The sequence below is a fragment of the Paenibacillus chondroitinus NBRC 15376 genome, assembly GCF_004000765.1.
Lineage (GTDB): Bacteria > Bacillota > Bacilli > Paenibacillales > NBRC-103111 > Paenibacillus_E > Paenibacillus_E chondroitinus.
Window position 1 is genome coordinate 1 of record NZ_BILW01000024.1, and the last position, 56,626, is coordinate 56,626.

The 56,626-nt window shown below is 45.8% G+C and carries 62 protein-coding genes (1 of these 62 cut by a window edge); 15 read left to right on the forward strand and 47 right to left on the reverse strand.

Annotation, left to right across the window (positions count from 1 at the left end; genetic code table 11):
• Window positions 1-1,309, reverse strand: a 1,309-nt coding sequence (hrpB, locus tag PCH02S_RS23020) for an ATP-dependent helicase HrpB (RefSeq protein WP_127456440.1), incomplete at its 3' end; no start/stop codon positions are given.
• A gap of 195 nt (window positions 1,310-1,504) precedes the next feature.
• Between hrpB and PCH02S_RS23025 the strand changes: the two genes are divergently transcribed.
• Together PCH02S_RS23025 and PCH02S_RS35850 are read left to right on the forward strand one after the other, a co-directional pair.
• Window positions 1,505-1,759: a YpbS family protein gene (locus PCH02S_RS23025; RefSeq protein ID WP_127456441.1), complete on the forward strand. Its 255-nt coding sequence runs from the start codon at window positions 1,505-1,507 to the stop codon at window positions 1,757-1,759.
• A gap of 13 nt (window positions 1,760-1,772) precedes the next feature.
• Window positions 1,773-1,937 carry a hypothetical protein gene (locus PCH02S_RS35850; protein ID WP_157326596.1) on the forward strand — a complete coding sequence of 55 codons (165 nt, stop codon included), beginning with the start codon at window positions 1,773-1,775 and terminating at the stop codon, window positions 1,935-1,937.
• A 198-nt stretch (window positions 1,938-2,135) separates the two neighbouring features.
• Here PCH02S_RS35850 and PCH02S_RS23030 read toward each other — a convergent pair whose 3' ends face one another.
• From PCH02S_RS23030 to PCH02S_RS23040, 3 genes are read right to left on the reverse strand one after another with little or no spacing between them, the layout of a single operon-like run.
• Window positions 2,136-2,774 (reverse strand): NUDIX hydrolase, encoded by a 639-nt coding sequence (locus PCH02S_RS23030; protein WP_127456442.1) that lies wholly within the window; start codon window positions 2,772-2,774, stop codon window positions 2,136-2,138.
• Window positions 2,775-2,811: 37 nt separating this feature from the next.
• Window positions 2,812-3,066, reverse strand: coding sequence for a DUF2164 domain-containing protein (locus tag PCH02S_RS23035; RefSeq protein ID WP_127456443.1), 255 nt, complete (start codon window positions 3,064-3,066; stop codon window positions 2,812-2,814).
• Between the two features lie 11 nt (window positions 3,067-3,077).
• Window positions 3,078-3,386 carry a Dabb family protein gene (locus PCH02S_RS23040; RefSeq protein ID WP_127456444.1) on the reverse strand — a complete coding sequence of 103 codons (309 nt, stop codon included), beginning with the start codon at window positions 3,384-3,386 and terminating at the stop codon, window positions 3,078-3,080.
• A gap of 200 nt (window positions 3,387-3,586) precedes the next feature.
• Here PCH02S_RS23040 and PCH02S_RS35855 point away from each other — a divergent pair, with 200 nt between their 5' ends.
• From PCH02S_RS35855 to PCH02S_RS23050, 3 genes are all read left to right on the forward strand, one after another.
• Window positions 3,587-3,763, forward strand: a complete 177-nt coding sequence (locus PCH02S_RS35855; RefSeq protein WP_164819703.1) for a hypothetical protein — start codon at window positions 3,587-3,589, stop codon at window positions 3,761-3,763.
• Between the two features lie 146 nt (window positions 3,764-3,909).
• Window positions 3,910-4,899 (forward strand): YpdA family putative bacillithiol disulfide reductase, encoded by a 990-nt coding sequence (locus tag PCH02S_RS23045; RefSeq protein WP_127456445.1) that lies wholly within the window; start codon window positions 3,910-3,912, stop codon window positions 4,897-4,899.
• Between the two features lie 121 nt (window positions 4,900-5,020).
• On the forward strand, window positions 5,021-5,323 hold the full coding sequence (locus tag PCH02S_RS23050; protein ID WP_246069220.1) for a hypothetical protein: 303 nt from the start codon (window positions 5,021-5,023) through the stop codon (window positions 5,321-5,323).
• Between the two features lie 63 nt (window positions 5,324-5,386).
• Here the strand turns inward: PCH02S_RS23050 and PCH02S_RS23055 are convergent, their stop codons facing one another.
• The 19 genes from PCH02S_RS23055 to PCH02S_RS23140 form a co-directional block, all read right to left on the reverse strand.
• Window positions 5,387-5,950 carry a DNA-3-methyladenine glycosylase I gene (locus tag PCH02S_RS23055; RefSeq protein ID WP_127456446.1) on the reverse strand — a complete coding sequence of 188 codons (564 nt, stop codon included), beginning with the start codon at window positions 5,948-5,950 and terminating at the stop codon, window positions 5,387-5,389.
• 81 nt (window positions 5,951-6,031) lie between these two features.
• Window positions 6,032-6,838, reverse strand: coding sequence for a TatD family hydrolase (locus tag PCH02S_RS23060; RefSeq protein ID WP_127456447.1), 807 nt, complete (start codon window positions 6,836-6,838; stop codon window positions 6,032-6,034).
• Window positions 6,835-7,599, reverse strand: coding sequence for an ABC transporter ATP-binding protein (locus tag PCH02S_RS23065; protein ID WP_127456448.1), 765 nt, complete (start codon window positions 7,597-7,599; stop codon window positions 6,835-6,837). Before PCH02S_RS23065 ends, PCH02S_RS23060 begins: the two co-directional genes overlap by 4 nt.
• Before the next feature lie 18 nt (window positions 7,600-7,617).
• A complete protein-coding gene (locus PCH02S_RS23070; protein WP_127456449.1) occupies window positions 7,618-8,385 on the reverse strand; it encodes an ABC transporter permease in 768 nt (255 codons plus the stop codon).
• A complete protein-coding gene (locus PCH02S_RS23075) occupies window positions 8,385-8,675 on the reverse strand; it encodes a thiamine-binding protein (RefSeq protein WP_127456450.1) in 291 nt (96 codons plus the stop codon). The genes PCH02S_RS23070 and PCH02S_RS23075 overlap by 1 nt, the downstream gene beginning before the upstream one ends.
• A gap of 27 nt (window positions 8,676-8,702) precedes the next feature.
• On the reverse strand, window positions 8,703-9,746 hold the full coding sequence (locus PCH02S_RS23080; protein ID WP_127456451.1) for an ABC transporter substrate-binding protein: 1,044 nt from the start codon (window positions 9,744-9,746) through the stop codon (window positions 8,703-8,705).
• Window positions 9,747-10,064: 318 nt separating this feature from the next.
• Entirely contained in the window at window positions 10,065-11,741 is a 1,677-nt protein-coding gene (locus tag PCH02S_RS23085; RefSeq protein ID WP_164819704.1) for a PucR family transcriptional regulator, read from the reverse strand.
• Window positions 11,742-11,754: 13 nt separating this feature from the next.
• Window positions 11,755-12,477: a cysteine hydrolase family protein gene (locus tag PCH02S_RS23090; protein WP_307719945.1), complete on the reverse strand. Its 723-nt coding sequence runs from the start codon at window positions 12,475-12,477 to the stop codon at window positions 11,755-11,757.
• Window positions 12,437-12,892, reverse strand: coding sequence for a cupin domain-containing protein (locus PCH02S_RS23095; RefSeq protein WP_127456453.1), 456 nt, complete (start codon window positions 12,890-12,892; stop codon window positions 12,437-12,439). The genes PCH02S_RS23090 and PCH02S_RS23095 overlap by 41 nt, the downstream gene beginning before the upstream one ends.
• A 37-nt stretch (window positions 12,893-12,929) precedes the next feature.
• The gene (gene biuH / locus PCH02S_RS23100; RefSeq protein ID WP_127456454.1) at window positions 12,930-13,622 is read right to left on the reverse strand and encodes a biuret amidohydrolase; all 693 of its coding nucleotides are present in this window, start codon (window positions 13,620-13,622) and stop codon (window positions 12,930-12,932) included.
• A gap of 34 nt (window positions 13,623-13,656) precedes the next feature.
• Window positions 13,657-14,799 carry a BMP family ABC transporter substrate-binding protein gene (locus PCH02S_RS23105; RefSeq protein ID WP_127456455.1) on the reverse strand — a complete coding sequence of 381 codons (1,143 nt, stop codon included), beginning with the start codon at window positions 14,797-14,799 and terminating at the stop codon, window positions 13,657-13,659.
• A 64-nt stretch (window positions 14,800-14,863) separates the two neighbouring features.
• Window positions 14,864-15,778: an ABC transporter permease gene (locus tag PCH02S_RS23110; RefSeq protein WP_127456456.1), complete on the reverse strand. Its 915-nt coding sequence runs from the start codon at window positions 15,776-15,778 to the stop codon at window positions 14,864-14,866.
• Window positions 15,775-16,824: an ABC transporter permease gene (locus tag PCH02S_RS23115; protein WP_127456457.1), complete on the reverse strand. Its 1,050-nt coding sequence runs from the start codon at window positions 16,822-16,824 to the stop codon at window positions 15,775-15,777. The genes PCH02S_RS23110 and PCH02S_RS23115 overlap by 4 nt, the downstream gene beginning before the upstream one ends.
• Window positions 16,821-18,371 (reverse strand): ABC transporter ATP-binding protein, encoded by a 1,551-nt coding sequence (locus PCH02S_RS23120; RefSeq protein ID WP_164819705.1) that lies wholly within the window; start codon window positions 18,369-18,371, stop codon window positions 16,821-16,823. Before PCH02S_RS23120 ends, PCH02S_RS23115 begins: the two co-directional genes overlap by 4 nt.
• A gap of 247 nt (window positions 18,372-18,618) precedes the next feature.
• Window positions 18,619-19,470, reverse strand: a complete 852-nt coding sequence (locus PCH02S_RS23125; RefSeq protein ID WP_127456459.1) for a patatin-like phospholipase family protein — start codon at window positions 19,468-19,470, stop codon at window positions 18,619-18,621.
• Window positions 19,471-19,706: 236 nt separating this feature from the next.
• The gene (locus PCH02S_RS35860; RefSeq protein WP_164819706.1) at window positions 19,707-19,847 is read right to left on the reverse strand and encodes a hypothetical protein; all 141 of its coding nucleotides are present in this window, start codon (window positions 19,845-19,847) and stop codon (window positions 19,707-19,709) included.
• A gap of 76 nt (window positions 19,848-19,923) precedes the next feature.
• Window positions 19,924-21,489, reverse strand: coding sequence for a DUF3369 domain-containing protein (locus PCH02S_RS23130; RefSeq protein ID WP_218033178.1), 1,566 nt, complete (start codon window positions 21,487-21,489; stop codon window positions 19,924-19,926).
• The gene (locus tag PCH02S_RS23135) at window positions 21,486-23,021 is read right to left on the reverse strand and encodes a sensor histidine kinase (RefSeq protein ID WP_127456460.1); all 1,536 of its coding nucleotides are present in this window, start codon (window positions 23,019-23,021) and stop codon (window positions 21,486-21,488) included. The genes PCH02S_RS23130 and PCH02S_RS23135 overlap by 4 nt, the downstream gene beginning before the upstream one ends.
• 13 nt (window positions 23,022-23,034) lie before the next feature.
• Window positions 23,035-23,415, reverse strand: a complete 381-nt coding sequence (locus PCH02S_RS23140; protein WP_127456461.1) for a hypothetical protein — start codon at window positions 23,413-23,415, stop codon at window positions 23,035-23,037.
• Between the two features lie 307 nt (window positions 23,416-23,722).
• Here PCH02S_RS23140 and PCH02S_RS23145 point away from each other — a divergent pair, with 307 nt between their 5' ends.
• Window positions 23,723-24,040, forward strand: coding sequence for a hypothetical protein (locus tag PCH02S_RS23145; protein ID WP_127456462.1), 318 nt, complete (start codon window positions 23,723-23,725; stop codon window positions 24,038-24,040).
• Between the two features lie 115 nt (window positions 24,041-24,155).
• Window positions 24,156-24,791 (forward strand): uridine kinase, encoded by a 636-nt coding sequence (udk, locus tag PCH02S_RS23150; protein WP_127456463.1) that lies wholly within the window; start codon window positions 24,156-24,158, stop codon window positions 24,789-24,791.
• A 46-nt stretch (window positions 24,792-24,837) separates the two neighbouring features.
• Here the strand turns inward: udk and PCH02S_RS23155 are convergent, their stop codons facing one another.
• Together PCH02S_RS23155 and PCH02S_RS23160 are read right to left on the reverse strand one after the other, a co-directional pair.
• Window positions 24,838-26,073 (reverse strand): MFS transporter, encoded by a 1,236-nt coding sequence (locus tag PCH02S_RS23155; protein ID WP_246069221.1) that lies wholly within the window; start codon window positions 26,071-26,073, stop codon window positions 24,838-24,840.
• Complete coding sequence (locus tag PCH02S_RS23160) at window positions 25,988-26,530, reverse strand: hypothetical protein (protein WP_127456464.1); 543 nt, start codon at window positions 26,528-26,530, stop codon at window positions 25,988-25,990. The genes PCH02S_RS23155 and PCH02S_RS23160 overlap by 86 nt, the downstream gene beginning before the upstream one ends.
• A gap of 169 nt (window positions 26,531-26,699) precedes the next feature.
• Between PCH02S_RS23160 and PCH02S_RS23165 the strand changes: the two genes are divergently transcribed.
• On the forward strand, window positions 26,700-27,815 hold the full coding sequence (locus PCH02S_RS23165; RefSeq protein ID WP_127456465.1) for an aminopeptidase: 1,116 nt from the start codon (window positions 26,700-26,702) through the stop codon (window positions 27,813-27,815).
• An 85-nt stretch (window positions 27,816-27,900) separates the two neighbouring features.
• Here the strand turns inward: PCH02S_RS23165 and PCH02S_RS23170 are convergent, their stop codons facing one another.
• Window positions 27,901-29,382 (reverse strand): L,D-transpeptidase family protein, encoded by a 1,482-nt coding sequence (locus tag PCH02S_RS23170; protein ID WP_127456466.1) that lies wholly within the window; start codon window positions 29,380-29,382, stop codon window positions 27,901-27,903.
• Window positions 29,383-29,559: 177 nt separating this feature from the next.
• On the opposite strand from PCH02S_RS23170, the gene PCH02S_RS36755 reads away from it, so the two are divergent.
• A complete protein-coding gene (locus PCH02S_RS36755) occupies window positions 29,560-29,694 on the forward strand; it encodes a hypothetical protein (protein ID WP_258567612.1) in 135 nt (44 codons plus the stop codon).
• Between the two features lie 72 nt (window positions 29,695-29,766).
• On the opposite strand, the gene cyoD is transcribed toward PCH02S_RS36755, so the two are convergent.
• The 5 genes from cyoD to PCH02S_RS23195 form a co-directional block, all read right to left on the reverse strand.
• Window positions 29,767-30,099: a cytochrome o ubiquinol oxidase subunit IV gene (cyoD, locus tag PCH02S_RS23175; RefSeq protein ID WP_127456467.1), complete on the reverse strand. Its 333-nt coding sequence runs from the start codon at window positions 30,097-30,099 to the stop codon at window positions 29,767-29,769.
• Between the two features lies 1 nt (window position 30,100).
• Entirely contained in the window at window positions 30,101-30,718 is a 618-nt protein-coding gene (gene cyoC / locus PCH02S_RS23180) for a cytochrome o ubiquinol oxidase subunit III (RefSeq protein ID WP_127456468.1), read from the reverse strand.
• Complete coding sequence (locus tag PCH02S_RS23185; RefSeq protein ID WP_127456469.1) at window positions 30,718-32,697, reverse strand: cbb3-type cytochrome c oxidase subunit I; 1,980 nt, start codon at window positions 32,695-32,697, stop codon at window positions 30,718-30,720. Before PCH02S_RS23185 ends, cyoC begins: the two co-directional genes overlap by 1 nt.
• A 34-nt stretch (window positions 32,698-32,731) precedes the next feature.
• Window positions 32,732-33,721 carry a ubiquinol oxidase subunit II gene (gene cyoA, locus PCH02S_RS23190; RefSeq protein WP_127456470.1) on the reverse strand — a complete coding sequence of 330 codons (990 nt, stop codon included), beginning with the start codon at window positions 33,719-33,721 and terminating at the stop codon, window positions 32,732-32,734.
• A 275-nt stretch (window positions 33,722-33,996) separates the two neighbouring features.
• Window positions 33,997-34,254: a hypothetical protein gene (locus PCH02S_RS23195; protein ID WP_127456471.1), complete on the reverse strand. Its 258-nt coding sequence runs from the start codon at window positions 34,252-34,254 to the stop codon at window positions 33,997-33,999.
• A gap of 243 nt (window positions 34,255-34,497) precedes the next feature.
• Between PCH02S_RS23195 and PCH02S_RS23200 the strand changes: the two genes are divergently transcribed.
• Entirely contained in the window at window positions 34,498-35,250 is a 753-nt protein-coding gene (locus PCH02S_RS23200) for an MBL fold metallo-hydrolase (protein ID WP_127456472.1), read from the forward strand.
• 84 nt (window positions 35,251-35,334) lie between these two features.
• On the opposite strand, the gene PCH02S_RS23205 is transcribed toward PCH02S_RS23200, so the two are convergent.
• The 4 genes from PCH02S_RS23205 to PCH02S_RS23220 form a co-directional block, all read right to left on the reverse strand.
• Window positions 35,335-35,643 carry a DUF4870 domain-containing protein gene (locus PCH02S_RS23205; protein ID WP_127456473.1) on the reverse strand — a complete coding sequence of 103 codons (309 nt, stop codon included), beginning with the start codon at window positions 35,641-35,643 and terminating at the stop codon, window positions 35,335-35,337.
• 79 nt (window positions 35,644-35,722) lie between these two features.
• Window positions 35,723-36,703: an NAD-dependent epimerase/dehydratase family protein gene (locus PCH02S_RS23210; protein WP_127456474.1), complete on the reverse strand. Its 981-nt coding sequence runs from the start codon at window positions 36,701-36,703 to the stop codon at window positions 35,723-35,725.
• Window positions 36,704-36,736: 33 nt separating this feature from the next.
• On the reverse strand, window positions 36,737-37,948 hold the full coding sequence (locus PCH02S_RS23215; RefSeq protein WP_127456475.1) for an FAD-dependent monooxygenase: 1,212 nt from the start codon (window positions 37,946-37,948) through the stop codon (window positions 36,737-36,739).
• A 448-nt stretch (window positions 37,949-38,396) separates the two neighbouring features.
• Complete coding sequence (locus PCH02S_RS23220; RefSeq protein WP_127456476.1) at window positions 38,397-39,053, reverse strand: deoxynucleoside kinase; 657 nt, start codon at window positions 39,051-39,053, stop codon at window positions 38,397-38,399.
• A 232-nt stretch (window positions 39,054-39,285) separates the two neighbouring features.
• Between PCH02S_RS23220 and PCH02S_RS23225 the strand changes: the two genes are divergently transcribed.
• Window positions 39,286-39,516 carry a hypothetical protein gene (locus tag PCH02S_RS23225; RefSeq protein ID WP_127456477.1) on the forward strand — a complete coding sequence of 77 codons (231 nt, stop codon included), beginning with the start codon at window positions 39,286-39,288 and terminating at the stop codon, window positions 39,514-39,516.
• Between the two features lie 56 nt (window positions 39,517-39,572).
• On the opposite strand, the gene PCH02S_RS23230 is transcribed toward PCH02S_RS23225, so the two are convergent.
• Window positions 39,573-41,819, reverse strand: coding sequence for a PAS domain S-box protein (locus PCH02S_RS23230; RefSeq protein WP_127456478.1), 2,247 nt, complete (start codon window positions 41,817-41,819; stop codon window positions 39,573-39,575).
• Between the two features lie 203 nt (window positions 41,820-42,022).
• On the opposite strand from PCH02S_RS23230, the gene PCH02S_RS23235 reads away from it, so the two are divergent.
• Entirely contained in the window at window positions 42,023-42,955 is a 933-nt protein-coding gene (locus tag PCH02S_RS23235; RefSeq protein ID WP_127456479.1) for a zinc dependent phospholipase C family protein, read from the forward strand.
• Here the strand turns inward: PCH02S_RS23235 and PCH02S_RS23240 are convergent.
• The 8 genes from PCH02S_RS23240 to PCH02S_RS23275 all read right to left on the reverse strand — a co-directional run bounded on the left by PCH02S_RS23240 (window position 42,952) and on the right by PCH02S_RS23275 (window position 52,397).
• Window positions 42,952-44,646, reverse strand: coding sequence for a M3 family oligoendopeptidase (locus PCH02S_RS23240; protein WP_127456480.1), 1,695 nt, complete (start codon window positions 44,644-44,646; stop codon window positions 42,952-42,954). The two genes, PCH02S_RS23235 and PCH02S_RS23240, sit on opposite strands and share 4 nt — an antisense overlap.
• Window positions 44,647-44,700: 54 nt before the next feature.
• The gene (locus PCH02S_RS23245) at window positions 44,701-45,375 is read right to left on the reverse strand and encodes a uracil-DNA glycosylase (RefSeq protein WP_127456481.1); all 675 of its coding nucleotides are present in this window, start codon (window positions 45,373-45,375) and stop codon (window positions 44,701-44,703) included.
• Between the two features lie 15 nt (window positions 45,376-45,390).
• On the reverse strand, window positions 45,391-47,655 hold the full coding sequence (locus PCH02S_RS23250) for a type IA DNA topoisomerase (RefSeq protein ID WP_127456482.1): 2,265 nt from the start codon (window positions 47,653-47,655) through the stop codon (window positions 45,391-45,393).
• 141 nt (window positions 47,656-47,796) lie between these two features.
• Window positions 47,797-48,225, reverse strand: a complete 429-nt coding sequence (locus PCH02S_RS23255) for a BclA C-terminal domain-containing protein (protein WP_127456483.1) — start codon at window positions 48,223-48,225, stop codon at window positions 47,797-47,799.
• A gap of 68 nt (window positions 48,226-48,293) precedes the next feature.
• Window positions 48,294-48,611 (reverse strand): hypothetical protein, encoded by a 318-nt coding sequence (locus PCH02S_RS23260; protein ID WP_127456484.1) that lies wholly within the window; start codon window positions 48,609-48,611, stop codon window positions 48,294-48,296.
• A 69-nt stretch (window positions 48,612-48,680) separates the two neighbouring features.
• Entirely contained in the window at window positions 48,681-50,585 is a 1,905-nt protein-coding gene (locus PCH02S_RS36875) for a glycosyltransferase (RefSeq protein WP_307719946.1), read from the reverse strand.
• Window positions 50,582-51,667, reverse strand: a complete 1,086-nt coding sequence (locus PCH02S_RS23270) for a glycosyltransferase (protein ID WP_127456485.1) — start codon at window positions 51,665-51,667, stop codon at window positions 50,582-50,584. The genes PCH02S_RS36875 and PCH02S_RS23270 overlap by 4 nt, the downstream gene beginning before the upstream one ends.
• Window positions 51,668-51,671: 4 nt before the next feature.
• A complete protein-coding gene (locus PCH02S_RS23275) occupies window positions 51,672-52,397 on the reverse strand; it encodes a glycosyltransferase (protein WP_246069222.1) in 726 nt (241 codons plus the stop codon).
• A 143-nt stretch (window positions 52,398-52,540) separates the two neighbouring features.
• Here PCH02S_RS23275 and PCH02S_RS23280 point away from each other — a divergent pair, with 143 nt between their 5' ends.
• Window positions 52,541-53,668, forward strand: coding sequence for a glycosyltransferase (locus tag PCH02S_RS23280; protein WP_127456487.1), 1,128 nt, complete (start codon window positions 52,541-52,543; stop codon window positions 53,666-53,668).
• Between the two features lie 72 nt (window positions 53,669-53,740).
• Here PCH02S_RS23280 and PCH02S_RS37045 read toward each other — a convergent pair whose 3' ends face one another.
• From PCH02S_RS37045 to PCH02S_RS23290, 3 genes are all read right to left on the reverse strand, one after another.
• Window positions 53,741-53,980, reverse strand: a complete 240-nt coding sequence (locus PCH02S_RS37045) for a YheC/YheD family protein (RefSeq protein ID WP_407670121.1) — start codon at window positions 53,978-53,980, stop codon at window positions 53,741-53,743.
• The gene (locus tag PCH02S_RS23285) at window positions 53,970-54,266 is read right to left on the reverse strand and encodes a hypothetical protein (protein ID WP_127456488.1); all 297 of its coding nucleotides are present in this window, start codon (window positions 54,264-54,266) and stop codon (window positions 53,970-53,972) included. Before PCH02S_RS23285 ends, PCH02S_RS37045 begins: the two co-directional genes overlap by 11 nt.
• 166 nt (window positions 54,267-54,432) lie before the next feature.
• Window positions 54,433-54,930 carry a metallophosphoesterase family protein gene (locus PCH02S_RS23290; RefSeq protein ID WP_127456489.1) on the reverse strand — a complete coding sequence of 166 codons (498 nt, stop codon included), beginning with the start codon at window positions 54,928-54,930 and terminating at the stop codon, window positions 54,433-54,435.
• Window positions 54,931-55,117: 187 nt separating this feature from the next.
• Here PCH02S_RS23290 and PCH02S_RS23295 point away from each other — a divergent pair, with 187 nt between their 5' ends.
• Entirely contained in the window at window positions 55,118-56,419 is a 1,302-nt protein-coding gene (locus PCH02S_RS23295; RefSeq protein WP_127456542.1) for an AAA family ATPase, read from the forward strand.
• A gap of 11 nt (window positions 56,420-56,430) precedes the next feature.
• On the forward strand, window positions 56,431-56,626 hold the 5' end (the start) of the coding sequence (locus tag PCH02S_RS23300; protein WP_127456490.1) for a vWA domain-containing protein. 1,514 nt of this gene lie beyond the right edge of the window; the window shows 196 of its 1,710 coding nt (coding positions 1-196); its start codon is at window positions 56,431-56,433; its stop codon lies beyond the right edge, outside the window.

The window sequence follows — 56,626 nt, forward strand, 5'->3', positions numbered from 1 at the left end:
CGAGCTCAAGCGGTATGGCTTGCAGCACCATGTGCGCAAGCCGCGGGTGCAGCCCTAACGCCGACACACGTTTCCCGTGCGGTGTTAGGCCGCCATCCTCGTGCAGCGCGCCGAGCTGCACGAGCAGTTCCCGCGCCTGCTGATAAGCAGCAGCAGGCGGCATGTCCAGCCAGACCAGCTCCGCTGGGTCTGTCACGCCCCAGGCGGCCAGCTCGAGCGCAAGCGGCGCCAGATCCGCTTCGCGGATCTCTGGCGTGGAGCTTGGCGCCAGCTGCCGCTGCTCGGTCTCGGTCCACAGGCGGTAGCATACGCCTGGACCGAGACGGCCGGCACGGCCTCTCCGCTGATCGGCAGAGGCTGCGGACACAGGCACCGTCGTCAGGCGAGTCATGCCGGTGCGCGGTGAAAAACGCGGCACCCGCATGAGGCCGCTGTCGATCACAACCGTGACGCCTTCGACGGTCAAAGAGGTCTCGGCGATCGAGGTCGCGAGCACGACCTTGCGGTGCCCTGGCAGCAGGCATGGCGCCAAGGCCCGATCCTGCGCTTCCTGCGCCAGATTCCCGTAGAGAGGTACGATTTCCACCTCTTTTCCAAGCTGCAGCGCTGCCAGGCTGCCTGCCACTCGGTGGATTTCCGCTGCGCCCGGAAGAAAAACGAGCAGGCTGCCTTCCTCCGTCTGTAAGGCTTGGCGAATACTTTTGACCACCGTGGCTTCTAGTTTTTCCTCTTGTTTCGCATTCAAGTAATGCGTAGCCACGTGATAAGCGCGCCCTTCACTTTGAATAATCGGAGCCTGATCCAGCATGTCCGCTACAGGCTCAGCTTCAATTGTCGCCGACATGATGAGAATTCGCAGGTCTTCCCTTAGAAGCGTTTGCGATTGCCGGCTGAGTGCCAAGCCCAAGTCTGCATGAAGGCTTCGCTCATGAAACTCATCAAAAATAACAATCCCCACCCCCTCCAGGGCAGGGTCTGTTTGAAGCATACGGGTAAGGACTCCCTCCGTGATGACTTCAATCCGTGTGTTGGGTCCGACACAGGTATCATTTTTTACGCGATATCCCACGGTCTGTCCAACAGCTTCGCCCAGAAGTCGCGACATATAACGCGCCGCAGCGCGGGCTGCCAATCTCCTAGGCTCCAGCATTAAGATCTTCTGCTTATGCAGCCATGTTTCTTGCAAAAGGGCAAGCGGCACTTGCGTTGTTTTCCCCGCACCCGGTTGAGCGACCAGCACAGCGCAGGCATGTGTTCGCAAAGCTTCTTTCAATTGCGGGAGAACCGACTCAATCGGTAATGTGTTCATTTCTTTCACTCCGAGCTGTCAATAAGTCTTATTATCGATTGATCTATACGCTTTGATAGGTTTTCAGGTCCTCCACTCCGAAATATCCGAATATTTGTCGATTATTATTCGGAATTCCGCTTGTAAAAACTGTTCCTGACCCACTCAATCGTGTATACTGAAGGAATATCTGGTCACGAAAAGGAGTACTTGAAGATGAATGTACACGAAGCGATAACCAAACATTCGAATGCACAGCATCTGCACTTGGTGCGTTTTGCCGAACTGGACGCGCAGCGCGAGAGTGCGATTGATGCAGCAGTTGAACTGTGCAAAAGCGGACAGCCGTTTACCGTTGATGCGATCAATGCGGTTACGGCTCAAATCATCGCCCACGCCAAAGAAGGTATCTCTCCTCTACGTTCTTATGTAACCGAGGACATGGTACGCGATTACGTAAACAAAGGGTAGGAGATAAAAATCAATGGGAATTCTAACATTTGTAGCCATGCTGGTGATAGGATCGGCCTTTAGCGCCGGATTCTTGCTTTTGTTTAAACGTAAAATTGCGCTTGGAATCGTTTGTTTCGGACTCTCCATCGCAGGTTATATCGTTTACTCCTACATAGCGACTAAATACTTCGTCTAACATGCTTTGGATAACCGGTCGGCTTAGCTGATCGGTTCTTTTTCAACTCTAAGCTTCCCCTTAATTTAGCTGTGTTCAGCACTGGACCCATGAAATTGACTGTTATCGCTTGAGCGGTTACCCCCTCCGCCAATTATCCCAGTAACGCTGAATTTTGCCTGTGCTGGGTGATCTCCACCGGCGCTATTCCATTCTTTTTCACACAAACAAGGCATGTTTCCTTAGCGTTTGAAAAACCAGATCGTAATAAGCAGCTGGGTGCGGGACCAAATCATTCAGAGACACGAGCAAACTCGTTTCTTCCAGCTGTCCGTTTCCTCCTGTTCGATAGCCCTCTGCTTTCAACTCTCCGATTTCTCCATGCACCAAACGCTCTAACCCCGCTGCACTCACTTTAAATAAACCCGTTACCTCATCTGCTTGTAAAACATATTTGTCCAGAGATTGATCGCAGCGGTAAATAAAAACATGGCAAAACTCACGATCGATAAGATGATCAGACATCAGATCTTCTTCTGCAAAAAGTCCACATGGTACCAGCTCATTGAAGTCCACGCTCAATCCCAGCTCTTCCTTCATCTCTCGCGCGCCATCTTGAACGGTTTCCCCCGCTGCCAGATGTCCAGCACAGGAGATGTCGAGCAGATTCGGAAACAGGTCCTTATCTGGATGTCTTAACTGAAGCAAAAGAGCAGGGTTTTCGCTTTCCAGACTTACAATCCAGCATTGAAAAGTAGCATGCCATAAACCTTTCGCATGGACTTCCGAGCGTGGAGCTTGTCCAAGCCAATTCATTTTCTCATCATAAATATCAAACATTTCTTCGGACTTATTCAACGTGCTCTGTTCCTCCTCAGACCAACCTGACAACTAGCTATCTGCGCGTTTTTTTGGAAATTTTCATCGCGTACAGATCTTCTTCCAAGACACTCATTCTATCCATTAACGTTTTGCCGGCATCTTCAATCGCCTGATTATAAATAGGTGCCGCCAATTGTTGGATCATATAGTCCAACAGTTGTTCCGCCGCTAAATTCCCCATCGTAACACCATGATCGTTTTCCATATGCTCCTGCAAGTCACTGATCAGTATATTTTTCTCTTCCTTCGGTAGTTTCAACGGTTTCATCCTGAAGCTCCTTATTCGTATACAGTTAAATCAATTTCTTGAAAACGGCTGACTTCATTTACCCAACGCTCTGCAACATATTTCGTATGTACGGGATGAACATTATACGCGTCATAGGCCGCTTGATCCGCAAAAACCATGGAAAATCCGAAATCATAATCCGTCTTGGCACTCACCTGACGAAATACTTCAAATTGCTCGACCCCAGGTATGGCCGCAAGCTCTTGCGCGCTTCCTCTGAGAAACTGCTCAGCTTCAGGAGTGTCCTTGCCAACTTGCAAATTAAAAACAACCATATGTTTAATACGCTTTGAATTCATCGTCTCATGTCTCCTTTTTTATCCAACTTCACTTATTATAGCGGATTTTGCTGGTGTGAACTACACAACCTATAGATCAGCTTTCATGTACAGCTTTAAAGAGATTTTTCGCATCCCTTCCTTATTATGGAGAATAAAATAGTCCCCAAGTGTACACGTTAAGGCTGAACGTTAATCTGACGCAGAAAGGATGTCCAACGATGGAAAACAAAAAACATACAGGCAACTACAAAGGAACAACGAATATGAATGCAAAAAATCAGGACATGGAGTTCGTGAATGACACGTTGGAAAATGCACCTAGTATCACCCCTGTCAATTTAGCTAAAGACGATATTAGCGAAAGCGATGAGGGCCATCAATTAAATCAGAAGTAATTCAGGCAACGTAGATGAAGGGCAGATTGCTTTCCGAAACTTAATCGGGTTGCTCTCTGCTCTATTTTTACTTGCCCAAACTTGGCATCCCCTTCAGCTTGCGCTACTATAGGATGAGGGAAATGCTAAGAGGAGGTTGTCATACTTTGGAACAGGTTATCGTCGTAGGGGCAGGGCCTTGCGGATTATCCGCCGCTGTCGCTTTGCAGCGTGAAGGTCTTTCCCCCTTATTGATAGAAAAAAGCTGCATTGTGAACGCCATTTATTTGTATCCTACGTATTTACAGTTTTTCAGCACACCGGAGCTGCTCGAGATTGGCGGCTACCCTTTCTCCACCCCTCATGAAAAGCCATATCGCCAAGAAGCACTGGTTTACTATAGAGAGGTCGCCAGAAGAGAGCAGCTTCGCATTAATTCCTATGAGGAAGTTGTTTCTATTGAACCAATAGAAACAGGATTTAGCGTCCATACCGCAGATCAATTTGGCAAAAAGAAAGTCTATACAGCTAAGAAAGTTATTGTAGCTACCGGTTATTTTGATCATCCGAATATGCTTGGAATCCCTGGAGAGGATCTGCCGAAAACGACGCACTATTATAAGGAGGCTCATCCTTATTCCGGCGCCAAGGTCGCCATCATCGGGGGGAATAACTCCGCTGTCGATGCCGCTATGGATTTGCTCCGCGTAGGCGCTGAGGTCACGGTTATTTATCGAGGGAGCCATTTCTCAGCCAGTATTAAACCATGGGTCCGACCTCTTTTTGAAAGCAATGTGAACAAAGGCAGAATCCAGATGTGGTTTGACTCCCAGGTTGAACAGATTGATGAACACTCCATCTTGGTGCGTAAAGAAAGCGAACGAGTCACCTTGGATAATGACTTCGTGTTGGCGCTAACCGGCTTCCGGCCTGATCGCGAACTGCTGACTTCGCTCGGCGTCGGTTTTCATGAAGAAACGAATGCTCCGATTGTTAATCCTGAAACGATGGAGACGAGTATCCCGGGGTTGTATGTGGCGGGTGTCGTGGCTTCCTCCAAGTATGATGCGAACGAAATTTTCATTGAATCAGGCCGGCTGCATGGTTTAGCAATTACCAAACATATCATGTCCACAATTACCCTTCAATCTAGCTGATTGAAGGTTTTTTTCTATGAAAATATTTCCTGTTTTTCATAGATCCCTCTTCCAATGCGAACATTTGTTTGATATAATAAAAACAAGAACAAATGTTCCATTTAGATGAGGAGGTAGTTACATGATGAACGCCAGTCACAATTTCCGGTTTATTGAGAGAGATTATTGGTACCATAAGGCATTGTGTGACACTGACCATCTGCTCCCTGGACAGATTGACGCCATGCTGGATGAAGCACATACTCACTATGCCGATTATACGTTCAAGTTCTATGACGACGGCTCCGTGATTATCATAGACAATGACACGAATAACCGAATCAAGCCAAGAGAATTAACTGGCGCCGTTTATGATTTTTACATTCGCAAGCGGATCTATTTAATCAAATATAATTTGATGGAGAAGCAACTCCAATATGCCTGAGTGAAAGCACACAAAAGGCCATCTGCTAGGGACATTCATCCTTAACCGATGGCCTTCACTTTTTTAATTCACGCCGTGATAACGGAAGCACTTTTGGTTATGATCGTTCACCATGCCGACGGCTTGCATGTACGCATAGCAAATCGTCGAACCTACGAACTTGAAACCACGTTTTTTCAAATCCTTGCTCATGGCATCTGAAATCTCCGATGTCGCCGGCACATGACTCATATCCGTCCAGTGATTCATGATCGGTTGACCGCCAACAAATCCCCATATATATCGGTCGAAAGACCCGAATTCTTGCTGCACTTTCAGATAAGCTTTGGCATTCTGGACGACCGCTGCGATTTTCAATCGATTGCGTACGATCCCGGGATGCAGCAGAAGCTCTGCCAGTTTCTTGTCATCATACTGCGTGATGATTTCCGGATCAAATCCATCAAATGCTTCGCGATAACCTTCCCGCTTTTTCAATATGGTATACCAGCTTAATCCAGCTTGTGCCCCTTCCAGATTCAGCATCTCAAATAATTTGCGATCATCATGGACTGGAACACCCCATTCATGATCATGGTAATTGACATATAACGGATCCTCATTGACCCAAGAGCATCTGACCGTCATTTTATACACTCACCTCATCCAGATATCGAACACTTGTTCTCCTTTATTATAGAACCAATGCGAACAGATGTCCAGTTTCAATTAACCAAGGGTAAGCAGATTGTAAAATTGTTTCGTATTGTGCAGGATCGTCTCTGCCACGATGTCTGACTCCACAGCATGCAGAAGCGAAATCTGCTCAATGACATTGTGGATCATTCGCGGATGTGTCATTTGACCCGCGAAGATGCCTTCGAACGGCCATGGTCCGTCTGTTTCGACCATAAGCAGTTCAAGCGGATAATTTCGAACGAGCTCACGAATTTCTTCTTCATACAGAACATCCGGCGTGATGGAGATATAATATCCGGCTTGAATCATACGTTGAACGGTCTGAGGCGACCCTTTAAACCAATGAAAATGCGCCTTAGAAATACCATGTTTCTCAAGTAGATCGCACACGATATCGGCATCTTCGTAGACCGCATGCAGGACGACAGGTTTTTCTAACTTTGCTGCAAGCTCCAAGAATCGTTCCAGCAGTTGAACATAAGGGGTATAATCAAGTTGTTCCCCTCTTTCTTCCGCTTCGAGCCTGCGATAGTACGGCAAGCCGATCTCACCCACTGCGACCATAGTACTTGCACGTTCGTTTATCCATTTTAACAGCTCCTGGACGTCAGCTTCATGAGGGATCTCTTGCTCGGGATGAAAGCCATACGCCGCATAAACCTGGTTTGGTGCTTGTAAGCTCAGCCGCTCCGTTGCCAAACAGGATGCCAAGTGTCTGGATACCGCAATCAACGCCTCGACTTGCGATTGATCCAGCTCTGACACGATCTTCTGAGCTTCTGTTTCTGAATACATATCAAGATGTATATGTGCATCAATGGCATTGTTATTATTCATGATAGGATCTCCTGACGCAGTAGCCCTTGAATATGTTGGCGGAGCTCGTGAAATTCCGGGTCCGTCATCACTTTTTCATGTCGTGGCCGATCAAATGGCACAACAAATTGTTCGAGTACTTGTGCAGGTTTGCTCGAGAGAACATAAATGCGATCCGAGAGGAATATCGCCTCTTCAATGCTATGTGTCACAAACAGAATGGACCGTTTGTTTTGTTCCCATATGTTTAGCAGCCAAGACTGCATTGCTTGCCGTGTTAAAGCGTCCAAAGAGCCGAACGGCTCATCGAGGCACATGACCTCTTGGGGGCTCAAGAGTGCGCGCAGAAACGACACACGCTGCTGCATACCGCCAGACAACACATGCGGCAGCTCATGCTCATAGCCCCCTAATCCAACCTTAGGCAGCCATTCTCTTGCTTTGTCCAAGGCATCAGCACGCGATACCCCTGCAACCTCCTGCGCGAGCGCAACATTCGCTTCAATTGAGCGCCATGGGAATAACGCCGACTGCTGCGGCATATAGCTGATAAGCCCCTTGCTTCCAGTCACGCTCAAGCCATCCAGCCAAACCTCTCCTGAGGAAGGAGCAATGAGCCCGCCAATGATGTGAAACAGCGTGCTTTTCCCGCTTCCGGATGGCCCGATGATGGAAACGAACTCTCCCTCTTTGACATGCAGTGAGATATCAGATAGCACGGGGACCTGCTGTTTTTTGCCCGTGAACGTGTGATGGATCCCTTTCAGTTCTAATTTGCTCAAGTTCCTTTCTCCCCTTCCTTAAGACGACCGTTTCACGTTCCACCGAATAAAGAGCTTTTCAAGCCCGGCAATCAGCCAAAAGAACAACAAACTAATGACAACAATGATTAATATGGCGACAAATTCACGATCTGCACGAAAGCCTGATTTCTGCAAAATCATATAATAGCCCAGACCGACACCGCCGCCCAACCATTCTGCAATGACAGCCCCCATCACGCTGTAGGTAGCGGATATTTTCAGGCCGGTAAACAGAAACGGAAGTGCGTGTGGCAGCTCTAATTTATAAAAAATCTGCCGTCTGCTGGCACCAATCATTTGCATATAGTTGTACATGTTTCGGTCCGTCTGCATAAATCCGTCCAAGGTTGACATGGTGACAGGAAAGAAGCAAACTAGTGCGATTAAAATAATTTTAGGTAAGATGCCAAAACCAAATAAAATAATGAGCAGCGGTCCCAGCGCGATAATCGGGACATTTTGGGACAAAATCAGGAGCGGATAAAACCCTGCCTTCAGAAAAGGCACTCGATGCAAGCAGCTTGCTACGATAACGCCTCCTGTTACACCAACAATAAACCCAATTAACATTAAACGTACTGTAGCAAATGTGTGCATCCATACCCGTGGCATGTCCGTAGTACCGTCCTGCCAGATCTTAAGCGGACTTGGAAGCAGCCAGCTTGCCGTTCCTCCCCAAGTCACCGCAAGCTGCCAAATAAGCAAGAGAAGGATGACCACAACAATCGGTGGCCACCCTGCTTTCAATCCGTTCTTCAGTTTCATTATCTGTATTTCTCCGTCAGCTTGTCCATCGATGCGCCAGACGGGTTAAAATAGATTTTCACTTGCGAGATAACGTTAGGGCTGCCCATCTCAATCATCGCTGCATTCATATCTTGAATGATCAGCATAAGCTGATCGAGCTCCCCTTCCATCGTCGTTTCGAGCGGGGAAACGAAATATTTCACGCCTGACTTGGCGATGACTTCAATGGCTCGATCTACATAAGGGATAACATCTTCACCGTTTTTTGTTTTGGGAATAATTTGAATACTTACAAGTGCATTAGCCATCGTAAATGCCCCTTCCGAGTTATAAAATTATTTCGTGCCAGCAGGTAAGAAATTGTTCGTAAACGCTGCGTCTACATCTAGATTTTTCTCCAACAGCTTATGCTCCAACATCCAGTTCGCATAATTTTCCCATACTTGACGTTTTTGTTCGCCCCAACGCGGCGCATCATCCTGATAACGAGGGCTTAACCATTTTTGGCTGGCCATCACGAGTTTGGCATCCAAGTCAGGTACAGCTTTGATCAAAATATTGGCGGCATCCTCAGGCTTGCTGATTGCGAATTGATAACCCTTGGCTGCTGCGGCCGTGAACGCTTTAACAAGCTCCGGCTTCTCTTTAATCAGCTTTTCGCTTGTTGCCAATACAGGAGTATAGTAGTCCAGTTTATCCGAATATTTGTTCAAATAAATCATGTTCAGCGGCTCTCCGCGAAGCTCCGCGTCCACACCTGTCCAAGCATAATAAATCCATGCGAAATCGATATCTCTTTTGACCGCTGTGAAATAATCGGCATCACCGATATTTACGTTTTTCACTTTGCTTGGATCAGCTTTCTCGGATTGCATCAGCGAATCGATCATTGCGCTTTCAGCCGGGGCTCCCCAACCACCGTATGTTTTTCCTTCGAAATCCTTAGGTGTTTTAATGTTCTTCGCTACCGGTGAAGCAAATCCCGATGTATTATGCTGAATAACAGCTGCAATGGAAACGAGGGGTACACCTTGGATACGTCCCTGCGTGATGCTTTCTTGATAAGAAACCCCGAATTCGGCCGCTCCTGAAGCAATCATCGCATCCGCTCCGGCTTCGCCAGGCGCAATGATTTGAACATTCAGTCCTTCTTGTTCAAAAAATCCTTGGTCTTTCGCCACATACAGACCCGTATGGTTGGTGTTCGGCGTCCAGTCCAGGACAACCTTCACATCTGTAAGCGGTTTTGCCGAAGCGGCAGGGCTGGCTGAAGCAGCCGGGCTAGCCGGATTGGCTGGTTTCGCCTCTTGTTTCCCGCAACCTGCTGCAAGGACAGTCAAGCTCACCAGCATAAGTGTTGCAATTTTTTTCCAGTTCATTTCTTGTTTCCCTCTCCCTTATATCTATATAACCACAAGAAAAAGCTCCCGTTATCCGGGAGCGCCATTGGTAGAAAAATTATAAACCCATACAAAATTAATATAAGAAAGGAGCATTTTGTGTGAATTCTCTACGCTGGCATTACCCAGATCAGATTAACGGTTAGTGACATTTCGGTCACAATCTCAGCCTGACGACTCAAGCTCCCGTGGGTTCTTATTGGTTTGATATTACCATACCGCATGTTTTGACAAAATGCAAACCTATAAATTCAGTGCAGACTAACCGTTCCCTATTAAAATCGAAGATTTATAAAGTCACAATCCACCTCTTAACGGTTCGTTACCATTCTCCAGACGACGCATTTCCATCGCATACAACTTCAACGCAATCTGCAGTTGCAACCGATCATCTGCATGTTGAAGATCCACATTTAACAGTTCTTTCACCCGTTCCAACCGATATATCACCGTATTGTGGTGGGTATAGAGTTTTTGCGCGGTTTTTCGAACATTCTCGTTTTGGTCAAAGTAAATAAAAAGCGTGTAAATCAACGAACTTTGATGCTTCCAATCATGAGCCTCCAGAGGAGCAATCCACTCCTCTCGAAATTTCGCTAACTCACGACCTTGCGGGAGCAAATACAAGATTTTATAAATACCTAAGTCCTCATAGGTGATCATTTCTTGCTCCATGCCACAAATATAACTAATCGTACATATGTTGGATGCTTGTAAGTAGCTTTCATTCACATCCTCGGCGGAGTTCACTATTTTTCCTAGGCAAAAAGAAAAAGTAAATGGCGACGAATGTTGACTGTTTATCCCCTGCAAGGATGCCTTTAATCGCCGTCTAAGCTCCTTCTCCTGCAGACTCGCTTCCGAGTTGAACAATACAACTAAATGATCACCGAGAATGACATATAGGAAATCTCGGCTGTGCAGCGATTCTTGCTGTCTTAATTGTTGTACAATTCGTTTGAGCTGTACGGCGTCAGGAACAGCAGCCAGCCATCGAACGAGGACTACACGGAAATAACCATTATGATCAATTGGACAACCACATGCTTCAGCACGTAAATCCAAGTCTCTTCGAGTTCCAATTCGTCCAATGAGCCAGTCTTGTAAAAACTGATCAATATATTTCGCTTCCACCTCACGTCTAGCATTCATGTTCATCATCTCTAAATGAATCAAAACCCCCAATCTCTCTAAAGTTAGGGTATCGATCGGTGTTAATTCTTGATGCCACTCCAGAAGTAAAAGAAAGGATTCAATACCATACTGTTCTTTGATTTTGGTCACTGTCATCTTGATTTCGCGATCTCCGATGACCAAATGCTGGATACCTAACTTACTATTTTTCTGGAGCTGTTCCAACGTCAACTGCTTCTTCAAACCCATCTCTTGTGTAAGCCGCTCCGTTGAAGGGGATACACGGAGCTTACCAACCGAGCTTAATAGCAGAATTGGATTCGTAAGTTCCTCCTCTACATGTCCGAGTAAATCCTCTAATCCCTTTCCTTCCAAAAGCAGCTCTGAAAAGCGCTGAAATCGCCGCTGCAGCAAAGCCAATTGTGCGGCTTCATGCACGAGAACGCGTTCCATCACTTCGCGAACAACTTCCGAGAATACGGTACCTGGCGGCAATTCAATAATTGGAAACTGATATTGTTCTGCTACATCTAAAACCCGAGTTGGGATTTCATCTAGGAACCGTTTCGTCTTGATGCCTAATGCCGCGACTCCTTTCTCCACAAGCTGAGGAATTAACTCAGCAAAAGCGCTTGGATTGTCACGAAAAGGATAACCCGTAGAGATGAGAAATTCACCTGGCATAACCCAGTCAATCACATCTGGAACCTCCATAACATTTACGCGAATGACCGCTGTATCCAAACCTGGATGACCAGCAAGAACCTTGGAACCTGCCAAGTGCGGCATCCCAAGCAAATCTCGACAAATCAATCCATGACCCACCCGCTGCTCGCTCATCCGCATTGGCCCCTTATCCGTCATAAGTGTTATTTAATGCCGCTATCCAATCATCCGCCCTGCCCACCCAGCCGAAAATACCGCCTTGTTGGTGCACCATGCAGAGCGCAGCCTCCTGGTCAGCGGGATCAAAAGCCGCCGTCCCGTCCTCAAGGACGAGACACTCATACCCGCGATCGTTCGCTTCGCGAAGCGTCGTATGTACACAGACGTGCGTCGTCACGCCTGTCAGTACCAGTGAAGCGATGCGCCGCTCCTGCAGCAGCGCATCCAGTGGAGTCCGGTAAAAAGCCCCTTTACCGGACTTGTCAATGATGAGCTCGCCCTCAATGGGCGCGAGCTCATCGACAATCTCGTGCCCGCGCTCTCCGCGCACGAGAATTCGCCCCATCGGCCCTTCGTCGCCGATGCCCGCACCTTGAAGCCGGCTGCGCCGCAGCTTCGTCGGTGGACAATCCGAGAGGTCGGGGAGATGCCCCTCTCGGGTGTGAATAACCAGCACGCCATGTTCACGACAAGCGGCCAGCACCTGCTGCAGCTTCGGGATAATGGCCCTTGTCTGGGAAATATCATTGCCCAGCAGCTCGCCGAACCCGCCCGGTGAGCAAAAGTCATTCTGCATGTCAATAACGACAAGCGCAGTAGCGCGCTTGTCGCATTGGAAGTGGAATGGCTTTGCTGGAAGCTTCACAAGCTCAGACATTCGGCTTCGCTTCTGTGGCTGTTGGATGTCCATAAACAGTGGCGTCCACAAGGTAAGTTTGAAAAAAGCTATTGCTCGGCACGTTCGCATCTGCGGGTAAGAAGATGCTGATTTGTTCTGTAGGCTGAGAATCATCATTCGCTACAGAATGGATCGTCTGAGCGGGAACATGAAACGTATCTCCAGCTTTATAACTAATCCATTCACCATTACATAACAGCTTTACTTTACCAACTGTAATGTGTATCACTTCCACAACATCATGATAGTGCGGCAGCACTTGTCCGCCAACGCCGATTCGCTCCCACAAAATCGAGCTAACTCTAACGCCAAAAGCATCCGCCATGGCTGCATCCATAATTTCCCTGTGATAAAGCTCAGGATGGGCGATTATCGGTGTCCAAGGCAGTGGCTCACCTTGTAATACGGTTGTTTCCTTGGCTAACATGAACATCCTCCATTCGTAATCATTATTGAAGTGCGATTTATGCCAATCGCAGCTTCTTCAAAGCCTTAATCACCTGTTCGGAATGAGCTACGGCACCAAACACCCCGCCCTGCATCGTAATGATTTTCAAAGCAGCTTCATGATTGCCTTCATCCGTTGCACCTGTACAATCCGAGATAAGCAAACATTCATAGCCTCGATCATTCGCATCACGCATCGTGGTATGTACACATACATCGGTGGTGATCCCTGTTAAGAGAAGGTGTGTTATTCCTTTGGTTCGCAAAATTAAATCCAAATCTGTCGCATAGAAGCTCCCTTTACCCGGTTTATCTAGGGTCAATTCCCCCTCCAACGGGGTAAGCTCTTCAATGATTTGCCAGCCACGCTCGCCTCGGACTAAGATCCTGCCAGCAGGTCCTGACGAGCCGATCTCAGCACCGATCTGTTGACTTCGCCAGCGCTTATTTGGAGGTAAATCCGAGAGATCAGGCCGATGGCCTTCTCTTGTATGGATGACCGTGAATTCAGGTATAGCACGTACTTCAGCTAGCAGCCTTTTGATGGGCTCAATGGTCCTTGTTGTCAAAGAAAGATCGTAGCCCATACGATCCACATACCCGCCTTTCCCGCAGAAATCAATCTGCATATCAATGACGAGAAGTGCCATTTTAGCTGGTATCAATTCATTATCATAGGGCCACGCATACGGTACAGCTTCTATGTTCATATAATCTACTCCTTACTTAAGATCAGAGGCTTGTTCATTTTGGAATACTTCCGATAACACCCTCAACGAAATAGTCAGTTGCTTCGAGTTTATCCAATTCTAATTTTGCTCCCGCTTCAATTTTCACCGTACCTTTCTGATCCTTTATCGGTCCATTGAACGGATTCAATGTGCCAGCAATGAGATCTGCTTTCCCTTTCTCTACGAGTTTTTTCACATCATCAGGAACTTGATTGCCGAATGAGGCCAACTGAACGACATGATCTTTAAGCTGTCCACGATATTTCCCGTCATATTTGCTTCCTTTAAATGTGCCTGCGATTCCTGTTCTCACCATATCTACGTATAGATCTGACCAGTTCCAAATCGAGCCTGTAACCCAACCCTTTGGCGCGAGCGCAGAGGCTTCTGCATGATAGCCCACTGAGAGCGCACCACGTCTTTCCGCAGTTTCAATAACGGTTTTGGTGCAATCCTGATGCTGAGATAACACATCAATCCCTTGATCAATCATACTGTTCGCCGCATTTGCTTGCTGAGCAGGATCACACCAGCTGCCCGTGAATACAACGGTCGTCGTCGCACTTGGATTAACGGATTTGGCGCCTAACTCGAAAGCGTTGACGTTCAGCAATACCTGAGGAATCGGTACCGAAACGATATAACCGAGCTTGCCGGATTTCGACATTTTACCGGCAGCAATCCCAGCTAAGTAGACGGGTTCCCAAATCGTTCCAAAATAGGTTCCTAAGTTTGCAGCTGTTTTCAAACCACCTTGATGATAAAACAGCACATCCGGATGCCGCTTCGCTACATTCAAGGCAGGATCTAAATGACCATACGAAGTTGGAAAAATAATTTTGGCTCCGTTTCGTATCATCTCTTCCATGACCCGCTCGGCTTCTGCAGTTTCCGGAACATTTTCACTACGCAGCACTTTTAAGTCCGGAAATGCTTTCTCTACACCTTGACTGCCAATATAGGCGGCTTGATTATAGCCATAATCATCTTTCGCACCAACGAAGATAAAGCCTACAGCTTTCCCTCCAGTGCCGGCTGCTCCCCCGCTCGATGATACCCCAGAAGTAGGTGCAGAACTCGCACTGCATGCCGCAAGGGTCATGAATAAAGCAATTGAACAAGCAATAAGGCCCCACTTTTTCACAATAATTCGCATGGTTAAAGACCTCCTCTATCCTATTTTTTTTATAAGTTAAAATTGCTCCAGACTCTTTAGCTGCTCAGCCTCCTCCCGCACCTGTGAACACTTTGGACAAGCCTTCCGGCATCTGACTCCGCTGGTTGCGAGCTACCATGTATAACGCCAGCAATGTGATCACATAAGGTGTCATGAATAACAGAAAGGGGGAAATATCGTACCCCTGTTGTTGAATAACAAGCTGCAAGGATTGCGCACCTCCGAATAGATAAGCACCAAGCAGGGCTTTGGTTGGCCTCCAAGCTGCAAAGATCACAAGAGCAACGGCTACGACTCCTTTACCTTGAGTCATATTTTCGACCCAGGTATGCGTGTAGGCAGTAGAAAGCTGCGCGCCCCCTATTCCCGCTAGAAAACCTCCTGTCATCACCGCGCAATACCGAATTAATTTCGGCGAAAAGCCGTACGTGTAGACGACTTCCTCTCGTTCACCTGTCGCCCGTAATATGACGCCTATTCTTGTTTTGAATAGGAGGAACCAAATCATAGGAACCATCAAAATAGAGATATACGTTAGACTGTCATGCTGGAATAACAGCGGTCCAATAAAAGGGATTTGGGATAAGTAAGGAATGGAAATCGCTTCAAAGCCATTAATTTGTTTGTTCACGAAACCTCGGCCAAGAAAGGAAGTCAAGCCTATCGCGAAGAACATCACGGTCAAACCGCTGGCTAACGCATTGGCTTTGCGTGAAATAACCAAGAAGGCATGAATCAGGGCTAACACGGCACCAAGCAGCCCCCCTGCGAGTGCCCCTAACCACGGATTCCCGAACCAAACGGTTACTGCAAAAGCGCCTAAAGCCCCGCCCAACATGGAGCCTTCTGTCCCAAGGTTTACGACGCCAGCCCTTTCAGCAATCAATTCGCCTAGGCTTGCATAGAGGACAGATGTGCCAGCACGAATGGCTCCTGTTCCAATATCGACTACGTTCATGCTTGCTTCCTCCTACCGAGAGCTAGAATGGCGAAGAGAACAAAGGCCATAAGAATTTGAACAGAGGATGCAGGTAATCCACTAGTCATCTCAAGAGAATTTCCGGCAACACTGATCATCCCGATGATGAAGGAAGTCGCGATCAGCCATAACGGGTGATTCCATGCCATCCAAGAGGCTAAGAAGCCTAAATAACCATAATTCATCCCGGTTGTCGGGCGGAGCCGTCCTTCAATTCCTGTGATTTCAATCATGCCTGCGATGCCAGCCAAAGCGCCTGCCGCGATCAGGACCCAAAGCTGAATATGGGTCTCTTGAAAACCGGCTCGTTTAGCAGCAAGCACATTACCACCAACTACGCGAATTCGGAATCCTAAACGGGTATGGCTAATAAGGAACCATACGACTCCTGCTAGGATAAGTGCAAAACAAATGCCAATATGTACGCGACTTGAGCTTGAGAACGTGACTAAACGAAGTTGTTCGGCGAGTTCTTTGGAGAACGGCCAATTAAAAGAGGCGGGATCCTTGAGGAGACTGTGTACGAAGAAACCAATCGTATAGTAAGCCACATAGTTTAAGAGCAGTGTTGTGATGGTTTCATTCATTTTACCTTTCACTTTACCAACAGCCGCTATCGCTGCCCACGTTGCGCCTCCTAAGGCGCCGACGATGACGAGAATGGGAATGCCAACCCAACCAGGCACAGTTGGAAGTAGGTACATGCCAACAGCGGTAACAGCCAGGGCACCAATCGCTAGCTGCCCCTCACCACCTACATTGATCATCCCTGCCTTCGCTGGCAGTGCTGCCGCGAGAGCCGTAAGAATAAAAGGTGTGGCTTTAATGACCACCTCTCCAAAACCATACAAATCCCCAAATGTGGAGCGAAGCATCGTACCATACAAAACAATGGGATTCACATTAGAAGCAAGCAGAAATAGCGCAAACGCTAGAAGCGGTGCAATAACAACGAATACAGGAGTAAGGATAACTCCCCATTTCGGTTTAGCAGGACGTTGTTTTAGGGGCACAATCACACTCATGCTGTTTCCCCTTTCAACATGATTTGACCTATTGTATAGGCATCGGTTTCTGAAGGTATAAACGGTCCATGCAGCTTTGCATTCGATAATACGAGCAGCTCGTCCGAAAGGGCGAATAGTTCACCCAGATCCTCCGAAATCAAGAGAATAGCGGCGCCTTTATCAGCGAGGTCAATCAACATATTCTGAATTGAACGCGTCGTTCCGATATCAAGCCCACGACTTGGATAGCTAACGAGGAGAACACTAGGTTCCTTCAAGAGTGCTCTCGACAAGATCATTCGCTGTACATTCCCTCCCGATAGACGATCTGCCCTTCTGTCAGGATCCGCAAGTCCTAGCACTTGCACTTCTTTTCTTGCTTGAAGTTGTGAACGAATATACGACCAATCCATACCGAGACCCTTGGGCTTCATCGGAAGACCTGCAAGCACCATATGCTCGAGAATGGTAAAACCAGCAATGACCGAATCCGTCAAAGGATCTTCTGAGACTAAGACCATACCTGCATCAATGTAAGCTTTGACTGGCGAGCTCGTTAGATTAATACCATTAATTATTAGAGAACCAGATGAGAGGGCTCTCAGACCAAAAAGTGCCTCGAATAGTTCCTTTTGGCCATTTCCTGAGATGCCAGCAATGCCAACAATCTTCCCTTTCTCGATCGATATATCAATTCCATCCACAATCATTTGGCCATGATCATCCTGAATTGTCAGCTGGCGCCCTTGCAAAGCATGCACAGGAACCTGAGAGCTGGCGATCCATGGAGTTCGTTCTTCCAGCTTCACAAGCTGCTTCATCCCCATCATACTGGCCACAAGCTGATCCCCTGTGAAATTAGCTTCTTGGGTTGCTGTATAGATCACTGACCCGTGACGGAGTACGGTCACACGATCTGCAACTGCCATTACCTCATTGATTTTATGTGTAATTAATAATACAGCGTAATGGTCCTTTCGCAGACGATCCAGCATTTGTAGGAACGCATCAACCTCTATTGGCGTTAAGACACTCGTTGGTTCATCAAAAATAATGAGCCGTGTCCCTTTCATTAGCAGCACCTTGAGAATTTCAACACGTTGCCTCTCCCCTAGATCCAACTGCCATACCCAAGCATCAGGATTAACGGAAATTCCATAGCGAACTGAAACTTCAAGGATTTGTTGCCGTATTTTCGTTCGATTCATGAAGACGCCCTTATTCGTGATAGCTAAAACAATGTTCTCAAGTACACTCAGTGCTGGAACGAGACGAAAATCTTGGTAAACCATACCAATACCCTGCGCTTTGGCTTTCGCTGGCGATTGGAGCCTAACCTCCTCACCGAGCCACTTCATTGTCCCCTCGTCTACACTGTAAACACCTGAAATCATTTTCATTAGTGTACTCTTGCCCGCTCCGTTCTCGCCGAGAATGGCATGCACTTCCCCGGCCAATACCTGAAGATCAACCTTATTGCAAGCGAGTAGCTCCCCGAAGCGTTTGACCAATTGATTAGCTTCTAGCAAAGGCGCTAGAGGAATTGAATCCAGGTTGGTCTCCATACAACACCTCTTCATCCATGTTATTTTTCATAACATAACTTCTCTATCTCTCTGATGTTTCTAATTATATTACATGAATAATGGGATGTCGTTAGTAGAAAAGACTAATAATCATTGAATTCCATTGGTGAGAAACACTTGTTAGATTTATTATATGTAACATTTAATGACATAAAAAAACCACCTTCCCTGGTTGGAATGTGGTTTCATTGGGATGATTTTATTTGTAAATCAAGATAACAAATTTTTAATTTACAAGCCATTCTTTCAACTGCGAGCCCATCCGCTTCGCATCCTGGTAACCCAACTCATGTAAAACTTCGAGTTTCTTAGGGTTTTTCTCCATTCGGCCTACCAGCACTTTGGACGATGGACGAATGACGATCGCGCTGCCATCCGCTTCCATTTGCCTAACGAGCTCTAAAGTGCCATTATAAATTTCACTACGATTAACTAATACATCTACCAAGCCATCATATTTCGGGTAAAAGCTTTTAGCCAACCAGCGCTGTTTAAAAGGGGTCTTGCGATAACCCATCTCTTTGGTTAAGACAATGATATGTTTTCTGTTCCCGTCTGCAACTGATTTCCTCACAGGGATTGGATCTACCAAGCCGCCATCAAACAAAGTACGGCCATCATAATGAATGGGCTGCGCAACAAACGGCAGCGAGCTTGAGGCTTGAACGATCGGCATCGTTTGCTGGTCGAGCTGATGCTTCGTATAATAGACCGGCTCTCCTGTATGCGCATCGGTAGTTCCGATAGCAAATTGCTGAGGGGAACGATAAAATGCATCGTAATCAAACGGCACTAATTTATTAGGCAGTTCATTGAAGATAAAATCCATGCCAAAAATGCTTTTTTGACGCAATAAATTGCGATAACTTAAATACCGGTGATCTCCAATATAGTCAATGGTCACTTTCTTATTGCGACCAGGTTGTTTCGAAATATAGGATACCGCATTGCAGGCCCCTGCTGATACACCAACTACATACGGAAAATACCAATCTTGTTCCATAAAGTATTCCAAGACTCCCGCGGTATATACACCTCTCATACCTCCGCCTTCCAGTACGAGTCCAATTCCTTCCATCGTGACACCTTCTTTCTGTCTATCTCTAGCCCTTTATTAGCATACAGGAAATGTCAATTAAAATAAATGCTCCTCCGTCTCCGTAAGAATGACAAAGAAGCAGGTTCAAGCCCTTTTTTTATATGGATTCGGGAATTACCCCACATAATCCGCGTTTTTGACCAAATTCCGCAAGCCTATAAGAAAAGGCTGCTCGCAGGTCTATCGTGACCTTTTGAACAGCCTTACCGCTTTAACTATGAATTCGTTTTGTTAATGTTGTTTAAGCTAGGTGGAAATTCAGCAGCATTTTGCTTCTTTAACGTCTGAGCTTCTTCCATCAAGGAAGCGTCATTCTGCTGATTATTCTTCTTATCAGGACGATTCACTTTGGTCATTGCCTTCACCTCCATCATCTCCCACCTAGTATGAGAAGGCTGCCGGCTTATTATGCTTTATCGATCCTTAATGCCGTTAACGTTGTTCTCTGTAAAGCTCCTTAATCACCAGAAATTCATCCAAGTGCTCCAGAAAAAGATCCACAACCACGGGGTCAAAATGGCGTCCGCGTTCTGTTTTTAATAAATCCAGCACCCTATCCAGCTCCCATGCTTTCTTATAAACACGATCACTGCATAGTGCGTCAAACACATCGGCTAACGCCGTAATACGCCCATAGACGTGAATATCCTCGCCGCGAAGTCCATGCGGATACCCTGAACCATCGAATCGCTCATGATGCTGCTGCGCAATGATTGCCGCTGCGTTCAACACTTGCTTGTTCGAATGTTTCAGCATTTCATAACCCAAATTTGAGTGGGTTTTCATAATTTCGAATTCTTCCTGCGTCAATGGGCCTGGCTTATTCAGGATCGCATCCGGAATCCCCACTTTCCCGACATCGTGCATCGGCGAGGCTAGACGAATAACCTCTGCTTCTTGTTCTGACAATCCGTATTTTATCGCCAGCAAACGCGAATATTCCGCTACTCGCTTCACATGATGCCCCGTTTCACGGGATCTTGTTTCCGTGATTTCCCCCATCGTATAGATGATTTCTTGCTGCGTGCTTTCCAACTCTTCATTCAAATAAATATTCTCGAAAGCAACGGAAACGTTCGTGCAGTAGATATCGATCAAATACCGCTCCCACTCACTGAGCTCTTTGAAGCCATTCATATAAATGACATTCTCCATGCCCATCTTGCTTTGAAAATAAATCACAAAACGGTCGGAAGCAAACGAGCTTTTTTTCGTTAAAAAAGCGAGCTCAATTTCACCGAGAACGTGCTCGGGAACGACGTCACGCGCTCTTTCATCCTGATTGGACGCATAGTCGCCGCTCGCAGCCAAGATATAAATATCCTCGACACCCTTTGTTACGGCAAAGCTGCAATGAATGGCATTTTTATGCAAATTAACGATTGAGGTCATTTGCGTTAATACGCCCGAGGCAAACTTCTTCATAGATTGCAGCTCAAACAGCGTTGCCGAAGATTTAATGATTTCCTCCAAGCCTGATCTGCTTTTCTCAATTGTCTTCAAATCCCGATAGGAGCGCAGCGCGGTAACGACGGTCGTGAACAGCTTTTGCGTCGTTAGCTCGGTTTTCTCTTTGTAATCATTAATGTCATAATCCATAATGACTGTACGCTCAGGAGCTTGACCAGGCTGGCCTGTACGCAAGATAATGCGGATCGCGGTATTTTTTAATTCCTCGCGTATATATCTTACAGTTTGAAGCCCTGCATCTTCCTGCTCCATCACTACATCGAGCAAAACCAATGCTGCATTAGGCTGCTGTTGCAAGACTTGTTTAGCTTCTGCAGCGGAAAAAGCGCTGTGAAACTCCAACTTCCTGCCATCAAACTCAAACTCCTGCAAAACCATCTTCGTCACTTGATGAATCTGTTTTTCATCATCGACAATTAAGACAATCCATGGATCCTGTTCCATTACCACATCATTTGTGGGAACGTTCTCTTCCTCATCAGCAAAAAGAAGTTCATCCAGGTCCATTAACCCATCCTGTCTCGTCATAGCTCGGACTCCTCCTCTAACGGAATCGTGATCATAAATAAACTGCCTTGTCCCAGCGTACTCAAGCACTGGATGCTGCCATTCAGCGATTGCGTGACAAGGTTATAAACGATATTCATGCCTAAGCCGGTACCGCCTTTGCCGCGGCTGGTCGTAAAGAAGGGATCAAAGATATGATCCAGTACCTCCTGCGTCATTCCATTGCCATCATCGGAATAAGCGATCTGAATATGATCTTGGTGTTCAGTGACACGAATGCTTAGACTTCCTTCATCCTCTGGTCCATAGGCATGATTCACTGAATTCATAACTAAATTCGTAACAATTTGCGATACCGCTCCTGGATATGTATACAGATTAAGGCCATCATCACAATAGATGTCTACACGAAGTCTCGTTTTCTTCAGTGATGGCTTCAAACTGGCAACGATTCCTTCTAGATACTCCCTCAAAAGAAACGTGCGTTTCACTTCCACGCTCTGATCGACGGAAATTTGCTTAAAGCTCCGCACTAGTGAAGAGGCTCGTTCCAAATTCGTCTGGACCATGGCATTCGTTTCGCCGATGATGGAAAGAAACTGTTCCAAATCAGACTTTTTCATTTTACCTGTTTCGTACAAGCTCCGGAAATCCTTCGTCTTCTGATCCAAATAGGTGATCGCGGTAACTCCGATGCCTATTGGAGTATTAATTTCATGGGAAACACCCGCAACGAGGTTGCCTAAGGCTCCCATCTTCTCGGATTGAACCAATTGATCCTGGGTAATTTGCAGCGTGTTGAGCACCTGCTGGAGCTCCTTATAACGTTCATCCAGATTTTTTACCATATCATTAAAAGCTTCGGATACTTCCGAAATTTCGGGAGAAGCCTGAAATTGCAGCAGCGGAAGCTCCCCGCCCTGCTTGACAATCACAGCAGCTTCGCGAAGCTTGCTTAAAGGTCTAATGACAATTGTGCGTAAGATAAGCCATAGCAAAACGGATAAGATGATAGCAATGCTAATGCCTACAGCTAAAATGAGCTTCGTACGCTTCTTAAGCAGCACAGACTCCTCGGAAGAGTCGAAAATGACTTCCACGGCTCCAACAACCATGCCATCTTCTTGCAGCGGCGCAATGAGTCTTACAACTGGCTTCTCGCTTTTCGCCATTGGCAGCCGGTCTACGATCGTTTTGTCCTGCTTTGGAATAATCACGCTGGATGGATCCAGACGCTTGCCGACCTGTTCACGATCAGAAGCAGCCAGGATAGCTCCGTCTTTGCTGTAGAGCTTCATTTCGAGAACCCGCGTGTTTTTATATTGAATATAGTCAAAAATTTGCTGCACATCCGAAATCGATCGGGATTCCTCGTAACGTCCGTTGATGGCGATGGTCATGCCGCTAATTTGGCTCACATAAGCTTCTTTGATGGATTGATTTAAACTCTTCGTATCGAACACCATCATCGTCGAAATCATAATGACCGTCACCGATGTAATCAGAAATACGACTCGTTTCTGTAAACTGAGCTTCTTTCGCAGTATGAGCATATGCAAGAGGCTCCTATTTCACGTCAAACGTTATCGTTTTGCTAACGTCGTAAGGCGTATGGTCGTTGTTATGTAAGGATACTTTGACTTCATGCGGCCCCTTGCTCAAATGGTCCAGCACTTTCTGTTTGTCCGTCACGACAATTTTCTCGCCTTTATCCAGGGAAATATGGATGTGCCCTTCCCCTTCAACTCGTTGATGATCATAATGCTCCTTAGAAATCTTCAGGTCGGTCGTCATCTGCAGCGTTACGGCATCGCCATTAACAGCCGCACTGACTTCTAATGTTGGCGTATACGTATTTGTCGGCGCTGTACTCGTTTTCGCAGACCCACATCCGGAAATGAAGATGGCCATTGCAGCTGCCAAGTAAATACTTTTACAAATTCTCATCTTTTCATCCCCTATTTAATCGTTAATTGTCTATTCATGTCAAAAAAAGCTATCCTCTTTAGCTTATGAATATTCATATGGTTTGTCCACTTATATTTTGGAAACAAAATCCTTTATTAGAACACTATTCAATGTATTCTTAATTTTCAGACATTTCTTGTCGAATCGTCATAAGAACGCTCACATTTTGCGCTTGCCCAGGAAATAATTTCATTTCCCGAATGAAGAATGATTTCCCCAGCTTTGGAGCAATGTAGTAAAGTCACTGTTCATTTTAAAATAACTCGATCTTAGGAGGCTCTCCCCTATGTCCGACACCCGTGATTTTTCGATGCAGGTCCAACACGCCATTGACGCAGCAGATCAAGCCATACGATTGGCTTCAGACGCTGAGTATAAACTGCAAAGAGCCATCGTGCAGGCTCACCCTCAAGATATACAATCCGCACAAGCCGCTCTGACGCAAGCCAAGCACAAAGTCAGGGATGCACAGGCCCAACTTGAAACGTACAATAATGAGCAGTATGGGCAGCAAATCCAGCAAACGTTGGAGCAGTTGAATCAAGCTTCTCAAGACGTCGATGCCAATCAGGTGAAATTTCACACCCCTAAACAAATTCGGTAAACATCGGTTCTATGTAAAAGGTGATCGAAATTCGATCGCTTTTTTCTTTTTATATGAACAATATGTTAAACTACTGGGGAAGGTTTTCAAGTTATTTGGGGAGGCACTACATTTCATGCTCGTTATCGGAATTGCCGGAGGTACCGGTTCAGGAAAAACTACAGTAGCCAGATCGATCATTAATAAACTGGGATCCACGAACGTGACATTAATTTCACAAGATAATTACTATCTTCATCATAGTGGTCTTACTTTTGAAGAGCGGGAGCGCATCAACTACGATCACCCGCGCGCGTTTGAGAACGAGCTGCTGCTTAAGCATCTGAATGAATTGAAGAACGGAAACGCAGTCAATATCCCCGTGTATGATTTCTCGAAGCATGCGCGCTCGCAAGAAACGATCCGAGTTGAAGTTAAACCTATTGTGTTGCTAGAAGGCATCCATGTATTAACCGATGAAGATCTTCGCAGCGCTTTGAATATCAAGGTGTTTGTTGATACGGACCCGGATGTGCGTATCCTTCGCCGACTTTCCCGGGACATTAACGAACGGGGGCGCACGCTGCAATCGGTCTTCGATCAGTATTTGACGACGGTGAAGCCGATGCATGATGCTTTCATCGAGCCTTCCAAGAAATATGCGGACATTATTATTCCTGAAGGCGGAGAAAACCAAATCGGGATCTCCATGCTGACGATTCTGACGGAACGTTATATGACGGATCAGGCAGCCGATTATGAAATAGGCTAAACCAAGCAAAAGACACTCTCGCCATTCTTGGTAAGAGTGTCTTTCATTATGCCGCTCTTTCACGGCGAAACATAAGCCCAGAGAGTGCAAATAGGACGTAAATTAGGCTGAGCACATAAAAAATGCTGGCCGCACTCGAATAGCGAATTGCCATTCCTCCGATTAAAGGCCCGGCAATGCTCCCCACACTATACTGAATAGATGCCAATACGTTGGCCGTGGGAAGCAGATGTCTAGGTAAAATGTCTGCCGCGTAGGCTAGTCCAAGCGAAAAAAACGAACCTACCATGCCTCCGGCTATGGCAAATAATAAGCCAATCAGCCATAGTTTCGTGCCTGCAAAAGGGATACATAGAAAGGCTAAGGCGCCAATAAGTCCGGATGAAATGAGGATTTTCTTCCTCCCGATGCGATCACTCCATATGCCCAGCGGCAGCTGCATGATAAGGCCGCCTACGCCCATGACAGGCAAAAGAACTCCAATATTAGCCTCTGACAGGCCTATGCGTAAACCGTAGAGCGGAAAGTTGCTGTTCATAGAGGCTTCCATATACCCATACAGAAGCGAAGTAATTAGTGGAAACCAAGCTATGGCCGCCACTTTTGAAGCACGCTTATGTACAGCTTCCACGCGTTCGCCTCTTTCAGGACGCTCATTTTTCAGCCTTGTCATGAGCAGCAAAATGACAATAAAAAAGCTGCTTGTGGTCAGAAACGGCCCCCAAATCCCCACTTTTAAGAGCGTAATCCCAACTGGCCCTATGCTGAACCCGATGCCGTAGGCCATTCCGTACAGCGTGATATTGCGTCCCCTATGCTCTTTGGGACTGGACGTTACAATCCATAGTTGTGTGGCATAATGGAGAGCGCTATCCCCTACTCCTACCATTAAGCGAAGCACAAACCAGAATCCAATATGCTGCCAGGCAGGAAACAAGCAGTTCGCCGCGATGACCAGTCCCATCCCAACCATAATAACCGGCTTATAGCCAAACCGCCTGACCGGCTTTTCGATGAAGAACATCGTTGAGAAGATACCGATATACAGAGCAGCGGCATTCAGACCATTGGCATCGGTAGATACACCTGATCGATCCAGCAAGATCGTAAGCAGCGGCAGAAGCATGCCTTGGCTCATGCCCGCTACGATAATGACCATAATTAATATGGTTAATTTTCTGGGGGCGAGCCCCTCTCTAAGAGCCATTTCCAAAACGAACAGTTTCCCATCTTTGTTCGTAATCGTGCAGCTTGCCATGGAGCGGGACATGGAACTGCTCATGAATGTATAATCTTAGATTCTTAATCCATTCTTTGAAGGACGGATACGTAACGAACAAGTTGGCATAGCGATCACTTAGGCATAAAAAATAAGGACCTGATGATTTCTCCGTTAAAAAATGCAAGGAAGTATCCAGAGGGGTATATTTCTTGCGTTTTCCCTCCCATGTGTCTACATCCACTTGAACCGAAGTGTTCACTTGTTTCACAAGGCTTTCCAAATGCTTCACTCTGGCATAATAGGGCATACTGCTCGTAATAGCCATTCTACGAAGCGTTTCTTCATGCTGCGGGTAAAAGATGGCTCTGACGAATTTCTTCTCCTCCGCCCATGCCGTAAAAGCCTGCATGTCGGATTCCGTCCAATCTTCGAATGTTTCGAATACAAACACCGTGCCTTTGTGCGTTTGGGCAGGGGGTTCATACCCGAAAGGTACTTTAATTTGCTCTCTTGCCATGCATGTCCTCCTCTTGATGTTTGATGTGCTTAAGCAAGTCTAGTTCTTCACAATTCTCTATTGTAGCATACCCTTTAAAGTTCTATGAAATGAGGGCTCAATTGGCTTTAAGGCTCCCATTGCGATATACTTTCTAAGTACTAATTTTCAATTAAGGGAGACCTATAGAATGAGAGATCCGAGACTTCAAACATTTGCCCGCAACATTATCCGCTACTCGGTTAGCCTTCAACCTGGCGAGAACATTCTGATTGAGATGATTGGCGTCAAAGATCCCGAACTCGCCAAATGCTTCATCGAAGAAGTATATGCCGTAGGCGGCAAGCCGTTCATTGAACTGCGTGATCCTATGGTCATGAGAAGCTTGCAAATGAAAGGGACTCAAGAACAATTTAGTGAATGGGCTGATTTCGAGCTTGCCCGCATGAAGAAGATGGATGCTTATGTAGCCGTTCGCAGCGGAGATAACATTACAGAATCGTCCGACGTGCCAGATGAGCAAATGCGCCTGTACTTGAAATATTTCCAACGTCCGCTTTTTGACGAGCGCATTAACAATACCAAATGGTGTGTCATGCGCTACCCGAACCCTTCCATGGCTCAGCTTGCCGGCAAAAGCACCGAAGAATTCGAAAATTTCTACTTTGATGTTTGCAACCTCGATTACAGCAAAATGGCGACAGCTATGGAATCGCTGGTAGACCTGATGAAACGAACAGATAAAGTTCGTCTTGTTGCCAAAGGCACGGATATCTCCTTCTCCATTAAAAATATTGGCGCAGTTCCTTGCTCCGGGCTGAGAAATATTCCGGATGGCGAGGTGTACACAGCACCGGTGAAAGACTCTGTGAACGGTGTAATCAGCTACAATACGCCAACGATCTACTCCGGCACTTCCTTCGAGAACATCGTGCTTCGTTTCGAAAACGGGCGCATTGTGGAAGCAACCAGCAATGATACCAAGAAATTAAACGATATTCTGGATACGGATGACGGAGCGCGTTATATCGGCGAATTCGCTATCGGGGTGAATCCTTATATTCAGCATCCGATGAAAGACATTCTTTTCGATGAGAAGATTGACGGCAGCATCCACTTCACGCCAGGCCAAGCTTATGAAACCGCGGATAACACGAACCGTTCCTCCGTTCACTGGGATATGGTCCTGATCCAACGTCCGGAATACGGCGGCGGAGAAATTTACTTTGACGATGTGCTTATTCGCAAAGATGGACGATTCGTCCTACCGGAGCTTGAGAAGCTTAATCCGGAAAACTTAATGTAATCAAATAAGCAGTTGAGGCATACCGTAACGACCGGATAGCTTCAGCTGCTTTTTTATGTAATGGCATTAAATTTGGCATATTTACTTATCCAAGCCAATGGAACATGACGTCTTCCGGCGACTCATCTAAAGTCGGCCGCGTGGCAGGAATAAGCAGATTGATGTCCTTCAGCTGTTTATGGCTTGCCCCAGTCCATGTCGCTGCCTGTATTTGCACTTCTGCGCCCTTAGGTACAAATGGAAAGAGCTGCTGCACGTCCCCGTTTGTCAATCTCACACACCCCAGCGATTTGTCCGAACCGATGGAGCTCTCATCGTAAGTGCCGTGAAGCGCAATTGCCCCCAGCCCCAAACCGGCTTCCCCGTAACTCTGTGTGCGGCTTCCCTGAGGGTTTTGCACGCGGTCCTTCACGAGGAATTGACCTTGCGGTGTGCGATCATTTGCGCCAAGGCCGATTTCTTTATCCCATAAAATATAATCTCCGCTTACAAGCTTAAGTTGATGTTCCTTCTTATTGATTTCAATATGAACGGGTTCGTACGGGATATCCTGCACATCAGCGGAATTCGCATAGAACATCTGAGAAGGGTTTGCCGCATCCGGTGAGTACACCCAGCCCCCCTTCCCTGTGAAAGCCTCAGAAATGCCATTAGAACCCGTTGTCGCTTCCAAAGGGATAAAGCTAAGATAGTTGTTCGGATAATCCTGCAGCAGCGCATCCAGACGGGCTGGCGGGCTGCCATGATCATTGCTATATGCCTCCAGTGCCGTGCGAACTAAATTAGCACCAAACGCACTAAGCGGTTGGTGCTTTCCAAATTCGGTATTCAAGAAACGAATTTTTACGGCTTCATCTGTCGCGGGATGGTACTGTGCAACGACCACTGCACTCTTCGTCAATTCCTCATCTCGGAGCAGCATGGTTTTCCCCTGAGCCGTGTTATCCTGGGAAATAACGCCGTAGATCAGGATGTTCGTCTTCGGCATTTCCTTCGCCAGCTCCAGCGCTTGTTTGTGCAATGCGGTTTCAATCGCTTGGTTTTCGGTCTCAGGTGCGATGTACATCACGAAAGGCGCGTCAACCGTTTCGTAGGTAATGTCACTCCCAGCGCCCCAGACCTTCATTGTAGAAATGGTTTTGTAGAGCGGATTACTCCCAGCAAACAAAACGATTAACAAAAGATTAAGGACGAGTAGAACGATGAGCAGCGTTTTCATAAAAGGCGGCAAAATCCCCTTCGCTTCCTCCGGGAAAGCTTGCTGCATGTTCATCGCATGTGCGGCCTTTTCCTCTTCGATGTCGCGAATCGCTCGATTTGCGGCGGAGTAGAACGGTGATGGGTACGTGCGCAGAACTTCCTTGTAATGAAAAATAGCTCGCTTGAAATTCCCTCTTTTTTGAAACTTTTGCCCGATCTTATAATGAGCTTCCGGTGAAGTAGCATCCAGATACCGGATCACCTTCTCATAGTACATCGGGTCGGATGGAGAAATGAACAAGTTCTTGCGCAAATGAATGAGATTGTCATCGAGATGGTTACGAAATCGCTGGTTCCGGCGTATCATTCGGCTCCTCTCCGTTCAATAGATTAGCTTGTCCATAACGGATGACTGATACGTTTAGTATCTCTGATACATAATGTATCATGTTACTGATATGAAAACAACCCCTTTCTTGCTTCCTGAAAGCACCAGCATGAACCTTGTCTATTTAGCAAAAGCTGAATCTCGGAGGTGATAGAGATGAGTGGGAGAAACAGCAAACCGAAAAACAACGGACCATCCGGCAGCCCTTCTCGCTTGGATCAATTTGGAGACAAAGCCGCCCAACAAGATAAACGTGAAATGAAAGAACGCAATAACAAGTCATCATGCTAAGCTCCTAATAGGAAAAAGACGCCCCTTCACGCGTGATCGCGGTTCAGAGCGTCTTTTCCTTTTAAGCTTGTATTAATGCGCCACTTGGTTGTAAGTCATGATCCAAATGGAGCCGCCAACGATGGTCACGAGAATAATGAGACCAAATATCAGCGTCATAATATTCCAACGTGCATTCTCGCCTTCCTTCACATGCATGAAGAAGAACAATTGCACCGCAAACTGCAGAATAGCCATGATGAGAATTAAAACCAGTGTTCCAGTCTTACCCATCATATGGTTCATAACAACAACCAGTGGAATGATGGTTAAGATGATGGAGAGCGCGAAGCCGATGATATAAGATTTTAACGACCCGTGTGCATGGTTATCGTGAGTTCCAGTATGGTGTTGGTGTCCGCTCATCTTACATCACCCCCATCAAATAAACGATTGTGAAAACAAAGATCCAAACGACGTCAAGGAAATGCCAGTAAAGAGAAATAATTTCCACTTTGCGCTTGGTCACAGCTGTAATGCCTCTGCGTCTAAGCTGCAGGATTAACCCGATCATCCAGATCAATCCCACTGAAACGTGAAGCCCGTGCGTCCCTACGAGTGCAAAGAAACCGGACAAGAAAGCACTTGTACTAATGGATGCTCCCTCGTGATTCACCATGGTAATGAATTCCGTTACCTCAAGGCCGACGAAAGAAGCCCCTAGAATGACGGTAACAATTAGCCAGCCGATTAACTGCTTCATGTTCCCCTTGTTCATGCCTAACACCGCTAAACCGCTCGTGAATGAGCTGGTAAGCAAAATAAATGTCTCAGCGATGATACCCGGCATTTTGAAAAGCTCTTCCGGTGTAGGTCCCCCATTCGTATTCTGATGGAGAACCATATATGTGGCAAATAAAGATCCGAACAAAATGACATCCGTGATTAGAAAAATCCAGAATCCGAAGGTCTTGAGCGATTCGTGATCATGTTCATGGTCGTGTGCATGAGCGTCGTGCCCACCGTTCGCGGCTGCATGTGCCATTAGACTTTCGCTCCTTTCAATGCGGCTTCTGTCCGTTTAATTTCGTCAACCGGAATGTAGTAGTCTGTGTCATAAGTAAATGAACGAGCTATCATACAAATTCCGACACCGATCAGCGCTGGAATCGTGAGCCACATCCAATCCCATACGAAACCAAATCCTGCGAAGAACCAAAATGCGGATTTCAGGAATGGAATAGCCGAATTTTTGGGCATATGAATCGGTTCATAGACGACTGGTGCCGCCGCTGCTGCTTTAGCTTGTGTACCTTGCTTTTGCTTCGTCTCCCACCATGCATCAATCGTAGACACTTGTGGAAGAACAGCAAAGTTGTAAATTGGCGCCGGTGAAGGAATTGACCACTCCAGTGTACGGCCATCCCACGGATCGCCGGTTACATCCGGCTCTCTGAACTTAATGGAGTGAGCAATTTGCCATACTTGGAAAAGGAACCCGATCCCCATCAAGAAACCGCCAATGGTGGATACCAAGTTGAGCGGTCCCCAGCCCATATCGAAATCGTACGTATACGTACGGCGAGTCATACCGTCTAAGCCTAAGAAATATTGCGGCATGAAACAAACATAGAAGCCGATATTCCACAGCCAGAAAGCCCATTTGCCCAAGTGCTCGTTGAGCTTGAAGCCGAACATTTTTGGCCACCAGTAGTACAAACCTGCGAAGTATCCGAAAGCTACACCGCCAATTAAAACTTGATGGAAATGCGCGATCAGGAAGTAACTGTTATGGAATTGGAAGTCAGCAGGTGCAACAGAAAGCAAGACCCCTGTCATTCCCCCTACGACGAAACACGGTATGAACGCAATCGTCCACATCATCGGCGTCGAGAAACGAATTTTCCCTCGGAACATGGTGAATAACCAGTTAAAGACTTTGACCCCGGTAGGAATCGCAATCAGCATCGTCGTAAGTGCGAAGAACGCATTGACATCCGCGCCTGAACCCATCGTGAAGAAGTGATGCGCCCATGTGAAGAAGGACAACAAGCTGATGATGAACATCGCGAAAACCATGGATTTGTAACCAAACAATTTCTTCTTGGAGAACGTTGCAACGATTTCCGAGAAAATCCCGAATGCCGGAAGGACAACAATGTAAACCTCAGGATGTCCCCACATCCAGATCAAGTTGATGTACATCATCGGATTTCCGCCGCCATCCAAGGTGAAGAAATGCGCACCGAAGAAGCGATCCAGGAACAACAACGCTAGAGTAACCGTTAGAATAGGGAATGCAAAGATAATCGTGACGCAGCTGGAAAATACAGACCAAGTAAACATCGGCATTTTCATCAGCGTCATGCCTGGCGCACGCATTTTGATAATCGTGACGATAAAGTTAATCCCCGTCGCCAAACTACCGATACCGGAGATCTGAATCCCCCAAATATAGAAGTTCTGTCCGACGCCCGGGCTGTGGGATAGCTCGGAAAGCGGTGGATAGCTCAGCCATCCTGCATCCGGCGATCCGCCGATGACGAAGGACACGTTGAACAGCATCGCTCCCCAGAAGAACAACCAGAAGCTGAGTGAGTTCAAGAACGGATAGGCAACGTCCCTCGCTCCAATTTGTAGAGGTACAACGATATTAAACAAACCGAACATGAGCGGCATCGCCATGAACAAAATCATAATAACGCCATGCGTTGTGAAAATTGCGTTATAGTGATCGGCTTGTAGAAACTGCATATTTGGCACGGCGAGCTGTACACGCATCAAAAGCGCGTCGACGCCACCGCGGAAAAGCATCAGGATGGAACAAATGATGTACATGATTCCAATCCGTTTATGGTCAACGCTAGTTAACCACTCCCGCCAGAGCCAGCCCCATTTCCTAAAATAAGTCAGTACGAAAACCATAGCAACCATCGAGAGCCCGATACTTACCTGAGCGCCCAGAATAAGCGGGTCGCCCGTTACGAAAAACTCTGATGCGAACTCTTTAATACGATCCAACATGAGCATGACTTCCTTTCGTAAAAACTTCGTTCTATCATTTTGACATATTCATTTGGCTATGATCCATTTTTTTAGAATCTTTCGCTTCACTTTTTTCTGACGCCGATGAGGTTTTCATCGCATCATGATTGGTTTCAGAAGAAGCTCCATGGCCACTATGAGCGGATTGGCCATTCGTATATTTCGTTACCACCTTCTGAAATAGTCCGTCTGGAATGGTGGAGAAATACTGAACCTCTTTTAATTGACCAGGCTTCGCCAGTTGTTCATAACTTTCCATCGTAAGTTTGGTTGGCGATTGCTTGGTTTTTGCAACGAAGGCATCAAAGTCCGCTTGGGACGTCGCGTTCACGTCGAATGTCATATCGGCGAAATGGGATCCGCTGAAATTAGCTCCCGTTCCGAAATAATGACCAATCTCATCCGCCTGCAAATATAAGGTCATGGCCATTCCTGACATCGTATAAATCTGTCCGCCTAACTGCGGAACCCAGAATGAGTTCATCGGAGCATCAGAAGTCAGTTCAAACTTGATTGGTGTATCCGCTGGAATTTGCACATAGTTAAGTGTGCCAATGCCTAACTCCGGATAAGTGAACAGCCATTTCCAATCCAGCGATGTCACTTGGATCGTAATTGGAGCTTTCTCCGACTTAATCGGTTTGGATGGCTCCAAAGCATACGTATATTTAACCGTGATTACAGCGAGTGCCGCAATCATAATAATCGGTATTGACCACCATACAGCTTCTAGTGTTGTGTTGTGTGCCCAGTTCGGTTTATAAGAAGCTTTACTTCCTTCTCGATCCCGATACCGCCATACAATCCATGCCGTTAGTGCCAAAACCGGAACAAGAATGACCAAACACATAACCGTGGAGATGTACATCAAATCTTTTTGCGTTTCAGCAATCGGTCCTTTCGGATCCAATACCATTGCTTGACCGCTGCAGCCTGCCAATAACACGACGATGGCAATCATCATCAAGGGCAGCAATGCTTTTACGAGTTTTCTCTTCTTCATCCAACTAACCTCCTAATCCACAATCTACAAAGTGCTGTTTCTAAGTATTTATTAACATGCGCTTTTTTATCTAATACTAAGATAACAAATTGCATTTAAAAGTACACAGGCACTAGCAGGACTTAACAAATACGTCAAAGGATCGACGTTTTACTGTAAAACAAATGTCACACAACGTTTGTTGACTATTATGTAAAAGTATGAAAATCCATGAAAATCAAAAAGCCCTTCAAGTTATTCACCTGAAAGGCTAAATTTATTCAAGTTTTTTGTACTCATTCGTCCTTCGACACCGCACGGGAATGAACCAAATGAATCGCTGTGCGAATCACATAAACGAAAACACTGCCTACCATGAATCCGATTCCAATCATTAACATAGCATTGCGATCACTGAAATGATCCAAACTCAACAAGCTTAATACTAACCCTATGCCAAGCAAAGCCCATGCCGCGATAGTCATTAACTTCACTAATGGCACCACATCACGTTCACTGCGTTCATTACTTACGGTTACTGTTTTAACAGCCATCATCATCACTCCAAACTCAGAAGTAAAAGTCTAATATAGTTATTATAACACAAAAAATAAAAAAATGTTCATATTTTATTCACACGTTGATCAAATTTTGGACAAAAATAAAAATCGGATTTTCACAGAATTAACTATTGACATATTATTGTTTTTGTGTTATAATTAAATATTTTATTGACTTAAACACCCCTCTATAGGTATGATAGTTTCATTCTTTACTATCACGTTGGAGGGATTACGATGCAAATCGCAAACGGAATTCATATGTTGGAGCTGGAAGTTCTCATCATGGGACAAACAAACGTTATTTATCCTATCCTATTGAGCGATAGCGACGGTGCGGTATTAATTGATACCGGCTATCCAGGGAACTACCCTCTTCTTTGTAAAGCATTCGAACAGGCCTCTGTCCCTCTTGAACATTTAAAAACGATTGTGATCTCCCATCAGGACATTGATCATATCGGGAGTTTGCCAGCATTTTTAACAGAAATGCCAGGCAAACTAACTGTACTTGCCAGCCAGCTCGAGAAACCTTATATCGAAGGCGAGAAAATGTTGATCAAAGTCACGCCGGAGGCCATTGAGCGCGCTGTCGCAAGCTTGCCCGCAAATGTTTCGCCCGAATGGCGGAAAGCTTTTCGAGCGAATTTAGAAAATCCTCCTAAAGGGAAAGTGCATGGCATCTTGGAAGATGGCCAGGTGCTTGCGATCGCCGGTGGCCTTCAAGTCATTTTGACGCCAGGCCATACACCTGGGCATTTAAGCTTTTATCACATACCAAGTAAAACGTTGATTGCCGCGGATGCATTGGTTGTTGCCGACGGACAGTTGATGGGTCCTATACCTGCTTATTGCTACGATTATGAGTTGGCGAAGCAATCGATTAAGAAGTTCGCCGCTTATGACATCGAGACGGTCATTTGTTATCACGGCGGGCTGTTTCATGATAAAACGAACGCACGGATTGCTGAGCTAGCAACAGAGCATTGAGTGGCGAAATACGAGCTGTTTCCTTCTTAAAATTAAAAAGCAGGCTGCCCCAAAGGCAACCTGCTTTCCATTATGTACGTCAAACTACTTTAATAGCGTGTATGCGCCGATTACCGGCAGCGGTTTGACTTGACCTTGAGCGGCTGCAACAATGCCCAGGATGGCGAAGATGAATAGCGCCAGGTTGGCGAGCGGCAGCAGAATCCAACCGATAATCGGGATGATTCCCAGCACTACGTTCAAGATCACGCAGCACAGGAATAGTGTCAGCCCTTGATTCGCGTGGTACATAGCAAACTTCGAATCTTTAGCAGCAATCAGCGGAACGAAAAACAAGATATAAGCAATAATAGCCATTCCTTTATTACTTTGAATATCCGTGGAATCGTACATGGTCAGCACCTCTTTTCTCAAAGTATACTATTTCATTATATTCGGACTTTTCCATCTATTCTATTGATTTTCACACAATTCAAAAAATATTTTCCGACCATATCCGCAAGAGTTCCTCCTCACGGGCAGGGTCCATTCCGGCTGCACGCGCCGCATTCATAGCACGATTTTGATCCCATGCCAACGTATCTCGAACAATTTCAATCAAAGGTCTTGTTGTCAAACCGTTTGCAAAAGCCTTCGTATTGTCCAAGGAGAACATCCCGACTAGACTATCGCTTTGAATCCAAAGCGGCAGTTCCATCCATTCTCCGACTTCATTTGCCACTAGGAACTCTTCCGGCACCCACGTACAGATAACTTCACTCTGAGTATTTTCTGTACAAGATTGAACAACCTCCTCCATTGTATAATCACTTCCGCTAGCATGCAGCGTGCCTACCATCTCTTGCTCCACCAAACGAATAATCCAAGCTGATAAGTCGCGCACATCAATAAATTGCAGTTTCCGTTCTTTCGGCAATGGCACTAGCACCTCACCCCCACGGTGAAAACGAGCTGGCCAATATGTAAAACGATCAGACACATCGTACGGTCCGACAATGAGACCGGGACGAATAACCAGCGTATGATTCGGGAATTCTTGCTGAACGGCTAGTTCGCAAAGGGCTTTCTTTGCGCCGTATTTCTGACCAGGATCCATCTGATCTGTCAGTTTAGCAACAGGAGCTGATTCATTAACACTCACTTTTTTCAGATCCTCGTAAACTGAAATCGTAGAGATGAACGTGTAATGTCTCACTTGATTCTTTAGCTGCTTAGCGGCGGCTAAGACCGACTCAGGTTCATACCCGCTGGTATCAATCACCGCATCCCACTCACGACCTTGCAGGAGGTCTAAGTCGTTATTCCGATCGCCAATAATATGCCGAACGTTTGGAAAGGCATTGGCATCATGCAAGCCGCGATGAAACAAGGTAACGTCATGCCCCTGCGCTATTGCCGCTTCCGTTAGGGCTCGTCCAAGAAACTTAGTACCACCAAGAATGAGTATTTTCATTAGTACCCTCCATTGTTATATCTTCTAATCGTATCATTTCAGCCACTCTTTACAATCCCAATCGGACATGCGATACCCCAGCAACCAATGCAGCTGCTTGATTTTGAATGAATCAGGAAATAAACTCAGCAATAAATTACGTAATTTTATGGTTATCGGGTTTTCCATTTGTACCATTCGGGCCATGCGTCTCGACTGCCGTACAATGCGATTAGCTCGTGGGATGCGAATGGCTTCATACGTCTCGTACGCTCTTCTAATACTAGGTAGCGTTATATCGGCGGCTTCCTTCAGACACTTTGCAAATACATAAGCATCCTCCATCGCTTGCGCTCCGCCTTGTCCCAAATTCGGCAGCATGGGGTGTGCCGCATCGCCAAGCAATACCACTCTCCCCTTGCTCCATGAAGTAAGCGGATCACGATCATAAATATCATGTTTGAGAATCTCATGCTCGTCTGTCGCCATCACCACCTCTTCGATTGGAGCATGCCAGCCGCTTAATTGCTGAAGAACATGCTCTTTCTTTCCCCGCACTTCTTGGCCTTCAGGGGCATTAATCGCAACAAACCAATAGATTTGACCTTCGCCCAGCTGCGAAAATCCAAATCGCCTCCCACTGCCCCAAGCTTCAAAACCTCCGCCAACCTCTAAAGTGTAAGCAGGGTCTACATAATCAGCTACGCCACGAAAAGCCGTAAATCCTGAATACGTCAGCGGACCTGCCCTAAACAAGAGCCTAGCCGTATCAGAATGCAGTCCGTCTGCACCGATCAAAATATCCGCATGGTCTTCCGTCCCATCCTCAAACCGAACGCTGACACCATGCTCATTTTGTTCAATTGACATCATCTTTTTCCGATCATACAACTTCGTCTCATCCCTCAGAGACTTTGCCAAAATAGCCTGCAGCTTCGCACGATGAATAAGATAGCTATACGTCCCATAGCTGGCTGCTTGTTTGGCTACCGGAACGGATGTGATGGCTTTGCCATCCCAAGAGCGAATGTCAGCCATTCCGACTTTGGCACCTACTTGCTTCACCTTATCGGCGACTCCAAGATCATTCAAGACTTCCAATGCGTTCGCGGCGATGACAATCCCTGCTCCAAATTCAGCACGCGCTTCCTTTTTCTCATAAATGACGGCTTCCCATCCGATTTTTTGTAAAAATAGGGCCGTAGTGAGGCCGCCAATGCCTGCCCCAATGATAATCGCTTTCTTGCCGGGTGCAACAGACTCCATGCCGTCCTCCTAGTTCCAGTCATTTCCATCTACTTTATCATATTCCGGGAAAGACAAATACTCCTTAATCCAAAGACTAAGGAGTATTACAATCATGCATATTAATTCTCATCTAACGATTAATTGGCAACTTTTTCTTGCTGCACTTCTATCAGTTCTAAGTTGGAGAAAAAAAGGCTTAGTTTTTGCATTTTTTCAGAAGCAGCCAATTTCGGCAGTGGAGGGCACATCGGTTTCCCGTTATAACATACGATAAATAACAAATTCATCACCATTCCTTTATGAATTTTTTGCGCAGCCTTCTTGTATTTTCCGACAAATAAAGCGGGACACCGTCAATATTCGATATGTATATGCAACTGCACGGGGCAATATGCTATCTTTTTTAAACCGTTTAACCTTGTATATAATTCGAAAGACCCCCTCTGGTTAGAGGGGGTCTTCATTATTAAACAATCGCTAATTCGGAAAGTTTAGCTCGTACTCGATTCACTAATTCTTGCGCATCTTCAGGACGGTTCACAACATCCACTTGGTCCATATCTACGATCAACACTTCAGAAGCGTGATAATGATTCATTACCCAATCATCATACCCTGACCAAAGCTGTCGATAGTAGTCAACTAAGGATTGATCCTGCTCGAAGCTGCGTCCTCTTAATCCGATACGAAACATCACGGTATCAAAGGAGGCTTTGAGATAGACCATCAGATCAGGTGCCTTTTTGGGAAGCTCTGCAAGTTCAGACATCATATTGTCTGCAAGCCCTTCGTACACATCGAATTCCAGTTGAGAGATTCGCCCAAGCTCCCTATTTACTTTTGCAAAGTACCAATCCTCGTAAATGCTTCTATCAAGTACATTTCGATTATGTACCAATGCTTGTTTAATCGCCTTAAATCTTGTATTCAGGAAGTGCAGCTGAAGCAGAAACGGATAACGCTTCTTCTCAATCTCTTCCGGAGATGACGTGTAAAACAGCGGCAAAATCGGATTATCATCTACACTTTCATAGAAAACACTTGAATTCAGTTCTTTTCCAAGTAAAGTGGATACTGATGTTTTACCGAGACCGATCATTCCCCCAACCACAATCACAGCCATTGACCCCTTTCTCCTTCTACCCAATCATAATTTACCTACTGTCAATTTTCGCAAAGCTTTCCTATTATACAAGGAAATCAAGGTCCTGCAAACATTATTTTTTTGCTTTATCCTGCGTCTATTCCGAAAACATACAAAAAAAATGTTCCAATGGTTTCGTGATTGTTTAATTGTTCATACTGTCACTAATAATAAGTGCAAGTTCATAAAAAAATAAGACAGAGGTGTGTCGATGATTTACGGAACCAAACTACTGGATACAGATATAGAGCTTTTTATTGCAGCCTTGACCAAAACACCTGTCTATGTTTGGTCGTTAGATCCTCTAGGCGTTTATTATCAGGTCAGCTCAGGGATTATTGTCAAATATACGCCTGATGAAGTACGAATCCACAATGAGCAAGACGCATCGATTTCAAAATGGTATTCCCGTGAATCCAATGAATTCAGCATCAGTTTCTAATTAACGAAAAAACCGCCCTTCTCCATTAGTGGAAAGACGGTTTTTTCACGCGAACTTCAGTTCCATTCCATGATGTTTTGTCCACTTGTCAGCGTAGGTAAACACACATCAATGACCGTTCCTTCTCCTAAATGGCTCTGGATGGTCATTGTCCCTTTATGAGCCTCAACAATTTTAAAACACATCATTAATCCGAGACCTGTCCCCTTTTCCTTCGTCGTGTAAAATGGTTCCCCTAATTGCTTTAATCGGTCATCCGGAATGCCGCAGCCGTTGTCTTCTGTCCGAACCCTTATCCAATCGTCACCTTGCAGGGAAACCGTCAGTTTGATTTGCCCATCCTTCGCAATGGCTTCCATCGCATTTTTAACCAAATTAATAAATAATTGCTTCAAATGCATTTCCGAACAAACAAGCTGTGTGCTCTCCGTTTCAAATTCCAAGACAAGCTCCACATCGCATAACACGGCCTGCGTTTCGAGCAGAGCAGTAACCGATTGAAGAATCTCCTTCAGATCGCTTTTTTTGTAATGAATCGCCTCCGGCTTGGCAATCAAAAGAAATTCACTGACGATAAAATTAATTCGATCCAGTTCGGAGAGCATGATATCAAAATAGTGCTGTTTCCCCTTTACGTCATTTTGCAGCAGCTGCAAGAAGCCGCGAAGTGAAGTGAGGGGGTTTCTGATTTCGTGCGCTAATCCTGCGGCTAATTGTCCTGCGACAGATAGCTTATCCGATTTACGTAACAATTCCTCCGTTCGATTCCGTTCTGTTATGTCTCTTGAGATGCCGGCGAAGCCAATAATTTCGCCTTTTTCATTTTTGATCGGCGTTTTTGTTACGCTCACATGTACAAGCTGTCCATCCTTCCGCAGTCTGACGGTCTCAAGCCCAGAAATCTGCTTGCCAGCCTTCAGCATGTCATAGATTTCTTTGCGCTGTTCCTCCAGGAAATCAGGATAAATCGGCAGCGGCTTATTCAATAATTCATCTTGGTGCCAACCAAATATTTGCTCGTAAGCCCCATTGACCGAAATAACTCTAGCACGTAAATCAAGCACACAAATGGCATCTGTCGTATTGCTGATGAATGATTCAAGAAGATCCTTGGTCTCTCTAAGTTCAGTTTCCATACGTTTTCGTTCCGTAATATCCACACAGGATCCGATAACTTCAATGACGCGGCCATTTTCAAAAATCGGTCGCAAGGAAGTTAGGTAAGTAATTCCACGAAAGGTCGCTTCATACATGACATTTTCCTCGCCATTCCACGCCCTGCGGTAAAACGAATCCATATTAACAGCCATAGAATACGGCCAAATTTCATAGAGATGATTGCCAAGGATATTCGAAGGTTGAAATCCCAATCGATAGAGAAGCTCGCCGTCGCATAACGTGTGAATGAATTTTCCTTGCATTTGTCTAAACTTCATCGTCATGCCTTGCTGTCTGCGTACCGTATCGTGTAAATCCTGTTGAGCAACCCGCAGGGATTCGCGATCTTTGTTATGCTGGGTAATGTCTCTGGCAATCACATATATCCCTTCATTCATGCCATCAACGATAATGGGCACGTTCTTCAAGCCTAACTCAATCTGCTCACCGTTTTTATGCTTAACTCGGAGCATGTAATTATCGCTCTTAGAAACGATGCTATCGATCCAATTATTTACATGATGATCCTGCTTCCACAGGTGGTTTATGGACTGACCTACCATCTCGCGCTCCGTATACCCCAGAATCCTTTCCATGGCGGGATTCACACTTTTAATCATCCCTTTAAGATCACAGGTGAGAATTCCGGCAGGATTATGCTCGATTAATGATTTATATCTCTGCTCACTTTCTGCAAGCTTCCGTTCCATTTCCGTTTTTTGTGAAAGATAATTGATTTGAGACATAAAATAAAACGGTTCATCCTGTGAATCTCTCATTAAAGAGATCCTGAATTCCACCCAGGCGATGCTCCCATCTTTGCGAATCAATTTTTTCTCAAGTTGATAGAAGCTTGTATCTCCAGCGAGCATTTGCTCGAAATAAGCTTCTAATTCCTCGGCTTCATCCTGCGAAAATATCGCATGTAGCTCCCTATTGACTAACTCTTCCTCCGCATAGCCGGTTAAGGTGCATAAACTCGTATTCACTCTCATCCATAACCCGTTCAGCGAAATAATGGCGATACCCATCGTGGTGAATTCGAAAACTGCGGCAAAAGACGGTTCTGTGCTCGAAAGCAAACCCTGAATATTGTCAGGATCTGCACGGTTTGAACGATCCTGCGGATTATTGACCCTATTCATACGTTATCTCCTATCATAGATATGCATTGGATGGCTTTCAGTACCGATCGTTTTTTGAATTCGACAACTTGCATATTATTCCTTCTATAGAAGCTGTTGGAACATAAATTATTCGCGATATGTGACCTTGAGCGTAATTGTTATGTTAGAATGTAAGTGGTCACACTATCTTTTAACGGGTTGTACGAAGGAGGAATGACAGCTTGCCAAACATCTGGACTCATCTCATATTCGGCCAAGAATTGATGGCGCAACTGGGTCATGACCAAATGCTCAATGACAGACAACTGCGACAGGTTTTCTCCCTTGGCTGTCAAGGGCCGGACTTCTTGTTCTACCATAATTTCTTGCCTTGGAAAAAGGATATAACGCTAAATCAATTAGGAAGTCTCATGCATGCAAAAAATTGCGGTCCATTCCTGGAGAATTTACTACGACAGGTGCAAGGCCGCGGTCTATATAATCCGGCCGTTGTTTATGTACTTGGATTCATTACGCACCATATTTTAGACCGTAACATGCATCCATATGTTTTCTATAAATCAGGTTTCAAGAAATGGGATCATCAACGTTTTGAAATCATTATGGACACTCTGATCGTCAAACGCAAACGTGGAGTTCAGACATGGAAAACACCGGTTTGGAAAGAAATTTTTGTGGGTGAAAAGCTGCCGCTTGGCGTTGCACCTGCTCTAATGCAAGCAACGGCTAACAACTACCCGGACATCGCTACGAACATTACGGAGAAAGATTGGAACGACGCTTACTATGATCTGATTAAAGCACAGCGTCTTTTTCACGATCCCAAAGGAATCAAGAGGGTATTAACCTTCGGTAAAATATCGCCGTTGGTTTATAAAAAGCGTGTGGCTCCGCTCGACTATTTAAACGAAGCCCACACGGTTTGGAACTGTCCGACATCGCTAGAAGAGACCTATACGCATAGCATCTGGGACTTATGGAATATAGCTATGGCAGATGGTGGAACCGTCCTCCAAGCGGCAATTCAAGTTTTACTGAGAGGTTCGTCTGCCGACCTGCAAACCTTTACTGCCGTTCTAGGCAATCGCTCTTACGAAACCGGGAAAGACTGCGACAGCGGTCTGGAAATCACGCATGTGAAGCCCATGCTTTAAAGGTTCGAGTCGTCGACTTGATTGAGCCAATTCTCGATTTGCCCGATTACAGAAGCTACGCAGCCATCATGGAAAGGCGAGATCAAGTTCGCTACTTGAACAAGTTCCGTGAAGCTTTGGCTTCCTCCTTGCTGGCATAATCTTAAATAATCTTCCCAGGCTTGCTCCGGATTTTCATTTGCCCGTTTCCAGAACTGAAACGCACATACTTGCGCGAGCGTGTAGTCGATGTAGTAGAACGGGCTTTTGTAAATGTGCGGCTGCTGCTGCCAGAAGCCTCCTCTTTCCAAAAAGTCGTTATCTTCATAAACACGATGTGGCAAATATTTCCGTTCAATCTCGCGCCAAACAAGTTTGCGTTCCACTGGCGTCAGTTCAGGCTGCTCATAGATGCGGTGTTGGAATTCATCAACCGCTACGCCATAAGGAATAAACAACAGAGATTCGCTCAAATGTTTAAATTTATATTTATCCGTTTCTTCTTCGAAAAATAGTGACATCCAAGGCCAAGCCAGGAACTCCATGCTCATAGAATGGATTTCGCAAGCCTCCAAGGTTGGAAAAACATATTCAGGCACTTGAAACTCTCTGGAGCTATAACCTTGGAAGGCATGGCCAACTTCATGCGTTAAGACATCAATGTCTCCTGATGTACCGTTAAAATTCGAGAAAATAAATGGTGCTTGGTATGTACTAATATAAGAGCAGTAGCCCCCAACTCGTTTCCCCTTCTTAGCCACTAGATCCATCAAACCATTTTCGATCATAAATGTGAAAAATTCATCCGTTTCCGGCGACAACTCCGCATACATCTTCCGTGCTTGCTCGACAATCCAATCGGCATTCCCTTTTGGTGTTGCATTTCCGGACGGGAAGCCGAACTTATCATCGTAGTAATGAAGAGCGTCTACGCCGATTCTAGCTTTCTGCCGTTCCTTCAATTTCGTAGCCGCGGGTACAATATGTTCCAATACTTGATTGCGGAACGCTTCCACGTCCTTGGCATTATAATCGGAGCGGTTCATGCGCGCATAGGCCAGTTCTACAAAATTGCTGTATCCAAGCTTCTTAGCAATAGCCGTACGAACCTTGACCAGCTGATCATAGAGGTCATCCAATTTCGCTTCATTTTCGATAAAAAAGTTATATTTTACATCATTCGATTCTTTGCGAACATTTCGGTCTGTTGATAATTGAAAAGGGATCAGCTGTGATAAATTTCGTTCTTCTCCTGCATAAACCAGCTTTGCCGAAGCAAGCAGCTTGGAATATTCGCTGGCCAGTTTATTTTCTTGGACGAGATCTTCAACAATTTCCGGTGAGAAGGTTTTGAGCGATAAAGCAGCAATTCTGAACAATTGCTTGCCCCATTTGGCTTCCAGTTCAGCACGATAGGCCGAACCGATCAACGCTTTGTAGAATTCAGTGATGGACCCTTGATATAAAGGTTCAATTTCATCTAAATATTCTTGTTCCGCTTTATAAAATTCATCCGTCGTATCCACGGTGTGCCGAATTCGTGCAATAGATTCCATTGACTCTTGCTCACTCCGAAGCTTTACGATAGCTTCCATCGCTTGGTCCTGCTCCTCAAAAGAACCTGCTTGCTTGAACTGTTCTAAAAGCTCTTTAAACGCCGCTTCAAATGTGCTAAATTCGGGTCTTACATAGGTAAAGTCTTGAAATTTCATTGACTTCTCTCCCTCGCATTTTATTCAATGTAACGGCTGCCTCTTCATTATACCTCATAAATTGGGGATTTGCCAATTAATTTCCTGACTGCCTAGCTCCTTAAGGAGCTTATTAACCTGCGAAAATGGCTTACTGCCAAAAAATCCGCGATAAGAAGAAAGCGGACTAGGATGAACAGATTTTAGAATAAAGTGCCGGTTTGTATGAATGAGCCGCTCCTTGGCTTGGGCATGGCTTCCCCACAAGACAAAAATAACCGGCTGTTCCCGTGAATTCAATGCCTCAATCACTTTGTCCGTAAAACGCTCCCATCCCTTCCCTTTATGGGAATTAGGTGTGTCCTCTCGAACAGTCAACACCGTATTTAGGAGAAGTACGCCTTGCTTGGCCCAATTCACTAAATAGCCATTATTGGGAATAAAGCAGCCCAGATCGGACTGCAATTCTTTGTACATATTTTGTAAGGACGGCGGTGGTGTGATGCCGGGTTTAACGGAAAAACTGAGGCCATGCGCTTGGCCTCTTCCGTGATAAGGATCTTGTCCCAGTATGACAACTTTCGTTGCTTCATAGGAGGTTAATTGCAAAGCATTCAAAACTTCATTTTGTTCGGGATAAATGGTTGTAACTCGGTATTCTTCGTTAAGAAAATCACATAATGCTTGAAAATAAGGCTCTTCAAACTCGGAACCCACTACTTTAGCCCAATCGTTTGTTAAATCAAACACGTTTGGTGTCCCCCATTACTCTGTTTCCGTGCCAAGCTCTCCTGTATCAATGTTTTTCAATATAATACGTCCGTCTGCTGCTGTTCCGTCTGGAAGTACGAGCTTTAGTTTCGTCGTTTTCCCTTTTTGAACAAGTGCCTGCACCTGTGTATCGGTCAAATTCCGGCCAAAACTTTCCTTCCAGATGACAAACTTGCAGCCTTCTTTGTAATGAGAGCACCCATAACCTTTACGCCCCATAAAAAGGGAGCCGCCGCAGCCCCGCCGTGGACAAGCTGCCAGGAAGGAGTTGGTACCATCCGAAGGGCTGCTGTTGGCATCCGCCGATTTCTTGGACGCTGTTTTAGCCTTGGCGCTGCCCGAAGGAGCAGATGATTTCGCACGTGCCGCGGTTCCTCTCTTCGTTCCCGCAGGAGCAGGCGTTTCACCTTCGAAGGCTGTTTTGGCAGCTCTGGGCTGCACGCGGACTTTGTCGACGATTAATGTCGCAAACCTTTTGACATTGTGCATAAACTGCTCGTCCGACGCCGTGCCGCGGGAGATCTCGTTCAGCCTGCGTTCCCATTGGCCCGTCATTTCCGGAGAAGTAAGCAGCTCAATGCCGGCTCCGCGAATGAGTTCGACAGCCATTCTGCCCTTCTGGGTAAGGACAATCTTTTTGCCCTGCATGTCAATATAGCCTACCTTCTTCAAACGTTCAATTGTTGCTGCGCGTGTCGCTGGTGTCCCGAGACCAGAATCCTTCATTGCATCGCGAAGCTCCTCGTCCTCAATCTGCTTGCCTGCGCTTTCCATCGCTTTAAGCAGTGTGCCTTCGTTGAAATGCTTTGGCGGCTGGGTATCTTTCTCTTTGACAACAGCATCGCTGCAAACAACTTGACCTTGCGCATCGATGGAGAAGGGTTCGCTGACTTCAACCTCTTCGTCTTCTTCTTCTTCCTTCTCTTTGCCTTTGGAGCTTTTGGGCTTTTCTTTTTTCTGATCGGCATAAATGACCTTCCAGCCCAAATGGAGAAGTTCTTTCACCGTCGTCTTGAACATCTCCTGCTCGACCTCGGTCATGACCGTGTGAACTTTATATTCAGCAGGCGGATAAAATTGCGATAAGAAACGTCTCACAATCAAATCGTACAATTTCTGTTCATCCGGCGTGAGTCCAGATGCCTTACGATTCGTCGGCAAAATCGCATGATGGTCTTCCACCTTGGACGGGTTGCATATATTTTTATTGTTTTTGTGCACCAGATTGCGGTTAGCTCCCTGCACAAGGTCATGATACGCCGTGCCTTGCAAAGCCGATAACGACTTATGCATTTCCGGAATATTTTGCTCCGTGACATAGTTGGAATTTGTTCTGGGATACGAAATGACCTTATGTTTCTCATAAAGCGACTGTGCGGTATCGAGCGTTTTCTTGGCCGAGAAAGCATATTTCCCGTTCGCCTCGCGCTGCAGCAGCGTTAAATCATACAATTTAAAGGGGTATTCCTTCGTTTCCTTTACTTCATACGAAATAATGCGCGCCGGTTTCCCCTTCACCTTGGCCGCTAAGGCCTCCACTTTCTGTTGATCTGTTAAGCGTTCGCCCTGCCACATGCCTCTATACGTGGTATCGCCTTGTGTGAAGTAGCCCTCCAGCTCGTAAAACTTGAGTGAGGAAAAGGCTTCAATCTGTTTCTGGCGATCATAGATGAGCGCAAGGACCGGCGTTTGAACGCGGCCTACTGAAAGCAGGACGTTATGCTTTGTTGTAAAAGCACGCGAGCCATTCATGCCGATCAACCAATCCGCTTCACTTCGGGAGCGTGCAGCCCGGGTCAAATTCTCATATTCGGATCCGTCTTTCAACGTTGCGAAGCCATGGCGAATCGTTTCCGACGTTAAGTCCGAAATCCAAAGACGTTTCACCGGCTGCTTCAGTCCTAAGTGCCGCTGGATCAAAGAGAAAATATGCTGGCCCTCTCGCCCCGCATCACACGCGTTGACGAGTTGATCGCACTTTTTCGCTAGTTCAGCAATTACCTTCAATTGATCATACGTCCGCGGGTTGGGAATCAGCTTAAACTCATCAGGAATAATCGGCAGATGGCTTATGTTCCATTTTTTATATTTCTCATCATATTGATCTGGTTCAGCCAACTCGATTAAGTGTCCGATCGCCCAGGTGATAATGTACTGCTCACCCTCCAGATAGGACCTAAGATTTTTGGCTTTAGGTTCTATTGCGGCGGCTATATTTCGCCCCATGTCCGGTTTTTCCGCAATAATAAGTGTCTTCAAAAGAGTATCGCTCCTTACTCATTCTTTCTAAATGGATCTCATCTATCGACTCAGTGTATCCCACTTTATAAGCGTCTGCAATATGGCAAAGGTTCAATTTATGATTTTTACAGTCCAGTAAGATGTCCTTTTATCACTTGATCAGCTAAGTCGAATGATATTGATTGTCGCTCCCGGAGGCGATAACACGACCGTTGCAACCACTCCGAACATTTGGAGAATAATGGTGGATCCTGCCGTAACCGTAACAATAAAATCTGCTAAATAAGATGACGTGGCAACCGCAGGTGATGTCACGGACGCTGGAATGGCTACGCCGTTTAGCATAACGCGCGTCTGCGCGAGTACGCCTGCCGTGGCGCTTAATTTATAGGAAATGTAATATCGACCTGCATTCGCGAGCGTAAAAGTTGTATTAGCACCATTAATTGTAATTCCGGGGCCAATGTCTTGGTTATTCGGCAGCGGAATATTAAGTCCGCCGAGTACAACTAATAACGTGCCTGACGTGTTTGATGCAAACGCTGAATTCGCGGTCAGACTGGTTCCTGTATCACCTGTTGTATTCATGATTTTTTCAGCCTCTATTTGGAAATTAAAAACAAAAAAGCCCTTTCGGGCTCTTTTTGCAAAACAATCTAAGTCACTTCATTTGGGAAATGATCCAAAATATTTTCCATCTTAAATTGCAGCAGCATTTCTTTCTTTATCACGTCTTGTAACGTTTTCCTAACACTGTCATTTATCAGCAACAAATTTGAGATAGTAGTCGTTGGTGGCGTAACCGCCGGGAATAATGTACCAACCACATATTGGATCTTCTCTGCTTCCGCATTGACGATATGCGCCAAGGCAAGTTCTTCCAAAGCGATTGAAGCTAATAATAAATTCACAGTCCCGCCTAATGTAAGTGATATTATGGGAGTAATATTAGGTATATTCGCTTTCCCTCCTATCGGCTCAAGTTCCTTCGTTTGCTAATATATATGCTACAGAACTTGTTTTATCGAACTTTTTTTTCATCTCTATTTAACTCCAATTTGCTCAAAATAACGTTGATTATGAATGACGGATGGGTGTTTGGGATTGTATGAATAAGAAATATCATGATGAAATTTCGCCTTATCCAGATTGCCGATCCGGTCGTAACACAAACAAAGCTGAACATGCGGCAACCACGTCCAGGACGAGTGATCCATAAAGCCCATCGATTCCTTCGGTTTGGATAACTGCGCAGCGGACTCATACCAATAAATCGCATGTAAATAATCTTGTTCCTCCAGAAAAATAGACCCGATCCTGCAGCAGCAATCTGCACGAGGCGTATCGAATTCGAAGGACTTGAACAAAGCCATTAGCTGTTCATCTCTCTTACCTAAATGGCTGTAACAGGTTGCCAAATGAAGGGAAGCAGCGATTTTATCTTCCAACCAACCGTCTGGCGATTGAAGGAAATCTTCATAATACGTCACGGCTTCCTCATAATGACCATGTTCTCTACATTCGTTAGCATAATAAAATTGATCACGTAAACTTAGCGTCTCTCCTCCGGCAAGTTTCTTCCGATAGATTTGTAAATTGCGATCCGTATGCAGCTTATCTTTCCGGTGTGTGACCGCAATTTCGCTATGGAGCACGGATCCGCTTGCCTCTAAATATTCATGCACAGCGCCAATCCATTGAAACTGGCAATCTCGGCGAACTAGCCGGTTTCTGCGCAGACTATATGTCACATTCTGATTCTCATCAAAGCTGAGGTTATAATTCATCGACACGCGATCCACAAGCGGCTCCAGCGTCCGAATTAATTCGAGAAATAACAGCCGGTCTTTCTCTGTCAGCGTATCATCAGCGTCCAACCATAGAATGTACTGCTTTGTCGCTTGGGAAAAAGCAAAGTTTCTGGCTGCGGCAAAATCATCCACCCAAGCAAAATCATAAATTCGGTCGGTATATCTGGCGGCAATTTCCTTCGTGCTGTCCGTAGAGCCCGTATCGACAATTATGATTTCATCAGCAATACCGCGTACGGAATGGAGACATATCGGCAGCGCGTTTTCTTCATTTTTGACAATGAGACACAAACTGATTGTGATCTTGCGTTCATCGGAGTTCACCCCAATGCTGCCTTGCCTATAGGCGTCAACACCGGCCAATTCTGACTTGCGATAAATATGATAGGCAGGAAAATGAGTATCCACGTAGAGCGAGAAGCCCATCGCACGTGCGCGAATGCAGAAGTGCCGGTCTTCCCCCCAGAATGATAAATTAGGAATTTCCGCAAAACGCACACCGGCTTGAATGGCTTTGCGGCTGATCAAGGTGCACGCTCCAAGCCCGCCAACCTCATAAATACCCGGGATTCTCAGTTGAGCGAAGAACTGCCAAGTCCGCCTAGCCGACTCCTCATCGGATAAGGATTCCTGCCTGCCTTTGTGGTACAGCGTATACTGGTCGCTCAGCCAAACCTGGGGCATTTCCATCGTTTCCGGCTGCCATTTCGTCCAAAAAATGTTCGCGATAATCGCTTTGTTCGCTGACACAAGCTGCTCAAGCGTGTGCGGGTGTAAAACGAGATCGGAGTCAATCAGAAAGACATAATCGAATTTCTTTTCCAAGGCATATGAAAGGATAGCGTCCTTCATCCTGGCTACTTTCCAAATCGTATCCTCGGGCCAATAGTGAGTGAATTCATCTTTCTCATAGGTTTGGGTCTGTATCTCTTCATTGTGAATGACTGTCCGGTCATGTTTCGCTTGGAAATCAAGCAGCAATTGTCGTGAAGCTTCTACCTCGTTATCATCGACGAATAAATAGCTCACCGTAAAGTTATTGCGCTCAAGTTCAGCAAGCGAAGTAAGAAATGGAGCAAGAATTTCAGGTACTTGGCGAATGGGGCTTCCAATCAGGACACGCTTTTTAGAACTCAAAGTGCCTTCTCCTCTCGACGGAGATTAGCAAAATAAGCTTTATTATGCAAAATACTCGGATGAGTCGGATTGTAAACATAAGCGATCTCATTATGCAGCTCCGCTTTCTGCTTCTGCCCCATTCGGTCATAGCACAAGCAAAGGTGAAGGTGCGGCATCCAAGTCCAAGCCGCATGATCAACCACACCGGCATAGTCGGATGGCTCTCCTAACGATGTTGCTTTCTGAAACCAGTAAATCGCAAGTTCCAGCTTGTTGTCTTCATAGAAAAAGTTTCCCACCCGACAGATCATCTCCGCTCTTGGCTTCCCGTAAAGTAAGGTTCTAAACCAAGACCTCAGCTGCATCTGCCGATTCGTTAGATTGCCGTAACAATCCCCCATCTTCAGGCAAGCGGCAAAACAATCCTCACGCCATCCCTGTTTGGTAGCAAGAAAACGCTCGTAATACTTTACTGCTTTTTCATGAAGACCATGATCTTTAAGCTCATTAGCAAAGTAGTACAGATCTCGTGGGGAAAAGGATTCATTCTCGGACTCACGTTTTTGATATATCCGTAAATTCCGGTCGGTATATGCCTTATCCTTCTTATGAGTAACGGCAATATCCGACTGAATCACGTTACCGCTGACGATCAGCACTTCATGCACGGGACCTTCCCAACGAAACCCGGCTGCCCGCCTGACTAAACGATTGCGTTTAAGGCTCGTTGTTACGTTATGATCGGCATCAAAAGCTAAGTGATAAGGCATCATCACGCTGTCAACGGAAGGATCCAAATTCTCTTTAAGTGCTTTGAATTTCTGTCGATCTGCTTCTTCAAACTCGTCATCCGCATCCAACCATAAGAGATAGTCCTTAGTCGCTTTAGAAAAAGCAAAGTTCCTGGCCTCCGCGAAATGATCTTTCCATGGTAAATCATAGATAAATTCCGTAAAAGAAGAAGCTATCTCCTTGGTTTTATCCGTAGAACCTGTATCTATAATAACGATTTCATCCGCTACTTCTCTTACAGAGTGAAGACAGCGGTGCAGGGACTGCTCCTCATTTTTGACAATCATACATAAACTAATCGTTATCAATTGGTTATTCCTCCCAAGTCACAAGGTTGGGATGTTCATCCAGAATGGAATCATACTGCTCTTTCCAGCCATATTGGGCGTTCGGATCAAGCCGCATATACCGCTCATATTTCTCGATCCTGTCTTCCGGTTTCGCCCATCCGAAGTGCTTGATTCTGGCTGGGTGGCATAAATAGGAAAACTGGTTGATTGTAGCCGGAAAGCGGCCGCAATGCTGAGGTGTCTCTTTCCAGAGATATGGAAAATCCGGTTTGTATCTGATCAGGAAAGGACGGTAATAATGATGGGCACTCCAGTAAGCATCATCCCGATAGCTGGTTTCGCTCCACATATCGTACAACCGAAAATAGATGGCATCCTGTTCACAGTGGCTCAGCAAGTCACGCACTTGATGGGCAAATTGATCCTCCAAGAGCTCATCGCCATCCAGATTCAGGATCCATTCCGGATTGGTCTGCACTGTCGCTTCCCACTGCTGCTTTCTTAACTGCACCTCATTGGCAAAGCGCGATTCAGGATTACGAATCAAATGCAGAGGGATGCCGGACAAAAGCTCTTCACAAATCTCTGAAGTATTATCTGTACTTCCGTCATCAATAATGACTGCTTCATCAATCCAGTCGCGATGCTGGAGTAGTGCCTTGCTCAAATAGCGGTGGCTTTCGTTTTTTACAACCATGGAAAGTGTCAATTTACTCATGGCGCAGCCCCGCAACGCAAAAAATTTCATGCGCGACCTCATAAGTATGAAAAATAATGCTTTCTGTTGCTTCGCAAAGCGGACATGGCTGCATGTGATCATCCCTTCTTTCATGTAATTGAAGGTGGGCGCATATCTATGGCCATAAGTGATTAAACCGGAGGTGCCTTTGGATGAGCCGCCCAACAGTTTCGCTGTGCATGATTGTGAGAGACGAAGAACGCCTGATTGAAGCCTGTTTACGAAGTGTCCAAGATTGGATTGATGAAATGATCGTCGTGGACACGGGTTCATTGGATAACACCGTGCAGATTGCCCGTTCCATGGGGGCTTCAGTCCTTACTTACGAATGGAATAACCATTTTGCAGATGCCAGGAATTATGGGCTAGAGCATGCCAAATCGGATTGGATCCTTTATTTGGATGCCGATGAAGAGCTGTCGCCGCTAGGTAATTTCGACTTGCACAAGGCGCTTCAGGAGACACAAGCCTCCATTTTATCCCTCCATTTAGTCAATTATATTGGCGAAACGCCAAATGAAGACGAAGCATTTCATATTGCACATCCACGTTTTTTTCGCAATCACATTGGGCTAAGGTTTAAATATGCCATACATGAAACACTAAATATCGACGACATTTTCCTTGACCGTGACATGACGGACCTTTTGGAAATGATCCCTCTCAAATTATTTCACCACGGGTATCTGGAGCCAATTACGATTCAGAAAAACAAGTTTGCCCGCAATATGACCCTGCTGCAGCAAGAAGCAAACGCTCCAGCGGCAACTTCGAATCCATGGATTGAATACCACATAGCCAGCGAGTACTATCGCGTGTTCCAATATGACAAAGCATTTGAATACGTGAATCTATCCATTGTCCGCTTCATTCAATCGGGAAAAATGCCCCCTTCTATGCTGTATAAACTGAAATATGCCATCCTCTTTAACACAGGAAGCATCGATGGCGCCTGGCCCGGTATCGAGAAAGCCATTGCGTTGTATCCCGATTATGTCGATCTACATTTTTATAAAGGTGTAATTTGCTATTTGAAGGGGTGGTACACTGCGGCAATTGACGTTTTTCGGCATTGCATAGAGTCGGGGGAAATAACAGGGCAACATCTGACATTACGAGGTACAGGCAGCTTTCATGCGTACTTTTATTTAGGTTTATGCTGGGAAAAATTAGGAAATGACCAAGAGGCAATAAACGCCTATGAAAAGGCCTACGAGTTGTCCCCAACCTATACCCTTGCCGGCGAAGCGCTTAACAGACTGAATGAAATCGAAACCTAGTATTTCAGAAAACAGATGCAGCCAACACTAAAAACACTCACGGTCTCCCGGGAATGTCATTTCGTGCTGTCGTTATTTCAGCAAAAATTTCGCATACTTTAACGGAGTTTCATATGTTTTATAAAAAGTTGTATGCATTTTCGCTTTTCTGAAGGAATAACGCTGATCTCTTCCGTTCACTTCAATGAACTTGATGCCTCCGTTTTGATCGACACCTATATCAAGCCCAAGATCAGCCGTGTGAGGCAGACTATTGCCTAAATGTCTCGCTATCGCTAACGATGCTTGATGTAATTCTTCCTTAATTGCTATAGCGTGATAGCTGGTTTAACTTCTTTTTCAAATATGGCGTTAGGGTTATCGCGCGGTTATGAGTAACACGAGGAATGCTTTTCCGGACAAGCTTGTATTTAGGATTGGCGTAAAAATAACCCAAGGCTGATTTTCCGTTCACATAGTTTAAACACATATAGAAAGGTTTAATTCCGCACTTGTTCCCTGCTCGATTATACAACGCTATGCGTTCATTCCCTGTCCTTCCCTTTGCAATCCCTCTATATGTTTTTAAATCAAGCAAGACGCCTACTGTCGCTCCCACCTAATCACCACCATCATTCGCAAATAAGAACATTGTCAGTGTATGTCTCTCTGCTAACGAGTAACACGGTAAATACCTATACACGAACGAAAAGTGTGAAGGAATTATTTAACATTCGTCGAATGTAGACGAGGTGGAAGCAAAAAGTGAACACGCTAATCCCGGACTAAACTTTGCTATCGTAGAAAAAATGCTGCGCCTGAATATGATCGCCAAGTTCAATAATGCCGTATGAATATTGAGGCTGCCTTCTTTTATCCGTTGGCGAGCCCGGATTGAACATCAGAATCCCGTCAACGGTTTGATGATAAGGAATATGGGAATGCCCGAAAATAATAATATCCGGCTGCTCTTCCCGGAATGCTTCCCGGGCTCTTTCCTCTGTCGTCTTACGGAAGCCGTCACCGTGAATAAGACCGATTCGGTGTTTCCCGACGGTCACGATTTTTTTCAATCCAAACCGCTCTACAATGTCATGACCGTCATTATTCCCGGCCACAGCCTCGCATGGAGCAATTTGTTCAACGAGTTCGACGACATGTTCACTCACCCAATCTCCTGCGTGCAGAATCAGATCAACACCTTTTAATCCTGCTACCAGCGTATCTGGCAGCTTATGTACCCTTGCGGATAGATGCGTATCGGAAATGACACCAATTCGCATAAAATCACTCCTTTTTTCACATATGCTCCTATTTTCTCATTCGCCGGAAGGAACTGCAAATACAAGGCAGAATAAAGAGCAGACTAAGGTATCTGACTTATGAAGAGACAGATCTCCTAAAAATTCGATGTTTGCAGATCAGTTTGATACAATATTGCTGAAGTCTACGCCAAGGGGGACACCGATGATGAAAGATCCCATCGTCATACAGAACAAATTAAGAGAAGCTATGGGGCATCTCGAGAAAAGGTTCATGGAGCGTGAAGAACTCATCCGAGTCTTGCTCCTTGCCATCATGAGCGGTGAACACGTCCTATTGGTCGGACCTCCCGGTTCGGCGAAATCGCAGCTGGCCCGAGCTGCAGCAGAATTATTCGGCAACGAGCCTTATTACGACTATTTATTGACTCGCTTCACGACGCCAGACGAGCTATTTGGCCCAGTCTCTTTGCAAAAATTAAAACAAGATGAGTACAGTCGCCTCACGGAAGGATATCTGCCCAGCGCGCGTTTCGCCTTCCTGGATGAAATATTCAAAGCAAACAGTGCGATTCTTAACTCACTCTTATCGATATTAAATGAGCGCGTTTTCTTCAATGGACGTCTGAAGCAGCCGTCGCCTCTGTTATTTTTAATGGCGGCCTCCAACGAATTGCCTGAAGATAACGAGCAGCTGGCTGCACTTTACGATCGGTTTTTGTTCCGATTTGAAGTCGAGTATGTCAAGCAAATTTCCAGCTTCGAGCTGATGTTTCAAGCGCCGAAATCGCCACTTCCTACACTGCTTTCAACAGAGCTAATTAACCAATTGAGATCACAAGCAATGGACGTGCAGTTGCCGGATGCTTTGATTTACATGCTCTTCCAGTTAAAAACAGCCCTTCAAGAGAAAGAATACGTGCTCTCCGATCGGCGTTGGAATAAAATAGGACACACTTGGAAAATTTCAGCCGCTATTCACGGACGAAGTGCCGTTGGTGTTTGGGACACCGTTCTCACTCCGCACATGCTATGGGATTTTCCAGAGGATTTGCCTGAAGTTAAAGCGGTTTTTGATACGTTATTTCAGGATATGCTCAAACGCGAGATGGAACAGGAGCTTCCTCTGCAGCAGTACAATATGACGGTTAAAAAATGGCTGGACAAGGAAGATGAGCTCCATGCCTTCCAATTTAAAAAAGAAATCGGCGGTTCTTTATCCAAAGACGCCGCCGAGCGCTTGAAGGGCAGCTTGGAAGAATGCCGCACGGAGCTGGAGGATACGGCACGCAGCTTACGAGGCAGACTTGTCTCTTGGCAGGAAAAAGAAAAGAAATTGCCCGAATGGATTGCTTCACAATCCATTTTCCTGCAGCATCCCGAGCAATATGCCGTCAAATTTACGCACCTTCGCATCCAGGGTGAACGCATTTTACAATCCATTCAAGGTTTATATCGCACATTGTTTGACCGTGAAATTCCAGGAATCGTGTACGACTATACCCTATAAGAGGTTACATTATGATCATTCGCTGCACACGGGTCGATCGGTATGTGTTTGAAGGTTATGTTCATTCTTCCCGCGTCGCCCAGGAATGGATGCGCGAAGCGGTGCGGCAAGCTCCCTGGTTTTCGCTTGAACTGTTCGCCGATTTCTTCATGTGCTTTTACTTATCGAAACCTGAGATCGATGCAGCTTCCGAGGAAACACCTTTCC

What these genes read in the sequence shown, in the direction of transcription:
- PCH02S_RS23105 (WP_127456455.1), bottom strand. Translation starts at nt 14,799, where the DNA reads ATGCGAATTATTGTGAAAAAGTGGGGCCTTATTGCTTGTTCAATTGCT.
- PCH02S_RS23125 (WP_127456459.1), bottom strand. Translation starts at nt 19,470, where the DNA reads ATGGAAGGAATTGGACTCGTACTGGAAGGCGGAGGTATGAGAGGTGTA.
- udk (WP_127456463.1), top strand. Translation starts at nt 24,156, where the DNA reads ATGCTCGTTATCGGAATTGCCGGAGGTACCGGTTCAGGAAAAACTACA.
- PCH02S_RS23120 (WP_164819705.1), bottom strand. Translation starts at nt 18,371, where the DNA reads ATGGAGACCAACCTGGATTCAATTCCTCTAGCGCCTTTGCTAGAAGCT.
- PCH02S_RS23075 (WP_127456450.1), bottom strand. Translation starts at nt 8,675, where the DNA reads ATGGCTAATGCACTTGTAAGTATTCAAATTATTCCCAAAACAAAAAAC.
- PCH02S_RS23155 (WP_246069221.1), bottom strand. Translation starts at nt 26,073, where the DNA reads ATGAGCAGTTCCATGTCCCGCTCCATGGCAAGCTGCACGATTACGAAC.
- PCH02S_RS23200 (WP_127456472.1), top strand. Translation starts at nt 34,498, where the DNA reads ATGCAAATCGCAAACGGAATTCATATGTTGGAGCTGGAAGTTCTCATC.
- PCH02S_RS23205 (WP_127456473.1), bottom strand. Translation starts at nt 35,643, where the DNA reads ATGTACGATTCCACGGATATTCAAAGTAATAAAGGAATGGCTATTATT.
- PCH02S_RS35855 (WP_164819703.1), top strand. Translation starts at nt 3,587, where the DNA reads ATGGAAAACAAAAAACATACAGGCAACTACAAAGGAACAACGAATATG.
- PCH02S_RS23195 (WP_127456471.1), bottom strand. Translation starts at nt 34,254, where the DNA reads ATGGCTGTTAAAACAGTAACCGTAAGTAATGAACGCAGTGAACGTGAT.
- PCH02S_RS23210 (WP_127456474.1), bottom strand. Translation starts at nt 36,703, where the DNA reads ATGAAAATACTCATTCTTGGTGGTACTAAGTTTCTTGGACGAGCCCTA.
- PCH02S_RS23025 (WP_127456441.1), top strand. Translation starts at nt 1,505, where the DNA reads ATGAATGTACACGAAGCGATAACCAAACATTCGAATGCACAGCATCTG.
- PCH02S_RS35860 (WP_164819706.1), bottom strand. Translation starts at nt 19,847, where the DNA reads ATGACCAAAGTGAATCGTCCTGATAAGAAGAATAATCAGCAGAATGAC.
- cyoC (WP_127456468.1), bottom strand. Translation starts at nt 30,718, where the DNA reads ATGGCACATGCAGCCGCGAACGGTGGGCACGACGCTCATGCACACGAC.
- PCH02S_RS23185 (WP_127456469.1), bottom strand. Translation starts at nt 32,697, where the DNA reads ATGTTGGATCGTATTAAAGAGTTCGCATCAGAGTTTTTCGTAACGGGC.
- PCH02S_RS23095 (WP_127456453.1), bottom strand. Translation starts at nt 12,892, where the DNA reads ATGTTAGCCAAGGAAACAACCGTATTACAAGGTGAGCCACTGCCTTGG.
- biuH (WP_127456454.1), bottom strand. Translation starts at nt 13,622, where the DNA reads ATGAACATAGAAGCTGTACCGTATGCGTGGCCCTATGATAATGAATTG.
- PCH02S_RS23060 (WP_127456447.1), bottom strand. Translation starts at nt 6,838, where the DNA reads ATGAATAATAACAATGCCATTGATGCACATATACATCTTGATATGTAT.
- PCH02S_RS23135 (WP_127456460.1), bottom strand. Translation starts at nt 23,021, where the DNA reads ATGCTCATACTGCGAAAGAAGCTCAGTTTACAGAAACGAGTCGTATTT.
- PCH02S_RS23085 (WP_164819704.1), bottom strand. Translation starts at nt 11,741, where the DNA reads ATGAGCGAGCAGCGGGTGGGTCATGGATTGATTTGTCGAGATTTGCTT.
- PCH02S_RS23110 (WP_127456456.1), bottom strand. Translation starts at nt 15,778, where the DNA reads ATGAACGTAGTCGATATTGGAACAGGAGCCATTCGTGCTGGCACATCT.
- PCH02S_RS23295 (WP_127456542.1), top strand. Translation starts at nt 55,118, where the DNA reads ATGAAAGATCCCATCGTCATACAGAACAAATTAAGAGAAGCTATGGGG.
- PCH02S_RS23275 (WP_246069222.1), bottom strand. Translation starts at nt 52,397, where the DNA reads ATGAAATTTTTTGCGTTGCGGGGCTGCGCCATGAGTAAATTGACACTT.
- PCH02S_RS23230 (WP_127456478.1), bottom strand. Translation starts at nt 41,819, where the DNA reads ATGAATAGGGTCAATAATCCGCAGGATCGTTCAAACCGTGCAGATCCT.
- PCH02S_RS23170 (WP_127456466.1), bottom strand. Translation starts at nt 29,382, where the DNA reads ATGATACGCCGGAACCAGCGATTTCGTAACCATCTCGATGACAATCTC.
- PCH02S_RS23035 (WP_127456443.1), bottom strand. Translation starts at nt 3,066, where the DNA reads ATGAAACCGTTGAAACTACCGAAGGAAGAGAAAAATATACTGATCAGT.
- PCH02S_RS23290 (WP_127456489.1), bottom strand. Translation starts at nt 54,930, where the DNA reads ATGCGAATTGGTGTCATTTCCGATACGCATCTATCCGCAAGGGTACAT.
- PCH02S_RS23040 (WP_127456444.1), bottom strand. Translation starts at nt 3,386, where the DNA reads ATGAATTCAAAGCGTATTAAACATATGGTTGTTTTTAATTTGCAAGTT.
- PCH02S_RS23055 (WP_127456446.1), bottom strand. Translation starts at nt 5,950, where the DNA reads ATGACGGTCAGATGCTCTTGGGTCAATGAGGATCCGTTATATGTCAAT.
- PCH02S_RS23130 (WP_218033178.1), bottom strand. Translation starts at nt 21,489, where the DNA reads ATGACGAGACAGGATGGGTTAATGGACCTGGATGAACTTCTTTTTGCT.
- PCH02S_RS23215 (WP_127456475.1), bottom strand. Translation starts at nt 37,948, where the DNA reads ATGGAGTCTGTTGCACCCGGCAAGAAAGCGATTATCATTGGGGCAGGC.
- PCH02S_RS36755 (WP_258567612.1), top strand. Translation starts at nt 29,560, where the DNA reads ATGAGTGGGAGAAACAGCAAACCGAAAAACAACGGACCATCCGGCAGC.
- PCH02S_RS23240 (WP_127456480.1), bottom strand. Translation starts at nt 44,646, where the DNA reads ATGAAATTTCAAGACTTTACCTATGTAAGACCCGAATTTAGCACATTT.
- PCH02S_RS23115 (WP_127456457.1), bottom strand. Translation starts at nt 16,824, where the DNA reads ATGAGTGTGATTGTGCCCCTAAAACAACGTCCTGCTAAACCGAAATGG.
- PCH02S_RS23090 (WP_307719945.1), bottom strand. Translation starts at nt 12,477, where the DNA reads ATGGACATCCAACAGCCACAGAAGCGAAGCCGAATGTCTGAGCTTGTG.
- PCH02S_RS35850 (WP_157326596.1), top strand. Translation starts at nt 1,773, where the DNA reads ATGGGAATTCTAACATTTGTAGCCATGCTGGTGATAGGATCGGCCTTT.
- PCH02S_RS23165 (WP_127456465.1), top strand. Translation starts at nt 26,700, where the DNA reads ATGAGAGATCCGAGACTTCAAACATTTGCCCGCAACATTATCCGCTAC.
- PCH02S_RS23220 (WP_127456476.1), bottom strand. Translation starts at nt 39,053, where the DNA reads ATGGCTGTGATTGTGGTTGGGGGAATGATCGGTCTCGGTAAAACATCA.
- PCH02S_RS23050 (WP_246069220.1), top strand. Translation starts at nt 5,021, where the DNA reads ATGATGAACGCCAGTCACAATTTCCGGTTTATTGAGAGAGATTATTGG.
- PCH02S_RS23225 (WP_127456477.1), top strand. Translation starts at nt 39,286, where the DNA reads ATGATTTACGGAACCAAACTACTGGATACAGATATAGAGCTTTTTATT.
- PCH02S_RS23280 (WP_127456487.1), top strand. Translation starts at nt 52,541, where the DNA reads ATGAGCCGCCCAACAGTTTCGCTGTGCATGATTGTGAGAGACGAAGAA.
- PCH02S_RS23145 (WP_127456462.1), top strand. Translation starts at nt 23,723, where the DNA reads ATGTCCGACACCCGTGATTTTTCGATGCAGGTCCAACACGCCATTGAC.
- PCH02S_RS23255 (WP_127456483.1), bottom strand. Translation starts at nt 48,225, where the DNA reads ATGAATACAACAGGTGATACAGGAACCAGTCTGACCGCGAATTCAGCG.
- PCH02S_RS23140 (WP_127456461.1), bottom strand. Translation starts at nt 23,415, where the DNA reads ATGAGAATTTGTAAAAGTATTTACTTGGCAGCTGCAATGGCCATCTTC.
- PCH02S_RS23160 (WP_127456464.1), bottom strand. Translation starts at nt 26,530, where the DNA reads ATGGCAAGAGAGCAAATTAAAGTACCTTTCGGGTATGAACCCCCTGCC.
- cyoD (WP_127456467.1), bottom strand. Translation starts at nt 30,099, where the DNA reads ATGAGCGGACACCAACACCATACTGGAACTCACGATAACCATGCACAC.
- cyoA (WP_127456470.1), bottom strand. Translation starts at nt 33,721, where the DNA reads ATGAAGAAGAGAAAACTCGTAAAAGCATTGCTGCCCTTGATGATGATT.
- PCH02S_RS23070 (WP_127456449.1), bottom strand. Translation starts at nt 8,385, where the DNA reads ATGAAACTGAAGAACGGATTGAAAGCAGGGTGGCCACCGATTGTTGTG.
- PCH02S_RS23080 (WP_127456451.1), bottom strand. Translation starts at nt 9,746, where the DNA reads ATGAACTGGAAAAAAATTGCAACACTTATGCTGGTGAGCTTGACTGTC.